This is a genomic window from Paenarthrobacter sp. PPS72 (genome assembly GCF_048537125.1).
Taxonomy (GTDB): domain Bacteria; phylum Actinomycetota; class Actinomycetes; order Actinomycetales; family Micrococcaceae; genus Arthrobacter; species Arthrobacter nitroguajacolicus_E.
This window is the reverse complement of record NZ_JBLYIE010000060.1, coordinates 1-50,825: the sequence shown is the minus strand read 5'-3', so window position 1 is coordinate 50,825 and position 50,825 is coordinate 1. Positions and strand designations below refer to the sequence as shown.

Below are 50,825 nucleotides of genomic sequence, written 5' to 3'. Positions count from 1 at the left end.
CAATAGGACTTACTCATCTAGGCCAGGTGTACTGCCAGGCCAGGTGTACTGCTAGGCCAGGTGTACTGCTAGGCCAGCTTGCTGGCCAACAGGAACTCGAACGGCGACTCGATCACGGAGCGGATCACTTGGCCAGCGGCGCCGAGGAGCGTTCCGGAATGCTCGAGCGCCGAAACGGTCAGGTTGCCCGGGTCCAGCAGGCCCGGCGCGTAACGCTCCAAACTGCTGATCAGCGCCGGCCTCAGCCATTCGGCCAGCACCGCAAAGTGCCCGCCAAGGACCACAGCCTCAATGTCCATCAACCTGGCGGAAGAGGCGAGCGCCACACCCAGGTACCTCCCGGCGTCGTGGACGGCCCGGGTTGCCTGTGGTTCGTGAGCCGCCAAAGCCGCGAGCAGCAGTTCCGTGCGTTCACCCAGTGAGCCTTCGGGGATGCCGGCTGCCTCGAAAATGGCTTCCTGGCCGGCAAAAGTTTCCAGGCATCCCGCCCCGCCGCAAGAACAATCGGGACCATCCGGGTGCACAACAATATGGCCAAGCTCCCCCGCGGATCCGCCCGGGCCCATGTAAAGCTCTGAACCAATGATGACGCCACCGCCAACACCGACTTCGCCTGAGACATAGAGGAAGTCAGTCTGGCCCGCGCCATACCAAAGCTCCCCCAGGGCGGCGCTGTTGGCCTCATTGGACAGCCTGACGCCAAGCGGCGCGTCTTCCAGCAGGGATCGCGGATTCAGTTCCTCGTTCTCCCAGTGCAGGTTGGGAGCGGACAGCACCAGGTTGCGCTGCTCATCAACGAGGCCGGGCACGGCAAGGCCGCCACCAAGAATGGAGATGTCCGCGGCAGCTGCGGCGGCTATGGCTTCGGCAGCCAGGTCCCCGAGGCGCTCCATGACCTTCTCCGGCGCCAGTCCCCGGTTTCGGGATTCAACGGATGAGTGAAAGCGAAGGTTTCCACCCAGATCCACGAGTCCAACAGCCAGGTAGTCCACATTGATTTCCATGCCCACCACGCCACGCCGCGCACTGAGTTCCAGCCCCTGGCCGGGCCGCCCCCGTTCTCCGTCGCGGTAGAGGCCGACTTCCGAAACCAGTCCGGACTCGACGAGGTCGGCAACCAGGCTGGACACCGCGGCCTTGGTAAGCCCGGTTCCGGCGGCCAACTGCGCGCGGCTGGGTTTGGCATCCCCGGTCCGCGCGATGGAGTCCATCACCAAGGAAAGATTTCGACGGCGGACGTCACCTACGCGCCCGGGCGCGCTTTGCTCATTCATTGGCGTGGGACCTCCCTGCAAATTTGAAGTTTTTTCCGGCTTCCATTGACCATGATCCATCATCCCCCATATAGTTCAGATTGAAAACTAATTGGAATGCACTTCTTCCAGTTCTTCCCCAGTGCTTTGCAAAGGAGCAAAAATGACCCTGCAGCCCACCCCTCAGGACCGCTTCACCTTTGGCCTTTGGACCGTTGGCTGGACCGGTGCCGATCCGTTCGGTGTCGCTACCCGGCCGGCCCTGGATCCCGTCGAAGCTGTCCACAAGCTCAGCGAGCTTGGCGCCTACGGCATCACGTTCCACGACAATGACTTGATTCCCTTTGACGCCACGGCTTCCGAGCGGGACCTCATCCTGAAGAACTTCAAGGCAGCCCTGGCCGAAACCGGCCTGAAGACGCCCATGGTCACTACCAACCTGTTCAGCCACCCGGTATTCAAGGACGGCGGATTCACCTCGAACGACCGCTCGATCCGCCGTTTTGCCCTGAGCAAGATCCTCCGGAACATTGACCTCGCTGCTGAGCTCGGCGCCGAGACGTTCGTGATGTGGGGCGGCCGTGAAGGCAGCGAATACGACGGCTCCAAGGACCTTTCCGCAGCGCTGGACCGCATGAAGGAAGGAGTGGACACGGCAGCCGGATACATCAAGGAGAAGGGCTACGGCCTTCGGATTGCCCTGGAGCCGAAGCCGAACGAACCCCGCGGCGACATCTTCCTGCCCACCGTCGGCCATGGCCTTGCGTTCATCGCACAGCTGGAACACGGCGACATCGTGGGCCTCAACCCGGAAACGGGCCACGAGCAGATGGCCGGGTTGAACTTCACCCACGGCATCGCACAGGCCCTGTGGGCGGGCAAGCTCTTCCACATTGATCTCAACGGCCAGCGCGGCATCAAGTACGATCAGGACCTCGTCTTCGGGCACGGCGACCTCACCAGTGCCTTCTTCACGGTGGACCTGCTGGAGAACGGCTTCCCCAACGGCGGCCCCAAGTACGATGGCCCGCGGCACTTCGACTACAAGCCGTCCCGCACCGACGGTTACGACGGCGTGTGGGAATCAGCCAAGTCCAACATGTCCATGTACCTCCTGCTGAAGGAACGTGCCCTGGCCTTCCGCGCCGATCCCGAGGTTCAGGAAGCACTCGCCACCTCCGGCGTGTTTGAACTGGGCGAATCGACGCTGAGCGCCGGAGAGACCACCGCGGACCTGCTGGCTGACGCCAGCGCCTTCGACACGTTCGACGCCGATAAGGCCGCCGAGCGCTCGTTCGCCTTCGTCCGCCTCAACCAGTTGGCCATCGAGCACCTGCTCGGCGCCCGCTAGGTCACTCCCACCCTCCGCCATCCCGTCGTCGGGCTGCCCAGGTGCTCTTCTTCATGGAGTCTCTCTTCGCCAGCCCGACGGCGGTCCCCCTAAGGAACAAACGCATGCCTCTCGTAGCCGGGATCGACAGCTCCACCCAGTCCTGCAAAGTGGTCATCCGGGATTCAGTCACTGGTGAACTGGTGCGCCAGGGCCGGGCCTCCCACCCGGAGGGCACGGAAGTCCAACCGGACCATTGGTGGGGTGCCCTCCAGGAAGCTGTCGCACAGGCCGGCGGCCTGGACGACGTCGATGCCGTATCCATCGGCGGTCAACAGCACGGCATGGTGTGCCTCGACGAGTCCGGGAATGTTGTCCGCCCGGCGTTGTTGTGGAACGACACCCGTTCGGCCCCGGACGCGGAAGAGTTGATCCTTGAGGCCGGCGATGGTGACGCCGCCGTTGGAGCGTCTTATTGGGCGTCGCGCACGGGAACCGTGCCAGTGGCATCGTTGACGGCCACCAAGCTTCGATGGCTGGCACGGAACGAACCCGAGAATGCCCGACGGACAGCAGCAGTTTGCCTTCCCCATGACTGGCTGTCCTGGCGTTTGGCCGGACACGGACCGGGAAGCAGTCCCGCCGCTTTGGATCTCCTCCGCACAGACCGCTCCGATGCTTCCGGCACTGGCTACTTCTCTGCCAGCAGCGGCGAATACCTGCCGGAGGTCCTCAACAGCACGCTCGGCCACGTTCCTGTACTGCCACTTGTCGTAGGGCCGTTGGAGGCTGCGGGAAAGACACCTGGCGGGGCACTGATCGGACCGGGCGCGGGCGACAATGCGGCAGCGGGACTGGGTGTGAGTGCCGCCGTAGGGGACGTCGTCATTTCAATAGGGACGTCAGGAACAGTCTTCGCGGTTTCAGATGTCCCCGCGCTTGACGCAAGCGGGCTCGTGGCAGGCTTCGCAGACGCCACAGGCAACTATCTGCCGCTGGCCTGCACCCTTAATGCGACGCGGATCTTTGACGCTACAGCTGCACTCCTGGGCGTGACCCTTACGGAACTCGGCGATTTGGCCCTATCCGCTCCGGAGGGTGCGGAGGGGCTGACGCTCGTCCCCTACTTCGAGGGCGAACGGACCCCCAATCTCCCGGAAGCCACCGGCTCCCTGCACGGCATCACAGTTTCCAACTACACCCCCGCCAACATGGCACGGGCCGCAGTAGAGGGCGTGCTGTGTTCGCTGGCCGATGGCTTGGCCGCTTTGCAGGCACAGGGTGTCTCAGCCCAGCGCATCATTCTGGTGGGCGGCGGCGCGCAATCGAGCGCGGTCCAGCAGATCGCGGCCGCAGCCTTTGCTTTGCCCGTATTCGTCCCCGAACCCGGAGAATACGTGGCGGACGGCGCAGCCCGGCAGGCTGCGGGCCTACTCACCGGCAGGTTCCCGGGATGGCCGCTCAACGGAATCGAGGTGGTTCACCGGGATACCGCCGGGAGTCCCGAGTTCCTGACGAGGTACCGGTATTACGCTGCCATGGTGGCCAAAGGCTGACCAACGTCCCGGTGCTCTATCGTGACAGGGTGAGCACTGAACAATCCGTCCCGCCCCGGCCTCCCGTGATGGAGGACGTCGCCCGAGTGGCAGGTGTTTCCCACCAGACTGTCTCCCGGGTGTTGAACAACCACCCCAACGTGAGCTCCAAGACCCGTGAACGCGTGGAACAGGCCATCACGGAGTTGGGGTACCGCCGGAACACCGCAGCGCGAAGCCTGGTTACCCGGCGATCCCAGACCATTGGCGTGCTCGGCAGTGAGATGGCACAGTACGGGCCGTCGCACACGCTCCTCGGAGTCCAGCAGGCGGCAAGGGAAGCGGGCTATTTCGTCAGCGTCGCAGGGCTGCGGTACGTAACGCCGGAGACCATCAAGGACGCCATGGCGCACTTCATGGACCAGGGCGTAGACGGCATCGTGGTAACTGTTCCCCACCCCGGGACCTTTGACGTCCTCAAGGACATCACCGCCCAGGTGCCCTTGGTTGCCGTCGGTTCAATCGGCGATGAGCACCTCACAGGCGCCACCGTAGACCAGCGAAAGGGTGCCCGGCTCGCCGTCGAACATCTCCTGGACCTGGGCCACCAGCGGATCGGGCACCTGTCCGGGCCGTCGGATTGGATTGACGCCGCTGCCCGCATCGAAGGATGGCGCGATGCCCTGACCAGGGCCGGGGTTGACGCGGTGACGCTGATAGAGGGCGACTGGAGCGCCGAATGCGGGTACCGCGAAGGCCTGAAAATTGCCGCCGACCGATCCGTGACAGCCCTCTTCGTCGCCAACGACCAAATGGCCCTGGGTGTCCTCCGGGCCTTCAACGAACTTGGCGTCCGGGTGCCGGAAGACATCAGCGTGGTGGGCTTTGATGACCAACCGGAGTCGGCCTACTTCATACCGCCGTTGACGACGGTGGCCCAGGACTTCGAGGAGCTCGGCCAGCGTTGCATCGGCCTCTTGCTGAATCGGCTGGAGAGCGGCACCGCCGGTACCCCCGCCACGGTGGAGCCCCGGCTGGTTATCCGCTCCACCACGGCTCCCGCCGCCTAGCCCTCGCCATGAGCACCGGTTCCACACCGCTCGCTCTTGACATCAAAGTTGTGAGCGCTAACAATTGCATCAGACCTTCTTCACTTTTCCACCCCGACCCCCGGCAATGAGGCCCTGGCCAGCCGGATGGAGACCCCATGAAAACCTCTGAAAACATCCCGCTGGACGAGCAGTTCGTCATCGGCGTGGACTATGGCACTTTGTCCGGCCGCGCCGTCGTGGTCCGCGTATCCGATGGTGCCGAGATCGGTAGCGGCGTGTTCGAGTACCCGCACGCCGTCGTGACGGAAAAGCTCCCCGGCAGCGGCCAGCGACTACCCGCGGACTGGGCCCTCCAGGTGCCCAATGACTACCGTGACGTCCTGCGCAATGCAGTACCGGCCGCCGTCGCAGACGCCGGAATCAACCCGGGAAACGTGGTGGGTATCGCCACTGACTTCACCGCTTGCACCATGGTCCCGACGACGGCGGACGGCACGCCGCTGAACGAACTGGAACGCTTTGCGGATCGTCCCCACGCCTTCGTCAAACTGTGGCGTCACCACGCAGCCCAGCCGCAGGCGGACCGCATCAACAAGCTGGCCGAAGAAAGCGGGGAGTCCTGGCTCCCCCGTTATGGCGGGCTGATCTCTTCTGAGTGGGAGTTCGCCAAGGGACTGCAGCTCCTCGAGGAGGACCCGGAAGTCTATGACGCCATGGACCACTGGGTTGAGGCCGCTGACTGGATCGTTTGGCAGCTTTGTGGCAGCTACGTCCGCAACGCTTGCACGGCGGGCTACAAGGGCATCTACCAGGACGGAAAGTACCCGTCCGAGGACTTCCTGACAGCGCTCAATCCCGATTTCAAGGACTTCGTCAGCAGCAAACTGGAACACACCATCGGCCGCTTGGGCGACGCCGCCGGTTACCTCACCGAGGAAGCCGCGGCATGGACCGGGCTTCCGGCGGGAATCGCAGTGGCGGTGGGCAACGTGGACGCCCACGTCAGCGCGCCCGCCGCGAATGCTGTTGAACCGGGACAGCTCGTTGCGATCATGGGAACTTCCACCTGCCACGTCATGAACGGAGATGTCCTCCGCGAAGTCCCCGGCATGTGTGGAGTGGTGGACGGCGGCATCGTGGACGGGTTGTGGGGCTACGAAGCAGGCCAGTCCGGCGTCGGCGACATCTTCGGTTGGTTCACCAAGAACGGAGTCCCGCCGGAATACCACCAGGCCGCTAAAGACAAAGGCCTGGGCATCCACGAATACCTCACCGAACTCGCAGAAAAGCAGGCAATCGGCGAGCACGGACTGATCGCCTTGGACTGGCACTCCGGCAACCGCTCAGTGCTGGTTGACCACGAACTTTCCGGCGTGGTGGTGGGCCAGACCCTGGCCACAAAACCTGAGGACACGTACCGGGCACTTTTGGAAGCCACAGCCTTCGGAACCCGCACCATTGTGGATGCCTTCCGCGATTCGGGTGTTCCCGTCAAGGAATTCATCGTGGCCGGAGGGCTCCTGAAGAACAAGTTCCTGATGCAGGTCTACGCCGACATCACCGGTTTGCAGCTTTCCACCATCGGATCCGAGCAGGGTCCTGCGCTGGGCTCGGCAATCCACGCCGCTGTTGCTGCCGGGAAGTACAAGGACATCCGTGAAGCCGCGGCGTCCATGGCCGCTGCTCCCGGTGCCGTCTACACTCCCATCCCCGAAAATGTGGCCGCCTACGACGTCCTGTTCCAGGAGTACCGCACCCTGCACGACTACTTCGGCCGCGGCACCAACAACGTCATGCACCGCCTCAAGGCCATCCAGCGCGCCGCGGTTCAGGGTTCAGGACAGCAAGATTCGGGACGACAGGGTTCAGCCAACACGGACACCCGGCCCAGCACCTTGGAAGGAGCCTCCGCATGAGCGCGCTCCTGGAGTCCATCGCAAAGGTTCGCAGGGAGGTCTGTGATCTTCACGCCGAACTGACCCGCTATGAATTGGTGGTGTGGACAGCAGGCAACGTCTCAGGCCGCATCCCCGGGCACGATCTCATGGTCATCAAGCCGTCCGGCGTCTCCTACGATGACCTCAGACCCGAGCTCATGGTGGTCACAGACCTGTTCGGCACGCCTGTTCGGGGCATTAACACCGGAAGCGCCGGGACTGTGGACTGGGGCAACCCTGACCTCTCTCCGTCATCGGATACCGCTGCACATGCGTACGTCTACCGCCACATGCCGGAAGTGGGCGGGGTGGTCCATACACACTCCACCTACGCAACTGCCTGGGCTGCGCGAGGCGAGGAAATTCCCTGCGTGCTGACCATGATGGGTGACGAATTCGGCGGCTCCATTCCTGTGGGACCGTTTGCGCTGATCGGCGACGACTCCATCGGGCAGGGCATCGTGGAGACGCTGAAGAACTCGAACTCCCCCGCAGTGCTCATGCAGAACCACGGCCCTTTCACCATCGGCAAGTCCCCCCGCGACGCCGTCAAGGCTGCGGTCATGTGCGAGGAAGTAGCCCGGACAGTCCACATTTCCCGCCAACTCGGCGAGCCGTTACCCATCGACCAAGCCAAGATCGATTCCCTTTACGACCGGTACCAAAACGTTTACGGCCGCTAACGCGAACAGCCCGTTACTGCGGACAACAAGAAGCCACTCGAAAACTCAAAAGCACCAGGAGCTACGAAAAATGCCCAGCGCCAACAACACTTCCGCAAATAATACTTCCCTGGGTCAGTACGAGGTCTGGTTCCTCACCGGCAGCCAGCACCTCTACGGCGAGGACGTCCTCAAGCAGGTAGCAGCGCAGTCACAGGAGATTGCCAACGCCCTCAATGCCAACAGCAACGTTCCGGTCAAGCTCGTGTGGAAGCCGGTCCTCACCGATTCCGACGCCATCCGCCGTACCGCACTGGAAGCAAATTCGGACGATTCCGTCATCGGCGTTACCGCCTGGATGCACACCTTCAGCCCCGCCAAGATGTGGATCCAGGGCCTGGACGCCCTGCGCAAGCCGCTGCTGCACCTGCACACGCAGGCCAACCGGGACCTTCCGTGGGCTGACATAGATTTCGACTTCATGAACCTCAACCAGGCAGCCCACGGCGACCGCGAGTTCGGCTACATCCAAGCGCGCCTAGGCGTGCCGCGGAAGACCGTCGTCGGACATGTCAGCAACCCTGAGGTTGCCCGCCAGGTGGGTGCATGGCAGCGTGCCTCGGCGGGCTGGGCCGCCGTCCGCACCCTGAAGCTGACGCGCTTCGGTGACAACATGCGCAATGTCGCCGTCACTGAAGGCGACAAGACCGAAGCGGAGCTTCGCTTTGGCGTCTCGGTCAACACCTGGTCCGTCAACGAGCTCGCCGACGCTGTCCACGGCGCGGCGGAGTCCGACGTCGACGCCTTGGTTGCCGAATACGAGCGCCTTTACGACGTAGTGGATGAACTAAAAGCAGGCGGTGATCGTCACGATTCGCTCCGCTACAGCGCCAGGATCGAACTGGGTCTCCGCAGCTTCCTGGAAGCCAACGGATCGGCAGCGTTCACCACGTCCTTCGAGGATTTGGGCGCGCTGCGTCAACTGCCGGGCATGGCCGTCCAGCGCCTCATGGCCGATGGTTACGGCTTCGGCGCCGAGGGTGACTGGAAGACCGCCATCCTGGTCCGCGCCGCCAAAGTAATGGGCGGCGACCTGCCCGGTGGCGCCTCGCTGATGGAGGACTACACCTACCACCTGGAACCAGGGAGCGAGAAGATCCTCGGCGCGCACATGCTGGAGGTTTGCCCGTCGCTCACCGCTAAAAAGCCGCGGGTGGAGATCCATCCGCTGGGAATTGGCGGCAAGGAAGATCCCGTCCGCATGGTGTTCGACACCGACGCCGGCCCGGGAATCGTGGTTGCACTGTCCGACATGCGCGATCGGTTCCGCTTGGTCGCGAACGTGGTGGATGTGGTCGACCTGGACCAGCCGCTTCCCAATTTGCCGGTTGCCCGCGCGCTGTGGAAGCCCAAGCCCGATTTCGCTACTTCGGCCGCCGCGTGGCTCACTGCCGGAGCCGCACACCATACGGTATTGTCCACGCAGGTGGGCCTGGACGTGTTCGAGGACTTCGCCGAAATCGCAAAGACCGAACTCCTCACCATCGACGAAGGCACCACCATCAAACAGTTCAAGAAAGAGCTCAACTGGAACGCGGCCTACTACAAATTGGCTGGCGGCCTGTGACCACTGAATTTACTCTGAACGCGGGCGGTTACACGGCAGTTGTCACCGCCCGCGCGGCTGCGCTGCGCGTCCTGCAGTTTGAAGGCCGGGACCTCATCGTCCCGTTTTCCGAGGGTGGCCCCATCCCGGACTACCGCGGCATTATTGCCGCGCCGTGGCCGAACAGGATCGCGGACGGCACGTACAGCTTCGACGGTGTCGAGCACCAGTTGCCCGTTAACGAACCGGAGCGGGCTACTGCCTTGCACGGGCTCGCCTTCCCGCTCGATTGGGCCCCGAAAGAGTCCGACGCCGGATCACTCACCTTGACATGCACGGTGGGGCCCACCTCGGGATACCCGTTCGTGCTGGAACTTTCGGCCCGGTTCACGCTGGACGATGCCGGGCTTCACACGTCCGTCACAGCTCGGAACGCCGCCGACGTCGCTGCCCCTTATGGCGTTTGCCCGCACCCTTACCTCGTGGCCGGCACGTCACCGCTGGATGAGTGGGTTCTCGAGTTCGCAGCTGATTCGTTCCTGGAAGTCACCCCGGACAGGCTCCTGCCCGTGGGCGTTGTTTCCCTGGACGGCCACGACTTCGACTTCCGTACCCCGCTGGCCATCGGTAGCACTGAAATCGATCACGCCTTCACCGGATTAGCGTTCGATGGCGGGCTTGCGCGGTTGTCGCTACGGGACCCGGCGGGCGCCGGCGTCGGAAGATCCGGCGTCGGAATGTCCTGGGACCAAAGCTGCCCTTGGCTGCAGATCCATACGGCTGACAAGCCGGCACCCCTTCCCAACCGCATCGGCTTGGCGGTGGAGCCCATGACGTGCCCACCGGACGCCTTCAACAGCGGCACGAACCTGATCGGGCTGGAACCCGGCGCCCAGCACACGGCGTCCTGGAGCATCTACGCCTTGTAGGAACCCAACGGCGTAGCCGTAGTGCGCGTTTTGACCGCTCAAGACGCGCACTAGGGCTACCTATTTGGGTGCGGGCTCACTTGGATGAGCCTGCAGTGCTTTGGCGGACCACGAGCTCGGGAGTGAACACCACAGAACGGTGCTTGGTTCCGCCGCTCTCCTGCTCCTCCGCGAGCAACTCGATCGCGGTCCGGCCCAGCGCCTCGGTGGGCTGGCGGATGGAGGACAACGGCACCACCGCGGAGATGGCGAAATCGATGTCGTCGTAGCCAATGAGGGCGATGTCCTCCGGAATGCGGACGGTCCTCAGCATGGTCAGCGACTGCATGACACCGAGTGCCAGGAGATCGTTGGAGCAGAAGACAGCTTCGGGACGCTCTTCCGGTGAGCGTTCCACCAGCTTGTTCCCCACCTTGCGACCTGTCAGGACGGTCTGCCCTTCGGAGTCGAGCACCTCAATGCTGGCGTCCGGCACTTCGCCGACAGCACGCTGCGCGCCCTTGAGTCGGCTGGCCACCTGGCGGATGGAGGGCGTACCAACGAATGCCAGACGACGGCGGCCCGTGTCCAGCAGGTGCTTGGCGGCCAGATACCCGCCTTCCTGGTCATCCACGGAAACTGAGCTGCAGCGCTCGGTGTCGGCAAGTTCGTCCACCAGAACAGTGGGCACGCCACGTTCACGGAGGGTATCGATCCGATCTCCCACGTCACCCACGGGCGAGATCAGCAGGCCTTGGACGCGCTGCTCTTGGAACAGGTCCATGTAGTGCGCTTCGCGTGAGGAGTCCTGGCCGCTATCCCCCAGCAGCACCACGCTGCCTAGAGCGGTCGCCGCGTCTTCCGCCGCACGAGCCACAGAGGAGAAGAAGGGGTTTCCGACGTCGAGCACAATCAAGCCGATGGTCCGGCTCTGGCCTGCTCGCAGCTGCCGGGCGGCGTCATTGCGGACAAAGCCAAGTTCAGCGATGGATTTCAGGACACGTTCCTTGGTCCTTTGGGAAACCCGATCCGGATAATTCAGCACATTGGATACAGTTCCCACTGCTACCTGGGCGTGGGTGGCAACGTCTTTGATGCTCGCTGTCTGGGACATGCTTTCCGATCTCCGCTGGCTGACGTCAATGTGTTGGAAACGCCTTGACACCCTCCCGTTTACGAGGGTAATTTGAATCGTAACAAATGAAACGATTCAAAGACGAGTAACCCTGGAGATCAGCACATGAGGGTTTGTTTCCGCTCTTCAGTCCAGCCGGAACTGATGGACGAGTACAAGCAGCGCCACGCCGCCGTATGGCCGGAGATGCTGACCGCATTGAAGAAAGCAGGGTGGAACAACTACTCGCTCTTCCTCGCTCCGGACGGCCAATTGATCGGCTACCTGGAATGCGAAGACTACGAGGCCGCCCAGGCCCGCATGGCGGTGACCGAGGTCAACGCCCGCTGGCAGGCCGGGATGGCCACCCTTTTTGCGAACAGCGACCTTCCTCCTGACCAGGGCTTTGAAATCGTCGAAGAAGTTTTCAATCTTGAGGACCAGCTCGCTGCTGCGGGCGTCGTCACAGATGCCGCCGACACCGCACACATAGACAAAGACCCAGCCCACGAAAAGGAACAAGCATGAACACCACAGAATCGGCCCTGGGCCGTCTAGGGGAACTGGCCATTGAAGTGCCGTCCTGGGCCTACGGAAACTCCGGGACCCGGTTCAAGGTCTTCGGCACTCCAGGCACCCCGCGCACCGTCCAGGAAAAGATCGCCGACGCCGCCAAGGTCCACGAGCTCACCGGGTTGGCCCCCACCGTTGCACTGCACATTCCGTGGGACAAAGTGGATGACTATGCAGCCCTCCGCGAGTACGCCGCAGGGCTTGGGGTTGGACTGGGCACCATCAACTCCAACACTTTCCAGGATGACGAGTACAAGTTCGGCTCCCTGACCTCCTCCAACGAGACCGTGCGCCGCCGTGCGATCGATCACCACCTTGAGTGCATCGAAATCATGCATGCCACGGGCTCCAAGGATCTGAAGATCTGGCTAGCGGACGGCACCAACTACCCGGGCCAGGACGACATCCGCGGCCGCCAGGACCGCTTGGCTGAGTCCCTTCAGGAGATCTACGCGGGTCTCGGCGAACAGCAGCGACTGGTCTTGGAGTACAAGTTCTTCGAGCCGGCTTTCTATCACACCGATGTTCCGGACTGGGGCACCTCCTACGCCCAGACCCTTGCCTTGGGCGAGAAGGCATTTGTCTGCCTGGACACCGGCCACCATGCACCGGGCACCAACATCGAGTTCATCGTCATGCAGCTCCTCCGCCTCGGCAAGCTGGGCTCCTTCGACTTCAACTCCCGCTTCTACGCCGATGATGACCTCATTGTTGGCGCGGCTGATCCGTTCCAGCTGTTCCGCATCATGCACGAGGTTATCCGTGGCGGCGGGTTTGGTAAGGATTCGGGGGTCGCCCTGATGCTGGACCAGTGCCACAACCTGGAAGAGAAGATTCCGGGCCAGATCCGCTCGGTCCTCAACGTCCAGGAAATGACGGCCCGCGCGCTGCTCATTGACACAGCGGCGCTCTCCGAAGCGCAGCGTGCCGGCGATGTCCTGGCTGCCAACGGCATCTTCAACGATGCCTTCTACACCGATGTCCGCCCGGTTTTGGCCGAGTGGCGTGAATCCCGCGGCCTGCCCGCCGATCCCATGGCCGCCTACAAGGCCAGCGGATACCAGAAGAAGATCAACGAGGACCGCGCAGGCGGACAGCAAGCCGGATGGGGCGCATAGGCATGAACATGCAAGAGACGACCACAACCGTTGAAGACCTGATCTCCCGTTCCAACCGCCTCGGAGCGGACAAGCGGAACACCAACTTCGCCGGCGGCAACACCTCGGCCAAGGGCACCGAGAAGGACCCTGTCACGGGCCAGGACGTGGAGCTCCTCTGGGTGAAGGGTTCAGGCGGCGACCTTGGCACGCTGAAGGCTGAGAACCTTGCAGTACTCCGGCTGGACCGGCTGCAGGCACTCAAGGATGTTTACCCCGGCGTCGAGCGTGAAGACGAAATGGTGGCCGCGTTTGACTACTGCCTGCATGGCAAGGGCGGCGCTGCGCCCTCGATCGATACCGCCATGCACGGCCTGGTGAACGCTGCCCACGTGGACCACCTGCACCCGGACTCGGGCATCGCCATTGCGACGGCGGTGGACGGAGAGGCACTGACCTCCAAGGTGTTCGGCAGCAGGGTTGTCTGGGTTCCCTGGCGTCGTCCCGGCTTCCAGCTGGGCCTGGACATCGCCGCGATCAAGGAAGCCAACCCGCAGGCCATCGGCACCATCCTGGGCGGCCACGGCATCACAGCCTGGGGCGCCACGAGTGAAGAGGCTGAGGCCAACTCGCTCTGGATCATTGACCAGGCCGAGGCTTACATCAAGGAAAACGGGAAGTCCGAGCCCTTCGGTGCCACGCTTCCTGGCTATGGCGCCCTCCCCGAGGCCGAACGCAAAGCGAAGGCAGCAGCCCTGGCGCCGGTGATCCGCGGGCTGGCTTCCACGGACAAGCCGCAGTTGGGGCACTTCAGTGATGACGCCGTCGTCCTTGAATTCCTGGCCTCGGAAGAGCGCCCTCGCCTCGGTGCTCTGGGAACGTCCTGCCCGGACCACTTCCTCCGTACCAAGGTCAAGCCGCTGGTCCTGGACCTGCCGGCCGACGCCCCGCTGGAACAAGCAGTCGACCGCTTGAAGGAACTCCACGCCGCGTACCGTGAGGACTACCAGGCCTACTACGACCGTCACGCTGACGAAAACAGCCCGGCGCTGCGCGGCGCGGACCCGGCAATCGTGCTGATCCCCGGTGTTGGCATGTTCTCGTTCGGCAAGGACAAGCAGACCGCACGCGTGGCCGGCGAGTTCTACATCAACGCCATCAACGTGATGCGCGGCGCCGAAGCGATCTCCACGTACGCACCGATCGAGGAATCCGAGAAATTCCGCATCGAGTACTGGGCGCTGGAACAAGCCAAGCTCGCCCGGATGCCCAAGCCCAAGTCGCACGCCACCCGCATCGCGCTGGTGACGGGTGCGGCGTCGGGTATTGGCAAGGCGATCGCCACCCGTTTGGCATCCGACGGCGCCTGCGTCGTCATTGCAGACCTCAACCTTGAGAACGCGCAAAAGGTTGCCGAGGAACTGGGCGGTTCCGACGTCGCCATCGGCGTCCAAGCTGACGTGACCGACGAAGCCCAGATCGCCGCCGCCATCCAGGAAGCCGTGCTCGCGTTCGGCGGCCTTGACCTGGTGGTCAACAACGCCGGCCTGTCCATTTCCAAGCCGCTGCTGGAAACCACCGAAAAGGACTGGGACCTGCAGCACAACGTCATGGCCAAGGGCTCGTTCCTGGTGTCCAAAGCCGCTGCCAAGGTGATGATCGATCAAGGCCTGGGAGGAGACATCATCTACATCTCCTCCAAGAACTCCGTTTTCGCCGGCCCCAACAACATCGCCTACTCCGCCACCAAGGCGGACCAGGCCCACCAAGTCCGCCTGCTCGCCGCCGAACTGGGCGAGTACGGTGTCCGCGTCAACGGCATCAACCCCGACGGCGTGGTCCGCGGATCCGGAATCTTCGCCGGCGGCTGGGGCGCCAAGCGCGCTGCAGTCTACGGCGTGGATGAGCAGGAACTGGGTAAGTACTACGCCCAGCGCACGCTCCTCAAGCGCGAAGTCCTTCCGGAACACGTGGCCAACGCCGCATCCGTGCTCACCAGCAACGAACTGTCCCACACCACCGGCCTCCACATCCCCGTGGACGCCGGCGTCGCGGCAGCATTCCTGCGCTAGGGCTGGCAGTGAACAACGGAACCAGCGCGAACAGCGCCCCGGCACACGCCGGGGCGGTGTTCGCTCACAACACGGTGTTCGCCGCTATCGATATCGGTGCGTCCTCCGGCCGCGTCATGTTGGGCCGCGTTTCACCTGAGTCCGGGGTGTCGCTTGAGACCATTCACCGCTTTCCCAACGGGGTTGTAGAGCTCGACGGCGGCCTCCGCTGGGACTTCAACGCCCTGTTCGCTGAGGTGCTCAAGGGCCTGTCGGCCGCTGCTGACGTGTCAGCCACGAACGGCGAGCGCATTGTGAGCATCGGCATCGACACGTGGGCCGTGGACTATGGCCTGGTGAACAAAGCCGGGGAACTCACTGCGCAACCGTACAGCTACCGGGACGAACGCAGCCGGGCAACAGTGGAGCGGGTGCACTCAGCCATTCCGCCGGAGAAGCTGTATGCCAGCACCGGTTTGCAGTTCCTGCAGTTCAACACCCTGTACCAGCTGGCGGCGGAGCAGAACCTGGACGGGGTGCAGGCTCTCTTGATCCCGGACCTCATCGCTTTCCTGCTGACTGGTGTGCGGCGGACTGAGGCCACCAATGCCTCCACCACCGGACTTCTTGACGCTGTCGCGGGCGAATGGGCCACGGATTTCCTGGATGCCCTCCGATTGCCCCGGAACATCTTCCCGCCTCTCATCCAACCTGGTGAAACCATAGGCACGCTGTTGCCCGCGATCCTCAAACAGACGGGCCTGCCTTCGGACACCACCGTGGTGGCCGTGGGTTCGCACGACACTGCCTCGGCCGTGGCGGCCGTCCCCGCACGGGTTTTGGGAACAAGCGGGGACCAGGATTTTGCGTACATTTCCTCAGGGACCTGGTCCCTGGTGGGCGTGGAGTTGAACGCCCCGGTGCTGAGCGAAGCGAGCCGCAAGGCCAATTTCACCAACGAACGGGGCGTGGACGGCACCATCCGTTACCTCCGCAATGTCGGTGGCCTCTGGCTCCTCAGCGAATGCCAGCGTGCGTGGGCTGCCCAAGGCTTCAGTCAAGCACTGCCGGCGCTGCTCGATTCAGCTGCTGCGCTTCCTGCCGGAGGTCCGCAGATCAATGCCGATGATCCTGCTTTCACAGCGCCCGACAATATGCCGGACCGCATCCGGGCAGCCGTGCGCAACACAGGTGCTGTGCTCCCGGACCGGCCTGCCGCCGTCGTGCGTTGCATCATGGACAGCCTCGCCGCCGGGTATGCCCGGACACTCGCCGACGCCGAACGGCTCACCGGACGCAGCACCGGCGCAGTGCACATTGTGGGCGGCGGCTCGCAGAACCGGCTCCTGTGCCAGCTCACTGCTGACGCTACCGGCAAGCCCGTGATCGCCGGGCCCGTCGAGGCAACTGCGCAGGGCAATGTCCTGGTCCAAGCACGCGCTGCCGGGGTGGTTGCCGGCGGGCTGGCGGAGCTCCGTGGGCTGGTGGTGGCAGGTACCACCCTTGAACGCTACGAGCCGGCCCATGAAGTCAGCGGTGTACCTTCCTGACCCTCTTTGGTAAAGGGACGGCCGCGAAACAACCTGCAGCGGTTGCTTCGCGGCCATCCTGCCATCAATCAAGGTCAGGAGGCCACACGGCCACCAGCCCGAGTCTGGTACGTCACAGCGCCGGATGAGGGTGCCGCGCTAAACTGAACGCATTATGATCCGCACAATGTTCAAGTCCAAGATCCACCGCGCAACGGTGACCCACGCCGACCTTCACTACGTCGGCTCTGTCACCGTAGACCTGGACCTCCTGGACGCGGCCGACATCCTTCCCGGCGAGCTGGTCTCCATTGTTGACGTCACCAACGGCGCCCGCCTGGAGACGTACACGATTGCCGGCGAGCGCGGTTCCGGCGTGATCGGGATCAACGGAGCGGCGGCCCACATGGTCCATGTTGGCGACACCGTCATCCTCATCACCTACGCGGAGATGACCACGGAAGAGGCCCGGACGTATGAGCCCCGGGTTGTCCACGTGGGCAAGGACAACAAGATCCTGCAGCTCGGCAACGACCCCGCCGAGGGCCACACGCCCGGGCTCATGCGCCCGCCCCACGCACTCAGTAACGCGGCGCACCTTAGCTAAGGCTTTTACAACAACGTTCGACGCCGGCACTCAGGTGAGTGCCGACGTCGAACGCGTTTCCTTGGTCCGTATGACGGAACTCTCCTGAGAAAACGCTTACTCAGATCGTATTTGTGGCTAAGCTGTCTTTCGTGACCCAACGAACCCCCGTCCACGCAGCGCTATGATCGGCGTCCTGTCCGGGTTCTTCGTGGTGTGGGCCATCATCCTGGTGGGCATGTTTGTGGGCCGGCGGAACATCCTGGGTGAAAACGCCCGGTCCGTGCTGAGCTCGCTGACGTTCTTCGTGGCGAGTCCGGCCCTGCTGTTCGAGACCCTGAGCAAGGCCAAACTCCACGACGTTTTCGCGGCACCCTTGTTGGTCACAGCCGTGGGGGCAGTAGCGACGGGCCTGCTGTTCTTCCTGATCGCAAAGTTCTGGCTGAAGCGCGCCCTGCCGGAAGCCCTCATGTCATCCATGAGCGCTTCACTGGCAAACTCAGCCAACCTTGGCATTCCCATCGCTGTCTTTGTGCTGGGCGACGCCAGCTATGTGGCACCCTTGTTGATTTTCCAGTTGGCGTTCTTTACCCCGATGTACCTCATGGCCCTCGATGCCAGCACCAGCTCGCATCGCACCACGTTCCTTCGCTTCCTGCTGATGATCGTGAAGAACCCCATGATCGTTGGCTCGGCACTGGGCCTCCTGGTTGCAGGCACCGGATTCCAGGTCCCGACGCTGATCTTGGAGCCTATCCACCTCATTGGTGGCGCCGCGATTCCGGCCATGCTGATGTCGTTCGGCATGAGCCTGAATGGCTCAAAGCCGTTGCAAAAAGCCGCGGGCCGGCGGTTGGATACGTTGCTGGCCAGTGGATTCAAGCTGATTGTCCACCCCTTGATTGCGTACCTGTTCGCGCGCTTCGCCTTGGGCATGGACGGGCACGCGCTGTTTGCCGTAGTGGTCACCTCAGCGCTTCCCACAGCACAGAACGTGTTCGTGGCGGCGAACCGTTACCAAGCGGGAATCACCGTAGCCAAGGACACCGTGCTCATCACCACCATCGTGGCGGTGCCGGCCATGATCGCCGTGGCATTGCTGCTCACCTAGCGCTGCCGCACCCAAGTAGGTCGCAGTTCAGGTCGTTCCCGGGGCTGGGAACGACCTGATGTGCTACCCAGTTGGACTACTCCACGTCCGCGCTGGCCAGATAGTAGTCCAGGAGCTGTGCGCAGCGGATGAAGCCCAAATGCGAGTACGCCTGCGGATGATTGCCCAAGTGCGTTTCCGTGCCGGGATCGTACTCCTCCGGCAGCAGGCCCGTGGGTCCGAACAATGCCACCAACTGGTTGAACAACTCCAGGGCGTCATCCAAACGGCCAACGGCAAGGTACGCCTCGATCAGCCAGGTTGTGCAGATGTGGAAGCCGCCCTCCAAACCCGGCAGTCCGTCGTCGTACCTGTACCGGAAAACGGTGGGCCCCACGCGCAACTCGCGTTCGACGGCAGTGACAGTATCCAGGAACCGCTGGTCCTGGACGTCCAGCAAGCCGGAGAGTCCGATGTGGAGGACCGCGGCGTCCAGGTCAGGGCTGTCATAGGCCACGGTGTAGGAAGCCGCGGACGAATCCCAACCCTCCCGCAGGACTTCCTCACGGATGGTTCCGGCAGTGGGCGCCCAATCCGCATGCGCAGTACGCCCATGCAAAGCGGCAGCCCGAAGGGCCCGATCCAGCGTTACCCAACACATGACCTTGGTGTACACGTGGTGCCTCGGAGGCCTGCGGGCTTCCCAAATTCCGTGGTCGGGCTCGTGCCAGCGGGCCAGCACCGCGTGCGCCATCTGCTCCATGAGGAACCAATGCTCATCAGGCAGGAACCCACGCCGTTCGGCAAGATCGTGAATCAGCTCGGTGATAGGTCCGAACACGTCCAACTGCACCTGATGGTCTGCCGCGTTTCCAATGCGCACCGGTCGCGAGCCCGCATAACCGGGCAGGCTCTCCACGATTGCCTCCGTGGAAAGCGGCGCACCGGTCACCGAATACAGGGGATGCAGCCACTCGGGCCCTGGAGCATTCTGGAGGATGCGGTCCAACCAAGCCAGGAATCCGTCGGCCTCATGCGTGGAGCCCAAGGACACCAGCGCGTTCACGGTCATGGAACCATCCCGCAGCCAGCAATACCGGTAATCCCAGTTGCGGGTTCCGCCGATCCCCTCCGGCAGCGATGTGGTGGGCGCAGCCAACACGGCCCCGGTGGGCTCGTGGACGAGCGACTTCAGCACCAGCGCTGAGCGACGTACCAAGGACGTCTTGATGGTGGGCAGCTGCAGCGCCTTGATCCAGTCCCGGGAGGACTGCCCGACGGCGGCCCGTCGGTTTGGTTCGCCGGCCGGGTCTGCGGACGGCGGCTCGGTGTCACCGCAGCGAAGGTTCAGCACCACAGGTCCGTGATGGAGGGGAATTTCAGCGGTAGCGGTGGCGTATTTGCCGTCGCTGGTGATCCTGAAAGCAGCCCCGGGCGCAGAGAGGATGATCGGATCCGAGGTCCCCATGATGTGGACCTCGTCGCCCCGGATCTCCATGCTGAAGGGCGCGTTGGCGTAATCGGGCCGGGGCGCGAACACCACGCGGGCAGTGCCGGTCCCGGAGAGGACCCGCACCAGGCTGGTGATGCCGTCCGGCGCCGGCTCCAGGTAATCGGTTACGGTTACATCGGCCCAGCGCGTCTCCACGATCATGGTGTTATCCACATATCGCTGCGCCAGCACCTGCGATGCCTTCACCGGCTCGATGCTGAAGTGGCCGGCAGGTTCACCGCCGAGAATATGGGCAAAAATCGACCCGGAGTCCGGCAACGGGTGGCTCATCCAGCAGACCTTCGCGTCCGGGGTAAGCAACGCGGTGGAGCTTCCATTGCCGATCATCGAATGCCGCTCCAGCCCCACGGCATCTTCACCGAACAGCCAGGCCCGCCGGAGTTCGAACAGCAAAGCCAGCACGTGCGCAAAGGCTTCCGGGTCCGGAAGGGTGTGCGCCGCCGTCGTATCCCCCGGTCCTACGTGCAATCCAAGGTCCGGTCCGCGCAGGGTGGCGATTGCCTTTTCGTCGCTTTCGGCGTCGCCGGCATACAAGGCGGCACTGACACCCAGCCGGGCGCGGAGCTGCTCAAGTGCCTGGCCTTTGGCCGGTTCTTCAACGGTCAAATCCAGCACTGTTCCATCAATGATGAAGTACAGCCCGAACTCGATGGCAATCTTCTGCGACAGGAATATCACCCGCTCCACTACCTCGGGGGTCGCCGGTCGCGTATGCACAGCAACACCCACGGGCTTGCGGACAATGCTGATGCCCTTCTCGAAACCCACTGCTTCCGTCAATGCGGTCGCCACTTGCTGGAGCAACTGTTCCGTGGCGAGCGACAAGGTGTACGCGTATCCCATGTCGAACTCCACGCCATGGGAACCCACCAGATGGACCTCGGCAGGAAGCCGCGACACCGCAGCCAGATCCCGCAATGACCGCCCTGAAATAATGGCAGTATGCGTGTTCGGCAAGGCCGCGAGCGCACGGAGGGCCACGGCAGCGCTATCCAACGGCAACGTTTCCGTTGACACTCCCTCAGCGGAGCAGAGCGTTCCGCCGTAATTGCAGGCCACCAGCAGACCCGGGACCCGTGCGAGTGCCCTGAGCTCTGCGAACAACTGCGGCGTGATGCCGTTCTCCGCGTCAGGCTGGAGGACGGTACGAAGGAGGCCAAGCGGGAGCGATTTCATGAGCAATGCCGAGTCGGCCACTGCTTGGTTCAGGTGCGTCGGCATGGCGAATCCTTCCGGAGCGGATAGCTATAGTCTCCGCCCGGACGGTTTCGCTTGACTACCTAGTAGATTGCAAATGAGTAAAGCTTTTCCTTGGATTTATGCCGCGAACGTGTCCGCGATGTCCAGGACCTCGTCCAGAATGGCCAGGCCTGTCCGCGCATCCTCAATGCTGATGTTGCAGGGCGGAACCACATGGATGCGGTTGAAGTTCGCGAAGGGGATGAGTCCACGCGACTTGCAGGCCGCCACGAGTTGGTTCATCTCGGGGCTGGAGGAGCCGTACGGGGCCAGCGGTTCACGGGTACCGCGGTTTTTGACCAGCTCGATTGCCCAGAAGACACCCCGCCCCCGTACTTCGCCAACGGACTGGTGACGTTCCGCGAATCCGGCCAGTGCCGGGCCGATCACGTCAGTGCCCAGGCTCGCCGCGTGCTGCACCATGCCTTCACGTTCCATGGCGTTGATGGTAGCGACTGCGGCCGCGGTAGCCAGCGGGTGGCCGGAGTAGGTCAGCCCGCCGGGATAAGCCCGGGTACCAAAAGTGGCTGCGATTTCCGGGCTGATGGCGACGCCACCGAGCGGTACGTAGCCCGAGTTCACGCCCTTTGCGAACGTGAGCAGGTCCGGAACAACATCAAAATGCTCCACGGCGAACCACTTGCCTGTGCGACCGAAGCCGGCCATGACCTCGTCGGCGATGAAGACGATGCCGTGCCTGGTGCACAGCTCCCGCACTCCCCGCATGTATCCGGCAGGAGGAACGTAGATTCCCGCCGTTCCGGGAATGCTCTCCAGCATGATCGCGGCGATGCTGGAGGGGCCTTCGAATTCAATGAGCTGTTCCAGGTGTTCCAGCGCCCGCTGGGTTTCCTCTGCCTCGGTGGTGGAGTGAAACACCGTGCGGTAGAGGTACGGCGGGAAGAAGTGGAGGGTGCCTGTGGACCCGTTGTCACTGGCCCACCTCCGCGGGTCCCCGGTGATATTCACTGCCAAATGCGTTCCGCCATGGTACGAGCGGTAAGCGGAAAGGACCTTGTGGCGTCCCGTGTGCAGCCTGGCCATCCGGACGGCGTGTTCGTTGGCATCTGCCCCGCCGTTGGTGAAGAAGATGCGGTCCAGCTCCCCCGGGGTCCGCTCGGCAATCAACCGCGCGGCCTCCGAGCGGGCGTCGTTGACGTAGCTGGGGGCAATCGTGCACAGCTTGGCTGCCTGTGCAGCGATCGCCGCGATAACGGCAGGGTGCTGGTGTCCGATGTTGGTATTGACCAACTGGGAAGAGAAGTCCAGGTATTTATTGCCCTCACCGTCCCAGAGGTGCGATCCCTCTGCTGCGCTGATGACCATGGGATCCAAGGCGTCCTGTGCGGACCAGGAGTGGAAGACGTGCTTGCGGTCCAGATCGTAGGCACGTTGTGCTGCCTCGCGGTCCATATGTGTCGGTTCAAGGATGACGGTCATGGTGGTTGTCCTGACGTCGGCGGTTAGGAGTTCTGGGGGCGCTTAGGAGTTTTGGGGGAAGCCGAGGTTGATCCCGCCGTGGCTGGGATCGAGCCAGCGGGTGGTCACGGCCTTGCCTCGGGTGAAGAAACCGACGCCTTCAGAACCGTGGGCATGCGTGTCGCCGAACAGGGAGTTCTTCCAGCCGCCGAACGAGTAATAGGCCATGGGTACGGGGACGGGGACATTGATGCCCACCATTCCCACCTCAACCTCGTTCTCGAAACGGCGGGCCGCACCGCCGTCGTTGGTGAAAATCGCGGTGCCGTTGCCGTACGGATTGGCGTTGATGGTGGCCAGGGCGTCGTCATAGCTGTCCACCCGGACCACCGAGAGCACGGGTCCGAAGATTTCCTCCTGGTAGATGGACATGTCGGTGGTGACGTGGTCGAACAGTGTGGGGCCTACAAAGAAGCCGTCACCTTCGGCGTCGGGAACAACGCCCCTGCCGTCGACGACGAGCGTGGCACCCGCCGCTTCACCGGCGTCGACGTATCCAGAAACCTTGTCCCTGTGCTGGGACGTCACCAAGGGGCCCATGTCACAACCACGCAGGCCGTCACCGGTGCGCAAGCTGCGGGCGCGGTCAGCGATTTTGTCCACCAGCGCATCGGCGATCTCACCTACTGCAAGCAGTGCTGAGACAGCCATGCAGCGTTCACCGGCGGAACCGAAGCCGGCGTTGATGGCGGCATCGGCAGCGAGGTCAAGGTCGGCGTCGGGCAGCACGATCATGTGGTTCTTCGCGCCACCCAAGGCCTGGACCCGCTTGCCGTGGGCAGTGGCGGTCTCGTAGACATACTTGGCGATCGGGGTGGAGCCTACGAAGGAGACGGCCTTGATGTCCGGGTGCGTCAGCAGGGTATCAACGGCCACCTTGTCACCGTGAAGGACGTTGAACACGCCGTCGGGCAGGCCGGCTTCCTTCCACAGCTCGGCTACCCAATTGACGGCCGTGGGGTCCTTCTCGCTGGGCTTGATGATCACGGTGTTGCCTGCGGCGATCGCGATGGGGAAGAACCACATGGGAACCATTGCCGGGAAGTTGAACGGGCTGATGATTGCAACCGGGCCCAATGCTTGCCGGATGGAGTGGATATCCACCTTGGTAGAGGCGTTTTCGGTGTAGCTGCCCTTGAGCAGGTGCGGAATGCCGCAGGCGAACTCCACCACTTCCTGGCCACGGCTCACCTCGCCAAGGGCATCATCCAGGACCTTGCCATGCTCTGAGGTGATGATCGCGGCGAGCTCATCCTTGCGGGAGTTGAGGAGCTCACGGAAAGCGAAAAGGACCTGGGTCCGGCGCGCCAAGGAGGTATCGCGCCATGCCGGGAAGGCAGCTTTCGCGGCGGCGACGGCGGCGTTGCCCTCCTCCACGCTGGCCAGGGCAACCTGTCCGGTTACCTTCCCCGTGGCCGGGTTGGTCACAGGAGCCGTACGCTCTCCGGCGGGGACGTAGCTTCCGTTGATCCAGTGCTCGATGGTGTTCAAGAGTTCTCCTTGGTGCGGTCCGACGTTTGAAGGCTGGAATCAGTTTGGCCGTCGTTAAGCGCGCACAGTAGGGGCTATCTGTAAAGGAATCTTTACTTGGCCTTACACTGTGTAAATGCTGCCCACAGTGAGTGCCGTCCTTGAGCTGCCTGTGTTGCGGGACGCCGCCCCCAGCGTGCTCGGCGGTGCGAAGAGTTTGGACGAACCTGTTCGCTGGGTCCACGTCAGCGAGATCCTCGACGTCGGCGGCTTGCTGTCGGGCGGGGAATTGGTGCTGACCACAGGGCTGGAGCTGGAAAAGTCCCCGGAGGAGTCGGCGTCATTCATCCGCTCGTTGGAGGCGGCAGGCGCGGCCGGCTTGATCGTGGAACTCGTTGGACAGCGGAACCGCAGCCGCGAGGCTTTGGAGAAGGCAGCCCGGAACGCATCAATGCCGGTGATTGTTGTGGAACGGAGGGTGCGGTTTGTCCAGGTCACGGAGATCGTCCACAGGATGATCGTGGCTGAACAGCTGGAACGGGTGGAACGCGCCCGGGACGTCCATGAAGCGTTCACGGTACTGAGCTTGGAAAGTGCAGACACCCAACGAGTGGTGGATCAAGCGGCCACCATGATCGGTGCTTCGGTAGTGCTGGAGGATCTCTCCCACCTGGTGATTGCCTACGCGGGCCGGCACGTCTCCACCACGGACCTTCTGGAGGACTGGGAGCGACGATCCAGGACCACCCCCTTCCCGGCGCACACTGCACGGTCCGGACCGGAGCAATGGCTGCAGGCGGCAGTCGGGGTACGGCAGCAAGTCTGGGGCAGATTGGTTGTGCCGATGCCTCCGGCGGCTTCGGAAGCCGATGAGGACATGGCCATTATGGTCCTGGAGCGGGCAGCCCAGACCCTTGCCATCAACCGCCTGGCGGACCGCGATCAACGCGAACTCAGCCACCACGCACAGGCCGGCCTCCTGAACTCCCTTCGGCAGCCCCGAGGACTCAGCGAAGCGGAGGCGCTGGCACGTGCGGGATCCTTGGGCTTGAAACGCTCTTCCTATTACGTGCCGCTCGTTTTCAGGACCGCCCTCCAAGCGTGGGGTTCGCCCGTCCTGCCCGCCGACCCCTTGGCCGGGCAGCAGGACGAGCGCGAACTCCTGGACAGGCTGGCCAAGGCAGTGAAATCCAGCGCCGGCACGGCCTTGGCCGCAAGCATCCAGTCAGGCTCCGTGGGGATGATCCTCGCCCTCCCGGCCAGGCAGCAGGAGGAATCTACGCTACAGATCCTGGCCGATGCTGCCGCGGGGCCGGAGATTGAAGCCAACTCCGCAGCGCCCCGTGCCTGGATCCTTGGAGTTGGCCGAATGAAGGCAACGCTTTTGGAAGCCGCTGCGGGCATCGACGAAGCCGCCCATGTAGCGGAGAGCGCCGCAACGCTTCGCGGAGAGGGCAAGCCTTACTATCGAGCCACGGACGTACGCCTTCGCGGGCTGCTGGCTCTTTTACGCAAGGATCCCCGCGTCCAGCAATTCGTGGAGTCGGAATTGTCCGCCGTCCTCCAGGCGGAAGCAGAGGGCAAGGGTGAATATCTGGAGCTCTTGGGCCTCTATCTCGGGTCCGGTGGCAACAAAGCCGCCATGGCACGCAGCGGCTACCTGAGCAGACCCACGCTTTATGCCCGTCTCGCCAAGTTGGAGGAACTGCTGGCCGTAGACCTGGATGACGCCGAATCGAGGACCTCGCTGCATGTGGCGCTCCTGGCTCACCTCATTCGGGGCCGGTAGCCGCCGGGCCCTACGCGCTCACAAGCCCCGCTACCTCGGCCACGAGTTCCACCGACCGCAGGCGCTCATCAGTCCCGATGCTCTGGTGCGCCGCGATGAGTTCGTCGGCATCGGCGAACGCTGCAAACTCGTCGAGGTAGTCGCGCACTACGTCCTTGGTTCCGACGGCGGAGAACTTCATCATTTGGGCGATGTGCTGGCCCTGCGGTGAATCGAGCACCATGTCAGCCTCGTCATCGGTGAACTCCCGGCCGCCACCAAAGAACAGTGAGACGCGGGCGCGCTTCACAGCGAGATGGATGGCCTGTGCCTCGGAGTTGGAGTCCGCAGCAGTAACGTTCACACCGGCGATCACGTGCGGCTCGGACAACTGATCCGAGGGCTTGAATTCGCGGCGGTAGATGGCGACGGCATCCTGCAGTGCAGCGGGCGCAAAGTGCGAAGCGAAGGCGTACGGAAGACCCAACTGGGCGGCCAATTGCGCGCCGAACAGCGAGGACCCCAGGATGTACAGCGGCACGTTGGTGCCCTTGCCCGGCGTCGCTTCGACACCCTGGATACGGGTGGGGCCGGTGAGGTAGCCCTGCAGTTCCAGGACATCCTGCGGGAAGCGGTCTGAGGACGTGTGGTCGCGGCGCAGCGCGCGCATGGTGTTCTGGTCGCTGCCGGGGGCACGTCCGAGGCCCAGGTCAATCCGTCCCGGGTGCAGTGTCTCCAAGGTGCCGAACTGCTCAGCGATGGTCAGCGGCGAGTGGTTGGGCAGCATGACGCCACCGGCCCCGAGGCGAATGGTCTTGGTGTGGGCTGCGACGTGCGCGATCAGCACGCTGGTAGCGGAGGAGGCAATGGCAGACATGTTGTGGTGCTCGGCGTACCAGACGCGGCGATAGCCCAGCTCTTCGGCTTTCTGCGCCATGGCCACGCTGCCCGCGAGGCTTTCCGCCACCGTCTGGCCCTTCCCGATGGTTGCCAGGTCGAGGATGGAAAGAGGAACAGTCACAGGAAAGCCTTTCGGTACGTTTTGGCACCCGCACGGTTGATTGCCGGGCACTCTAGCGACAACGACGGCGGCCCCCGGCTTATTTCTGTGAGTTGCGTCGCGCGGTCCTTTCCGGCGGTTTTTGGGGCTGTTTTGTGACACCGTTCGACGCCCGATTAACCGCCGTGAACCCCTGTATCCCAACGTTTCACATCGCTTTGACCCACTCCTGGGGGCTGCCGGATAGTTGCAGCCACAACGACGCATCAGACCCCGCTCTCGCGATGATCGCGACGAACCCAAGGAGAAAAAATGGCACGCTTTGCTCTCAAGACCGGCGTCACCGCGGCGCTGGCCGCTACGGCGCTACTGGGGCTGGCGGCCTGCTCGGATCCCGGGGCGACGGCCGCAACGGGGGCCTCAGCCCCGCAGGGATCGGCAAGCGCAAACGCTTCATCCAGCTCGTCCACGAAAGAGTTCAACCTGACCCCGCAGCAGGACCGCATCAAGGTGGCGGTGGACTCTTCCGCGGCCGCACTGGTGCCGGACGCGATCAAAGCGGATGGCAAGCTGACTGTGGTCACCACCGGCGGCACTCCCCCGCTGAGCACATTCGCCACGGACAACAAGACGCTTATTGGCAGCGAAGTGGATATTGCCTACGCGGTGGGCGAGAGCTTGGGCCTGCAGGTAGAGGTGCTCCCGGTAGCGTGGGCCGACTGGCCGCTGGGCGTCGAATCCGGCAGGTACGAGGCAGTCCTTTCCAACGTCACGGTCACCGAGGCGCGCAAGGAGAAGTTCGACTTCGCCACGTATCGCAACGACCTCCTGGGCTTCTACGCCAAGACCGGCTCGGACATCTCCACCATCAAGGAAGCCAAGGATGTAGCCGGAAAACGGATCATCGTGGGCTCCGGCACCAATCAGGAAGCCATCCTGGTGCGCTGGGACGAGGAGAACAAGAAGAACGGCTTGAAGCCGGTTGAGTTCCAGTATTACGACGACGACTCAGCGTCCCAGCTCGCCCTTCAGTCCGGCCGTGCGGACCTCACGTTCGGACCCAATGCGTCCGCCGCATACAAGGCAGCGAAAGACGGGAAGACCAAGGAAGTGGGCACGTTGGAAGGTGGCTGGCCGCTGAAGGCAGAGATCGCCTTCACCACCCAGAAGGGCAACGGACTTGCCGTCGCCGCACAGGCGGCTCTTAACACCCTCATCAAGGACGGAAGCTACGCCAAGATCCTGGACCGCTGGGGACTCTCATCCGAGGCCATTCCTGCGTCCGAGCTGAACCCGGCAGGCCTGCCCAAGAAGTAGGAACCGCTGTGGCAGGGCACCCTGCCGACGCCGAATCCCCGCCGGACACCAACCGGCGGGGATTCTTGCGCCGCCAATCGAACTAGAAGTGGGCGGGATCGGTGTTGGCTCCGCAGAGGATCACAGCAACGGTTTCGCCCGCCCGTGGAGCGTAGGCTCCCGAAAGCAACGCCGCGTAGGCCGCCGCAGCGCCGTGCTCCACCACGATGCGGTGCTTCTCCCACAGGGCACGGCGCGCTTGGACAATGTCCTCGTCCGTCACCAGCAGGCTTTGGACACCGGTACGCCGTGCAACTCCGAAGCCGATCTCTCCGATCCGCCTGGCTCCGAGGGAGTCCGCGGCAATCCCGGACACGGACACATCCACGGGTTCGCCCTGGGCAAGCGCCGTGTGCAGGGTGGGGACTGTCTCGGGCTCGACGCCCACCACCTGTGCCCTGCCTTCGGCCGCCGCAGCAATACCGCCCATCAACCCGCCGCCGCCAACAGCAACGAGGATCGTGTCGACGTCGGGCAGTTCGTCAAGGAGCTCGAGCCCCACGCCACCTGCGCCGGCCACGATCTCGGGCTGATCATAGGCGTGGCAGTAGAGCGCGCCCTTCTCCTCGGCGAAGCGAATCGCAGCAGCGTAGGCCTCCGCGTACTCGGCTCCGCCTTGGACTACGGTGGCACCGATGGCGTAGAGCTTATGGACTTTGTTGGCTGGTGCCGACTCAGGGACGAACACAGTTGCCGGTACTCCAAGTTTGGTCGCTGCGTAGGCATTGGCAAGCCCTGCATTCCCACCGGAAGCCACCACGATGCCAACCTCGGGGTTGAGCTCGCCGTTTTCCTTCGCCGTGAGAAGCCTGCTGAAAGCGCCGCGTGCCTTGAAGGAGCCGGTGTGCTGCATGAACTCGCACTTGAACCACAGGTGGTACGGCTCCTGGTTGCCACTCTCGGCCAGCGGCGTGTGGCGAACCCAGCCTGCCGTCCGTGAGTACGCTGCTTCTACTTCTTCGCGTGTGACCATCGTGGCTGCACCTTTCGTCCGTTTCATCCTATGGTTTTCGGCGGCCTCGAATCGTCCGGCATAGGCTTGATGGTATGTCCGCTGACTTTGCCCTCCGCCCCTCCGTGGCCACCGACGCCGCGTGGATTGCCGAACTGCGCGCAGTAGTGATGCGCCCGGATCTCGAGCGGTTGCAGCGTTTCGATCCTGTACGCGTCCGCGAGCGCTTCTTGAACGGCTTCCGGCCCGAGCACAGCTACATCATTCATTCCGACGGCGTAGACGCAGGCGTGATCGCTGTCCGCCCCGAGCCGGACAGCCGATGGATTGAACACTTCTACGTGGCTCCGGCACATCAGGGCAAAGGGTTGGGCAGCGCAGTCCTTCGCCATGTGATGTCTGCTTCCGTAGACGAGCGCCCGTTCCGTCTGAACGTGTTGCAGGGTAGCCCTGCCCGTCGCCTCTACGAACGTCACGGCTTCGTTCTGGAATCCGAGGACCCCGTCGACGTCTTCATGGTGGCACCCGTCAACCCCTGACCTCCCGCACGGAAGTGCGATAACCTCAGCACACACCACGCGGCAACGACGCGCGCGCGACACTTTCCGGGGGGGAAAAATGGGGATCTTTCGATCGCGCTCGTTGAAGCGCGCAGCTACGACCACACTGGCAATCGGACTCTTGGGTTGCGGGTTGACCGCTGCCGGCCCAGCCACTGCTGCAAACCAGCCGACACCGTTTATCGACGGCGTTCCGTACGTCGGCTCTGAAATGCGCCGGCAGTACAACTACGACTATTGGGGCTGCAGGAACCCGGACGGCTCCGGCGATGCGATCACTCTGGAATGGTTGCGGGACGGCGAACCACTTCCTGCCGAGCGTCAGGGTGAAACCTTGCGGGTCCTCCCCGAGGATAAAGGCAGCCGCATCTCCTTGAGGGTTTACCCGCTTACCCCCGGCGAACCAGGCTGCCCCACCGGGACACAGCTCAGCGCCGAGACCAAGCCCATCAAAGCCTCCAGCCGCGCCATGGGCTGGACCGGCCGCGGTAACTTCGAGCCCCTGGCCCGCACCCACGATGGCCGGCTCGTCCTATACCCGAGGACGTACGTCTATCACGAAGGCAGGTGTGAGGGCCCGTGCCCGGGCTATGCCGGTTCGTGGGATGAACCCCGGCAGGTCGGGGCCGGCTGGAACATGTTCAACACGGTCTTCTCTCCCGGAGATTTCGATGGCGACGGATTCAATGACCTCCTGGCAAGGAACGCGTCCGGCCAACTGTTCCTTTACCCCGGAGACGGCGACGGCGGTTGGCTTCCCACCCGGCAGGTAGGTGCCGGGTGGAACATCTTCGATTCCATCGTGGGCCCCGGGGATTTCAACGGTGACGGCAGCAATGACGTCCTGGCACGAAACGCGGGCGGCGATCTGTTCCTGTACCCGGGCGATGGAAACGGCGGCTGGCTCGCGCCAACCAAGGTGGGTTGGGGCTGGCAGGTCATGAACAAGATCATCACTGGCGGCGACATGAACGGTGACGGCACTGTGGAAGTCTTCGGCCGGGACCACAGTGGTGGCCTGCAGCTGTATTCCGCCGACGGTCAGGGCGGCTGGGGTTCCCAGGCTTACATGGGTAGCGGCTGGAATGACTTCCAGGATGTGGCAGGCCTGGGCAGTTACCGCCACCAGAAGTACAACGACCTTGTTGCCATCAACGCCAACGGCAACCTCGTGTTGTATTCCACCGGGGCCCTGACCACAGGCCTTAATGGTCCGTACGGGCCTGCTGGCACCGGCTGGAACGTGTTCAGGGAACTCCTCTAGTTCGCCGTTACAGCGCCTGCCCCCACACTGTCAGCTGCAGGCTGACCGTTCCGCGCGTAACGTCGACGACGGCGGCACCCGAGCCGCCGCCGTCGGGCGCTGTTCCTGGTTGGCCCGGCTGGAAGACGAGCCGACGCAGCAGGGCCTTCACCAGGCGTTCTGCCTTCATCAGAGCTGCACCGGCTCTCCGGACCGCACCGGAGTCTCCAGGCCCAGGTTTTCGCGCAGCGTAGTGCCGCGGTATTCCGTTGGGTAAACGCCGCGTTCCTGGAGCTCGGGCACCAAGTGGTTCACGATGTCGTCCAAACCGGTGGGAATCAGCCACGGCGAAATGTTGAACCCATCCACGGCCCCAACCCTCGCGAATTCAGCGAGGTGATCTGCCACGGCCGTGTAGGAGCCTGTAAACGTGGCATCGATGCGTGCCGTCTTGGAGATTACGAACTGGCGGATCGAGAGACCCTTGTCCTTCGCCTCGGCCCTCCACTGGTCCGCGAGCTGGCGGGCCTTGGCACCATGGAATCCACTGCCCCGGGTCTCGGAGGTTTCCTCCACTACGGGATCGATCCCGGGAAGGGGACCATCGGGATCGTAGGAGGAGAGCTCCCTGCCCCAGAACTGTTCAAGGTAGGCGACAGCCTGCTGCGGACCGATCTGCAGGCTCCGGACCCACGCTTTTTTCTCCTGCGCTTCCTGATCGGTGGCGGCGAGGATGAATTCGCTGGCAGGCATGATCTGCACGGCATTGGCACCGCGTCCCGCTGCGATGGAGCGGGTCACGATGTCACGGCGGAACTCCACGGCGTCATCGAACTTGGGGTGGGCGGAGAAGATCACGTCTGCCTGCCGGGCTGCGAAGTCGCGGCCGTCCAGGGAATCGCCTGCCTGGAAGAGCACGGGGCGGTACTGGGCACTGCGCGGCAGGCGCGGCGTCACGTCAACGGTGTAGTGCTGGCCTTCATGGAGAACGCGCCGGGCAGGTCCGGTGGGAGTTTCCCACGAGTCCCAAATACGCTTGGCCGTTTCCACGAACGCTTCGGCGTGCTTGTAGCGGTCGGCATGGTCCAGGTATCCACCGCGGCGGAAGTTCGCGCCGGTCCAGGCGTTGTCCGTGGTGACGATGTTCCACGCTGCCCGTCCACCGGAGATCAGGTCCAGTGAGGACAGACGATGCGCGAGGTCCGCGGGGTCGTTGTAGGTAGTGTTCTGCGTGGCCACCAAACCGATGTTCCTGGTAACTGCGGCAAGCGCGGCAAGCATGGTCTGGGCGTCAGGCCGGCCCACCACATCAAGAGCGTGGGGACGCCCAAGGTGTTCGCGCAGGCGCAGCCCCTCACCCAGGAAAAAGGCAGCGAACTTGCCGCGCTCGGCGGTCTGGGCAATGTGGCGGAACGATTCGAAGTCCGTCTGGGAACCGGATTCCGGGGCCTTCCAGATGGTGCCCGAATTGACGCCCTGGAAGAAAATCCCGAACTGGATCCGGCCGCTCGGCTGGAAAATCTCGCGTGTCATGGTGTTCCCCTACTTTCCGGCAGCAGCTATAGCCGCGACGTTGGTCGAATAACGGTTCTCCGCCGGTGCCAGGCGGAGGACATCGCGGAACGTGCCGTCCTGGATGGGAGGCTGCAACACCCCGCGGCGTCGAAGCTCCGGGAGGACGAGCCTGGAAAGTTCTTCCAGCTCCACGTCCAGAATTGCTGGATGGAGTCGAACGCCGTCGGCCTCCTGAAGAAGCGATTCGAGCAGTTCAGTGAGGCTGTCCGCTGAGCCAACAAAGCGTGCACGGCCGCTTTCCTGAGCGGACCCGCCTGCCCGGAGCGTCAAGGAACGCGACTCCGCAGCCTGTCCACGCGAGTCCAGGACGACGTCGAGCTCGGCAACAATCGCCACCGACAAGCCAAGCCGGGCGCGCACATCGCCGATCTCGGCAGCGAGCAGTTCCGGCGTCGGCGCGTTAACCAGCACCGCGTCCACCGCCTCGACCGGGACCAAGCCCTCCCCCAACAGCGACGCCGCTGCCAGCACGGGCAACTGCCCTTGGAGGGGACTGGGAATGATGGACGGGCCCTTCACCGAATAGGCGGGTCCAGTGAAGTCCGCGGGCGTCTCGAAGTCCGCGTAGTGAAGCTTGTCCACGTCGATATACCGCCCGGTAGCGACGTCGCGAATCACGGCGTCATCCTCCCAGGAGTCCCACAACCGACGACCCACCTCGATGGAGGCGGCGGCTTCCTGCGCCAACGCCTCGCCCTGAACAAAAGAGCGTCCGACGGCGGCAGCAGCCTCGGGCGACTCAACTGCGGTAGCGATCCACCCGGACCGGCCGCCGGAGACGTAGTCCAGGCTCGCGAGCTGCGTGGAAACGTGGAAAGGCTCCGTGTAGACCGTATCTACTTCGGGGACCACGGCGATGGTCCGGGTCACCGGCCCTGCGAAAGCCGCGCGCTGCAGGGCATTGGCCCGGCCGGCCTCCGGCGTGTCCTTGAACGTCGCTGCGTGGAAGCCGGCAGATTCGGCCGCGAGGACGGCGGCGGCAAGGTTCTCATACCCCGCACCGTCCAATTCAATGGCCAGGAACCCGGCCTTGCGTTCTTCGAAAGTAGTCACTGCTGGTCCTGACGTTCGTAGGGAATCTTTTCGCCGGCTTCGATCGCCACCGGAAGCCGGTTTTCGGCGGGCGGCAGCGGGCAGGTGGCGAGATCCGTGTAGGCGCAGGGCAGGTTGACGGCCCGGTTGAAGTCCAGCTGCACGGAACCATCAGCCGCGGGGACCACGGACAGCGAGCGGTTGGCCGCGTAGGTGGTCTTGCCGGAGGTTTGGTCGGTGAACAGCACGGACAGCGAACCCGGTGCGTGACCGTTGAACGCTGTGAGTGCCAGCTCCTCACCGGCCAGTTTGAAACGGATCTCACCCGGAGCCTCGTACACGTGCTGGATGCCTTCGACGGCGGCGCCCACCGTGGTGGGGCGCGGAGCCTCGAACGGGACGAACGTGCCGGCCACCGCAAACGCGGCATTGGGCGTGTAGGCGGGCGTGCCCTGATACTCCCGCAACAGGGCGTTCGAAGGGTTCCGCGGCCGCACGATGTACTCGCCGCCGCGCTTGGCCACCTCGATCACGGTGTCGCCGGAGACCAGGTTGATGCCGCCGCGTTCCTCGATGGACCCGAACTCAAGCGGCTCGCCGGTTCTCAGTTCCACGCCGTCTTGCTGCAGGCTTTCACCCGGTTCCAGGACCACACGAACGACGTCGGCCTCCACACTCCAGCTGCCCGGCACACCGTCCAGTCGGGTTGCTTCGTTGCTGAGCCAGTGCAGGTGGGTCACGGCGAGGAAGCCGTGCGGGTGGGCGCGCTGGCTCTCATGGGCGGCGTGCCACTCCTGCCATTGCTGGTCAAAGGTTTCGAGTGCTGTTTCAGCGTGCGTGGCGCTGTTAGTGTGCAAAGACATATGCGTTGTCCGTCCTGTTGAAGGCGTGGTCTGCTGTGACGGTTGCTGCGGCATCGGCTTCGGTGGCGCCGGCGAATCCGGGTCGGCCACCGAACGGGTCGCTGGATTCCCACAGGGTGCTGGGCGCGGAGGCCCGGACGGCCGGAATGACGTCCAGCGCGAAGCGTTCCAGGATCTCCAACTGCTGCTCAAACGGCAGAGTGGTGGGCAGGGAGATCGACTGAAGATCATGCTTGTACAGCGAGTGGTAGCTGAGAATCTTGTCGATCACTTGCTCCGGGCTGCCCACGAGCGCCGGCCCTTCGGCTACAGCGTGCTGGATGTCCCGGAAGGGTGAGTTGTTTCCGGGGACGTTGCGGTTGGCGGTCAGCCCTTCGTAAACAGGTCCATACTGGCGGATGGCTTCCTGCGTGGTGTCCGCAAGGAAAACCCCTCCTGCTCCACTGCCCGAGCCGAGGTACTGGTGCCGCGGATCGTGGCCGTGGCGCGCATACTCTTCACGGTAGTGATCGATCAGGACTTTGTAGTTCCCACGCGGCTGGATGGCGTTGGCCGTAAACAACGGGTCTCCCCACTTGGCGGCGAGCGCAGCGGACGTCAGGGTTGTAGCCGAGCCGTGCCAAATCCGGGGCGACCCCGCGAAGGGGCGTGGCGTCGTCGTGGTCGGCTCGGTGAGGGCGGGCCGGAAGCGGCCTGACCAGGTGACGCTTTCCTTGCGCCATAGGGAGCGGAGGAGCGCGTACTTTTCCGCCAGCAGGTCCCACTGATCATCAAGGGACAGGCCGAAAAGGGGGTATTGCAGGACTTCGTTGCCTTTGCCGATCACCAGTTCCAGGCGGCCGCGGCTCAGTTGGTCGATGGTGGCGTAGTCCTCGGCCACGCGCACCGGATCCAGGACGGAGAGCACGGTGACACCGGTCTGCAGGCGGATGCGGCCGGTGACGACGGCAATCGCGGCGAGGACCGTCGTCGGGGATGACGAGACGAACTCGCCGGCGTGGCGTTCCCCTACGGAGAAGCTGTCGTAGCCGAGTTCCTCCGCACGCCGGGCCGTCTCCACCACCTGGTTCAGGCGATCAGCAGTGGAGACGATCTCCCCCGTCACCGGGTTCTTCAGATGGGGAATGATGTCCAGGACCTGGAACTTCATTTGCCGGTCCCGGCCGGAACCACAAAAGTGGCTTCAGTAACTGTCTTGGATTCCGGGATGGCTTCCTCGGAGAGGCCCCAGCGTTCAAGGACCTTGCCGTAGGAGCCGTCCTCGATGGTGGAGTTCAGGGCGTCCGTGATGGCCGGGGCGAGTCCGTTGCCCTTGAGCGTGGTGGCAGCCACCAGTGTTTCAGCGGGCCAACCGGCGTTGACCTTGCCTACCACTTTGAGGTCGTCACGGGTGTTCTCCCGGTACGTCACCGAAGGGAAGGGTGCCAGGTTGAGGTCCGTGCGGCCTGAGGAGAGAGCCAGGATGGTGTCGGCGTCCGAGGAGTAATACTGCAGCGTGGCCGGCGCCTTACCCTTGGCTTCGAGTTCCTTGTTCCAGGCCAGGAGGATCTTTTCCTGGTTGGTGCCCGAGCCCACGGAAATCTTCAGGCCGGAAATGTCGTCCGAGCCCTTGATGTCGTACGTGGAGCTCTTCTTGGCCTCGAAGCCCATGTACGCGGCGCGGTAGGTGGAGAAGTCGAACAGCTTCACCCGGGCCGCGTTGATGCCTACGTTGGAGAAGACGGCCTCGAAGTCGCCGGACTGGGTCTTGAGCGGCCAGTTCTCCCACGACGTCACTTGGAGATCCAGTTCCAGCCCCAGTTTGTCGGCAACGAGTTGGGCAATGTCCACCTCAACGCCGATCGGCGTCTTGTCATCAGTAGCGTGGAAGGACAGCGGGATGGCGCCAGCGGTGGTGGCAACGGTCAGCTTGCCGTCCTTGGCGATGGCTTCCGGGACCTTCGAAGTAGCGGCAGCGTCCTTTTCACCACGGATCCGGTTCTGCTCCACTGACGTGTTGTAGACGATGCCGTTCTTGGCAGCTTCGGACTCCGGCTGGGCTGCCGACGCTCCAGGATCGGAGCACCCGGCCAGCACTGGAAGCACGACGGCGGGAAGTACAGCGAGTGCCAGGAGCCTGCTTTTGTTGGTGGCGAAGGCGTGGGTCTTGCGAAGCATGGGGTGTCCTAGATGTTGAAGGCTGGTTCGATGACTTTGGAGAAGAAGCTGCGGGTGCGTTCCTCGCGGGGATTGGCGAAGATTTCCTGGGGTGTGCCGGACTCGACGATCTGGCCCTGGTCCATGAAGACCACGGTGTCCGCGACGTCCCGGGCGAAGCCCATCTCGTGTGTCACCACGATCAGCGTCGTGCCGGACTTGGCGAGTTCACGGATGACGTCCAGGACCTCGTTGACGAGTTCCGGGTCCAATGCCGAGGTTGGCTCGTCGAAGAGGAGAATCCTGGGATCCAGTGCGAGCGCCCTGGCTATCGCGACACGCTGTTGCTGGCCGCCGGAGAGCTGGCGGGGGTAGGCGTCGGCGCGATCCCTCAGGCCCACCCGGTCCAGCAGTTCCAGGCCGCGCTTCCGGGCTTCTGCCTTGGACCGCTTCTGCGCCACGATGGGCGCCTCGATGACGTTCTCCAAGGCGGTGAGGTGCGGGAACAGGTTGAAGCTCTGGAACACCATGCCAATGTGGGTTCGCTGCTTGAGGATGTCCTTTTCGCGCAGTTCATGGAGCTTGTTGCCACGGACCTCGTAGCCCACCAGTTCGCCGTCGATGGTGATGTAGCCGCCGTCCACCTTTTCCAAGTGGTTGATGGTGCGCAGCAGGGTGGACTTGCCGGAGCCCGAGGGACCGACAATCACCGCCACGCCGCCGGGCGGAACTGACAAAGTGACGCCTTTGAGGACCTCGGTGGCGCCGAAGGACTTCCGGACATTCGTGATGTCCACCTGCCCGCGAGTGGCCGGCTTTTGCGGCTCGGCGGGCCGGCCCGCCGTCGTGCCGGCTGGAGTTTCGGCAGTCCCGGCGGCAGTTTCGTTAGGCGACGAGGCCGTCGTCGTGGATTCTGTGCGTGCAGCGATGATGCTCATCGGGCGTCCTTGGTGGGAGTGGCAGCTACGTGGGTGGTGAAGAACTTCCGGGCCTTCTGCAACGGCGTGAGCGGCAGGGTCCGCAGGGCACCCTTGGAGAAGTGGCGCTCGATGTAGTACTGGAAAACGCTCAGCACCGAGGTGATCACCACGTACCAGAGCGTGGCGACGAGCAGCAGGGGAAGCACTTGCTGGGTCCGGTTGTAGATGACCTGGACCGTGTAGAAGAGTTCGGAGTAGGCAAGGACGTAAACGATCGAGGTGCCCTTGACCAGGCCGATGATTTCGTTGAAGGCGTTGGGCAGGATGGCGCGCATGGCCTGCGGCAGCACGATCCTGGTGGAACGCTTCCATGCCGGTATGCCCAAGGCGGAGGCGGCCTCGAGTTGGCCTTGGTCCACGGAGAGGATGCCGCCGCGGATGATTTCGGCGGAGTAGGCTGCCTGGTTCAGCGTCAGGCCGAGGACGGCTGCGGCGAACTGGCTGATGAGGGTGGTGGTCTGGGCCTCGAAGAAGCGAACATCAGTGAAGGGGATGCCCAGGCTGATCTTCTCGTACAGGTAGCCCAGGTTGTACCAGAGCAGGAGCTGGACCAGCAGAGGCGTGGAGCGGAAGATCCAGGAGAACGTCCAGGACACCGAGACCAGCAGCGGCGAGGCGGACAGGCGCATGAGGGCAAGGATGAAACCGAGGACAAAGCCGAGGACACCTGAGATGGCTGTGAGCTTGAGGGTCTCAAGGAGTCCGTTGACCACCGACTGCGCGGTGAACCATTCGGCCACCACTCCCCACTCCCAGCGCGGGTTGGTGACCAGCGACCACACAATCGCTGCGACACCGGCAGCTACCAGTACGGTGCCCACCCATCGCCAGGGATGCCGGGCCGGAACCAGCTTGTACTCGGAGTAGTCCGGGGTGGGCGGTGACGTTTCCGCCGTGGCAGGCGGTGCGATTGCACTCATGCGCCACCTCATTTCAGATCGGTTGTTGTCTATCGGATGGCTGCCAATCTAGGGCCGCGCGAAACCCGGCAGCAAGGCGGGAATTTGCACTTCTTCACTGGACTTCGCGCGGCTTCTCGGGACTTCGCGCAGCGTCACAATTCCCTTCCCGAACCGTTGAATGAGTCGGGATTTTGCGCGCCTTAACGTTCCATGACGTGTGGTGAACGGCGGTTACCGCCGCCTCGACCGGCAGCCTGCTTCGTCCCTAGATTGGCATCACCAACCACTGCTTTTCAGGAGATCCCATGCCGTCACGAGTACCCGCGATCGCCTTCATCGGCGGCGGCCCGCGCACGGCCGGCGTCCTCGAACGGCTTGCAGCCAACCGCCCCGAACTTTTCGGAGGTCCCCTGCACATCCATGTGATCGAACCCCATGAACCCGGTTCCGGGAGGATCTGGCGCTATGACCAGGATCCCGGGCTGCTGTTGAACTCCACTGCTGCGGACGTCACCATGTTCACGGATGCATCGGTTGCTTGCGACGGACCCTCGGTTGATGGACCCGGGCTGTCCACCTGGGCCTCGGGGGTCCTTGACGGCAGCATCCGCGACGTCCCTGCTTTGGAACCGCACCTCCTCGCCCAGCTCCGCGCTTTGACGCCCGCGTCCTTCCCCACCCGGCAGCTGCAGAGCAAGTACCTCGAGTGGTTCTTCCGCAGGGCCGTGTCCTCACTGGGCCCGGATGTGACCGTGACCGTACATCGCGACACGGCCACCGGCGTCGAGCGCTCTTCGGACGACGCCAGCCATGACGACGCCACCCACCGCGTGCGGCTCGCTTCGGGTACCGAGGTGGTTGCCGACGTCGTGGTTTACGCCTTGGGACACACCGATTCCTTGCCGGATCCCGAATCAGCCAGGCTCAGTGAATTCGCTGCCCGGCACGGCGGGTTCCATGCGCCGCCGTCGTACACCACCGACGTGGACTACTCCGCCATTGAAGCCGGGCAGGACGTGATCGTCTCCGGCATGGGGCTCGCCTTCGTGGACCTGATGGTGCTGTTGTTCGAGGGCCGCGGCGGCCGTTTCGAAGAAGGGCCCGACGGCGAACTCGAGTATGTGCCGTCCGGCGCCGAACCGCGGGTCTGGGCAGGGTCACGACGCGGTGTGCCGTACCACTCCAAGATCTCCTCCACCCTCCGAGGCGAGCCGATCTCCAAGCCGCGGTACTTCACTTCCTCCGCTATCGACGCCCTGCTCGCCGAGCATCAGGAACTGGATTTCCGCGCGCACCTATGGCCTCTGATCGCCAAGGACGCCGGCTACGCCTACTACCGGGAGCTGTTCACGGGCTATCCGTGGCGGGTGTTGGGAACGTGGGCCAGCTTCGAGGCCAGGTTCGACGCCGTTGATTGGTACAGCCCCGCCAGGGAAGAGTTGGTGGCGTATTCCGTGCCGGATCCTGCCCTGCGCCTGGACCTCGAAAAGATCGACCACCCCCTGAGCGGTTGCGCTTTCGCCGACCATGAGACTGTTCAGCGCTCCGTGGCCGCCTACATCCAGAACGACCTGAACCTCCGGACCAGCCCGGACCATTCCGAAACCCTCGCCCTGTTCACCGCCTTGTTGTTTGTGTACATGGACTTGGGTCGCCTGGTCCCACAAGAGCGGCTCAACGCACGCTCGCAGCAGACCATCCATGGCTGGTGGCACGGCTTCTTCAGCTTTGTGGACTCCGGACCGCCCGCCCACCGCTTGCGTGAGATGCTCGCACTGCACAGGGCCGGGTTGCTGAAGTTCCTCGGCCCCGGTATGTGGGTCCGCGCCGACGACTCCGTTGGCCGCTTTGTGGCGGGGACGTTCCAATCGCCCGTGGTGGTGGATGCGTCCGCGTACATTGAGGCGCGGCTGCCCGCTGCATCGGTGGAACGTTCGGCGAATCCTGCCTTGGCTGACCTGCACCACGCCGGTTGGGGCACCGAACAAAGGCTCCTCACCTCCGAGGGCGCCCACTCCACCGGCAAACTCCTGGTCTCCGGGAATCATGAAGTCCTGTCCCCTGTTGCTACTCCTCAGAAGGGTCTGTTCGCGGTGGGCCCGTGGACGTCCGGTTGGGGCGCGGGGGCGTTTGCCCGTCCCAACACCAACGCAGCACCCTTCCGCGAAAACGATGCCCTCGCACGCCGGATCCTGTCCACGGTTGCCGCCACCCCCCAGCTGACCGACGCCCTACGAAAGGCCTGACATGACCACAACGCCCACCCTGCCGACGTCGGGCCTTACCGTCCTCAGACTGCCCATGCGCGATCCGCGCGTCCGCCCGCTCCTGGACGAGCTCGCCGTCGAATACAACACCCGCTACGGGGACCTGTTCAGCAGTGAAGGGGCCGCGGAGGAACTGAACCGCTACCCGGCCGAGGAATTCGAAGCCCCGCACGGTGCGTTGATCATCGTTCAGGAGAACGGCGTGTCCGTGGCTGGGGGCGCGTTCCGCCGCTACGACCAGCACACCGCCGAACTGAAGCGGATCTGGACGCATTCGTCGCACCGTCGTCGCGGCTTGGCCAGGCTGGTTTTGGCAGAACTGGAAAATGAAGCTCGACGCCGGGGCTACCGGAAGCTGTACCTCACCACTGGCCCGCGCCAGCCGGAGGCAAAAAACCTCTACCTCGCCACGGGCTACACAGCCCTGTTCGATCTCGCTGCAGACCCGGAAGTAATCAAGCATTTGGCGTTCAGCAAGGATCTTGCCGTGCACAGCTAAGCTATGCGCATGGCCAAGAAACCCACCGCAACAACTGCCGAAAAACTCGCCACCATCCAGCAGGGGTACACCCTGGAGGGTGCCACCATCGAGCTGGGTGCCGCGATTGTTGACGGCGAAATCCACAAAGAGGCCCAAGTCCGGCTCCCGCTGGCCATGATGAACCGGCACGGACTGGTGGCTGGAGCCACGGGCACCGGCAAGACGGTCACGCTACACATGATTGCCGAGCAGCTTTCGACGGCGGGTGTCCCGGTTTTCCTCGCGGACATCAAGGGTGATCTGTCAGGATTGGCGACCCCAGCCACGGCGAGCGAGAAGCTGACGGCCCGTACCTCTGCGCTGGGTCAGCAGTGGGAGGCCAAGAACTTCCCTGTGGAGTTCCTATCGCTTGGCGGTGACGGCCAAGGCATTCCCGTGCGCGCCACCATTACCTCGTTCGGTCCCATCCTGCTCTCCCGCATCATGGACCTCAATGACACCCAGGAATCCAGCCTCCAACTGATCTTCCACTTCGCGGACAAGAACAACCTGGAACTGATCGACCTCAAGGACCTCCGCGCTGTCATCCAATTCCTCACCTCCGATGAGGGTAAGGCCGAGCTGGCGAACCTTGGCGGGCTGTCCAAGGCAACGGCCGGCGTGATCCTGCGCGAACTGGTGACGTTGGAAGCCCAGGGTATGGAGAAGTTCTTCGGCGAGCCCGAGTTCGATACTGCGGAGCTCCTCCGTACGGCGCCGGACGGACGTGGCGTCATCAGCTGCCTTGAACTGCCCACACTGCAGACCAAGCCGCTGCTGTTCTCCACCTTCCTGATGTGGCTCCTGGCAGACCTGTTCGAGGACCTGCCCGAAGCCGGCGACCTTGACAAACCCAAGCTCGTCTTCTTCCTGGATGAGGCCCATCTGCTGTTCAACGGTGCATCCAAGGCCTTCCTCGAAGCCATCACCACCACGGTCAGGCTCATCCGTTCCAAGGGTGTGGGCATCTTCTTCGTTACCCAGACACCCAAGGATGTTCCCGCCGACGTCCTCGGGCAGCTGGCCAACCGTGTGCAGCACGCGCTCCGTGCTTTCACCCCGGAGGACGCCAAGGCATTGAAGGCCACGGTGTCCACGTTCCCCGTGAGCGATTACGACCTCGAGGAGACCCTCACATCCGCAGGCATCGGTGAGGCCGTCATCACCGTGATGAACGAGAAAGGTGCTCCCACCCCCGTTGCCTTGACGCGGCTCCGTGCCCCGGAATCCGTGATGGGCCCCAGCGCTGACGAGCTCATTCGCAGCACCGTGGCGGCATCCTCACTGCTGGTCAAGTACGGCACGGCCGTGGATAATCTCTCCGCCTACGAGAAACTCAATGGGCAGGCAGCCGCTCCCACGGGAGACGCCGCCCCCGGGTTGCCGCCGGTGCCCTCTTCTTCCGGGGCCTCCGGCGGCTCCGGTAATTCCCAGGCCGACATTGACGCCGAAGCACGCCGCATCGAGGAAGAAATCCTGGGCCGTCCAAGTTCGCGCTCCTCCTCGCCTGAGTCTTTCCCTGCACCGTCCTCGCCTCCCGCTCCTGCGCCGTCCTCCCAGTCCCCTCAAGACGGCATGCTTGGCGACATCGCCGGCGCCCTCGGCGGAGCACTGGGTGGCGGGCTCAAGAGCATGGTCCGATCCATGGGAACCCAGCTCGGCCGCGACCTCATGCGTGGGGTCTTCGGCACGTCCTCGCGGCGTCGCCGCTAGTCCTGTTTCGCCACCGGAACCACGACGCCGGTGGCGGCAGCGCGCGCTGCCGCCCGACGTCGAGCCTTCTCCAGTCGGTGGACATAAGTCGTAACGGGGACTTCCTGCACAGTGATCGCAGCCTTGGCAGGTAACGTAAAGGGCGTGCAGTTGAGTCAAGCGTTCGTCAAGACCGCAGCCGGATGGCTGCTCGGTCTGATGCTTGCTGCCGCCGGAGCCATCGTATCCATCAACCTGGTGAGCTCCTCCGTGGCCAGTCCTCAACAGCCTGTCAAGGAATATCTGGAGGCCCTGCAGAAGGGTGAAGGTGAAGCAGCATTAGGTCTGCTGCGCGCCAAAGTGCCAAGCGCGAACCCGGCCATGCTGGATGGCACAGCCCTGCAAACGGCAGCTTCCAAAATGTCTGATGTCAAGGTGGGAAACCCGGAACCCCGGAGCAGCAACCGGATGGCCGTGCCGGTGGACTACTCCCTTGATGGGAGCCGCCTCCATACGGAATTCCTCATGGAGCGGACCGGGACCCAGTGGCTGTTCTTCGCTAAATGGGCGTTTGTGCCCACCACGCTTCCCACCATCGAAGTCACCGTGGTCAACGCCAGCGAGGCCACCCTCAACGGCGTACCCGTAAACATGCCCAACGGCCGCAACAATTTTGCGGTGTTCTTCCCCGGCAAGTACGAGGCCAGCCTCAACGGCACCTACTTTGAAGCCCCTCCGGCATCGGCCCTTGTTTCAACCCGCGACGGCGGCACGGCACCCCTGAACCTACAGACACGGTCCACCAATGCCATGAACGAAGCCGTGGCCGGCAAGGTCCGGGAATTCCTGGACACTTGTGCCGCCCAGGCAACCGAGCAGCAGCGCCTGCAGCCCGATTGCCCGTTCTATCACGCCAGCAATGCCCGCGTGGTGGACGGAACCATCAAGTGGGAGATCACCGAGTACCCCAAGATCACCATCGAGCCGTTCGGCGGCAAGTGGGTTGTGGCGCCCCTCAACGGCAAGGCCACACTGACCGCCCGGGAGATCAACCTTTTCACCGGACTCGTGAACGACCTCAGCGTGGAGCACGACTTCAGCTTCACCACCCAGCTGGACGTGGGGGGCGACACCGTGACGGTCACCCCCATGCTCACGTTCTAACCCGCGCTGGACTGGCCCGGTTTTCATGAGCCAGGACAGCGATCAACGCCCTCCCCAGCAACAAATCAGCCCTAAACCGGGCTAGTTCGACCACAGGCGAGCCGGCCCCTGGAGAAGGACCTCCCGCACTTGCCGGAGCATTTTGTCCGGCTCATACACGACGTCGTCGTAGAAGAACCTCAATACAAGCAATCCCTTGCGAATTGCCTCGTTGTCGCGCCGACGGTCCTTCTTGAATTGGCGTGGATCCAGATGGAATGCAATGCCGTCGAGTTCGATGATGAGGAATCCCTCCAGGAGAAAATCGACGGTCCCTATGCCCTCGATCCAAACCTGGGTCTCAGTGCGGATGCCAACGTCACGGAAAAGAACGCGGGCCAGGGTTTCCAGCAGCGAACCCGCGCCCCTGTCCACTTTGGCCAGAACGCCGCGGGCCTGCCCGGCACGGTTGCCCAGTAAGTAGCGATCCAGGTAATCAAGGGTGATGTCCCCACGGATGTAGGCGCTTTCAACCATCACCAGCGCTTCCAGCGGAGGGAGGCAGAAAAGGGCATGCAGAAGCACATCGGGAAGTGCGACATACGGCTCGCTCGGCCGCGGTTGGGACAGGGCCAGCCGATGACTGGTGCACCCTTCCGTGCGCCGCCCGTTGCTCTGCCAATAGTGGGGCTCGGCGGGTTTATGCAGCAACCACAAGCCATAGCGGCTTGCTGCTGATGCGCAGGTCAACAGCGATTTCGACATGACTGCAGCCACAAGGACCGGATCCGCCCCGGGAAGGCCCAGAACTCCACGCTCGACGCGCTGAATACTTCCCCTCCGCACTGCGGAGCGAATTGCTGATTCGCTGACGCCCCGAGCCCGTAGTTTCCGGGTCATGGCGACACCGCCCAAATGTCGCAAGGCATCCTCTGGCTTCATCACCCCAGCCTGCTGTTTCCGCCGACGGGCCGGCAGTGCCGAATCAGGCTATGTGGACAAACCACCGGACTGGGCTGGCCCTCTTTTGAACCGTCCGATGGCACGAAAAGGCCCGGGCCAACCCCCTGAGGAGTCAAACCCGGGCCAGTCCGGCTGGTAAGGCTTAGTCCATGCCGCGCAGGTCCAGTATCAGTTCGGACTCACCGTCGGCCTGCAGGACTACCGGGATGCCCCAGTCCTGCTGGTAGAGATGGCACGCTGCGTGATCCGGGATTTCGCCGTCTTCGGTCTCGGGGCCATCGCAGGCTGCCGCTCGGGCAGTGATGTGCAGGATGCCCTCGGGAACATCGGCAGACAGCTCAAGGGTGCGCAACAAACCCACGGAAGTGCCACCACCGGAGACCAACAGCTCCGGCGGCGTGGACGAGATCTTCAGCTGCGTGGGGTCACCCCAACGGTCGTCCAGCTTCTGGCCGGTAGGAGCCGTGAAGCGCACTGCGAGCTCAAGGGCCCCGGGGGTTACCGGGCTCTTTGGACGGTGCGTCTGCGATGCTCCCTCATCCACCTGCTGGGCTTCCTTGGGGATGGGAACCAGAACCAGTTGGTGCTTGTTCGACTCCACCACTACAAGCAGGGGGTCGCTGCCTTCTACCTGGACCACGACGACGTCGCTCGGCTCAGCCAGGCCCCTCGCCAAGGTGGATACAGACTTGGTGGCAGGGTCATAGCGCCGAACCGCGCCGTTGTAGGTGTCCGCGATGGCCACAGAGTTGTCCGGCAGAACCGTGACACCCAAGGGGTGCTGCAGGCGCGCTTCGGCAGCTTCGCCATCACGGAACCCGAAATCGAACAGGCCCTTGCCCACGGCGGTTTCCACCGTCACACCGGAATCGCTGATCACCAGGCGACGCAAGGACGAGGTTTCCGAGTCAGCTACCCAGATGTTGTCTTCGCCATCGATGGCCAATCCGGACGACTGGGCGAACCAGGCTTCTTCGGCCTTGCCATCCAGCAGGCCTTCGAGTCCGGAGCCGGCAAGGATGGAAACCTCGTTGGCCAGGGGGTCGAAGGCGAAGATCTGGTGGGTTCCTGCCATGGCTATGACTACGCGCTGCAGCTTTTCGCTCCAGACCACATCCCACGGTGATGACAGTGAAACCTCGGTACCGAGACCCAGCGCCCCGACGTCGATCGCGTCGGCAGCGAAGTCAGCCGGACCGCCGTCGTGGTGTTCGGCCCAGGTGCCGGCACCGGTGTCCGTCACACGGGCAGGACCTGTGTCCAGCAGTCGCTGGACACCATTACCGGCGAGCGTCTGTACGTAACCGGAGCTCAGGGTAACGCCGCGCAGGCGGTGGTTGACGGTGTCCGCGACCACCGCATCGTAGCCAAGCTTCCACGCCAGTTCCGACGGCAGCAGAGTCACGCCCTGGGGTTCGTTGAACTGTGCAATCTCGGACTGTCCGTCCAAATACCCCTTGGTGCCGGAGCCGATGACGCGCTCCACGGTTTCAAGGTCGGGACGGAGTTCCACCAAGCGGTGATGGCCGGAGTCCACTACCAGGTAGTTGCCGTTGGCGAGCTGGGTCGCCTTTCCAGGGAAGCGCAACGTGCCCGACGTCGGGACGGGAGCCACATACGGACCGTTACCGCGGTGGAGGGTTCCCTTGGCTTCGTGCTCGGCCACGAGTTCCTCCAGGAGGACTGCGAGGCCATCGGCGTGACCCTCGCCGGAAAGGTGGGCAACGATGTAGCCTTCGGGGTCAACCACCACCAGGGTGGGCCATGCGCGGGCGGTGTACGCCTTCCAGGTCGCGAGCTCAGGATCGTCCAGGACCGGGTGGTGGATTTCGTAGCGTTCCACGGCAGATGCAAGCGCCACGGGATCCGCTTCGTGTTCGAACTTGGGCGAGTGCACGCCCACCGTCACCAGTACGTCCGAGTACTTTTCTTCGAGGGGGCGCAACTCGTCCAGCACGTGCAGGCAGTTGATGCAGCAGAAGGTCCAGAAATCGAGCAGCACGATCTTGCCGCGCAAAGACTCGAGGTCCAAGGATTTCCCGCCCGTGTTGAGCCAGCCGCGGCCCTCCAGTTCGGAGGCCCGGACCCGGTGTTGGGTACGTACGGTTTCGCTCATCAGCGTCCTTCCAGCTTGGTGTTCGGTTCAGTCTGCCCGGCGGAGTCCATGGTGGGGCGTTCGGCGCTGTTGCGTTCCGGCTGCGTCCTCGTGGTTGCTTGAGGCGTACTGGTTGCTTGGGTGGTGCGGTTGGCCATCTTGGCGTCGCGGTCAGCCAGCCGGGCAAACATATCGTTGTAAGCACTGAGATCGGCGTCATTATTCCTGTCGGCTGCGCGATCAACCCGTCGCGTCTCCCGCTCGTCCGAGCGCGACCACATTACAGCCACGCCGATTGCCACCAGCAGAGTGGGAACCTCACCGATGCCCCAGGCAACGGCACCGCCCAGTTGTTGGTCCCCAATGGCCGATGGACCCCAGGTCCGGCCCAGGTTGCCGAAGTAGTCGGCGGCCAGCAGCCCGGTGCCGCCCATGATGGCCACTCCGAAGAACGCGTGGAAGCCCATCGTTGCCAGCAGTAGGAGCAGGCGCATGGGGTAAGGGGCACGGCGAGGTAGGGGATCGCTACCGATCATGCTCAGGACAAAGATGTAACCGGTTAGCAGGAAGTGCACGTTCATGAGGACATGGCCCACATGCTCCCGCATCGCCAGGCCGAACAGGTCCGAGTAGTAGAACAGCACGATAGAGCCCGCGAAGTTGGCAGCGGCGAACAGCGGGTGCGTCACCACCTGCGAAAACTTCGAGCGGACGAACAGCAGCAGCCATTCGCGCAGTCCACGCGAGCCGTGACCACCTTCTCCCCTGGCAGGCAAGGCTCGCAAGGCGAGGGTCACGGGGGCGCCAAGGACAAGGAAGATGGGCGCCACCATGGTAAGAGCCATATGGTCCACCATGTGTGCAGAGAACAGAACACGGCCATAGACAGCGGGCGGACCCGAGGTGATGTACGTAAGAACCATGAGCCCGATGATCCAGTTGGCTGCCCGGAACCAGGACCACTTGTCTCCACGTCTGCGGACCTTGATGATTCCGAGGATATAGGTGACCGCGCCGAACAGCGCGACGCCTACCCAGAGCCAGTCGAAGCGCCACTCCGTGAGCCAGCGTTCCGGTGTCAACTCGGGAGGCAGCTCGTACCCGGAGAGGATAAACGACGGCGAGGCATCAGGTGCGTACGTGGTGGGTTGCGGCGGAGCCGAGCGCCCCAGCGCGACGGCGAGTCCCGACGTCGCGCCCATCACCAGCAGCTCAACCAAGACGAGCTGCCACAGCACGCGGCGTGCCGGCATGGAGCCGTTCTTGCCGAGCTGCGGGATAACCCACCGGCGGTGCATGTAGCCGATGCCGCCCAGCACCAGGGTTGCCAAGGACTTGGCGAGAATGAGCTGGCCGTAAGCAGAGCCCAAAAGGTCGGTGGGGTTGGTAACGCGGATAGCTGCGTTGATGACACCCGAGGCGAAGACCAGGACAAAGGCGAAGCCGGCCAACGACGAGAAGCGGCGCAGGGTCTGCTCGGTGATGTCGGGCGTTGCCTTGCTGCTGGAACCGGTAAGGACTCCCGAGAGGACCGCCAGCATGATGATGCCGCCCACCCACGTGGACACACCTACAAGGTGGAGCCCTAGGGAGTTAATGGCACCTTCATGGTCACTGGAGCTGGAGGAGTGACCGATCAAGGCTGGGGGGAGCAGTCCGATCAGGGCCAACAGGAGTGTGAACGCCAGACCGGTTAGAGATCGAACACCGAACAGAGCAGTCGTGACGACCGCGGCGATGATCGTGACTGCGAGCCAAGCCTTGCCGGTCTCGATGTCTGTCGTGAAGTAAACCAGGGAGCGCGTGAACTCGGCGTCTCCCGAGAGCCCTTGGCCCGCGACGTCTGCGTACGTGAGGACGAGGACCGCGACTGCGGACAAAGTCCAGGCTGCGCCGGCCGCCGCTGCAACGGCCAAGGCCCGTGCAAAGGCCGGATGTTCGGGCGCGTCAACGTCCTTCTCACGGGACCGCGATCCGCCCAGGTTCTTGGGCAGGATGCCGACGGCGAAGATCAAGCCACCAACCACCGTTGCCACAGACACGTTGTGGATGGCTTTTGCGATGGGAAGGCCCCACCGGACCAATTCACCGGGATCGGAAACCTGACGGGCAGCTGAGGCACCGGAGAAGATGAGAGCCGCTGCCAAGGCCACGAACAGCACCGCCATACCGGCGAGTTGCCATGGCAAGGAAATACCCGCGACTGTAGTGCCTCCCCGCGCTCCCGGCTTGGGAACGGGCGAAGGGGCAGTAGCGGAGCTTCTTGCTGATGGCACTTATCCATTGTCCGCTACCTGCCGCCGGGCTGCGAATCGGAAGAGGCGCTATGTGCATTAACTAACAGCATTAACAGCAAAAGGGACGGCAACCAGCAGGTTGCCGCCCCTTCAAGGCGTTCGCCCGAAGAGTAGTTACTTCTTCTTGGCGACAGCAGCCTTCAGCTTGGAGCCAGCGGTCAGCTTAACGCTGTGGCCGGCTGCGATCTGGATGGTTTCGCCGGTCTGCGGGTTGCGGCCCGTGCGAGCTGCACGGTCGGTGCGCTCAACTGCGAGCCAGCCCGGGATGGTGATCTTTTCGCCGGCTGCGACAGAAGTCTCGAAAACTTCGAACAGTGCATCGAGCACGGAGTTGACTGCTGCCTGGCTGGTGCCAGCCTTGCCTGCTACCTCTGCAACGAGTTCACTACGGTTCTTAGCCATTTACGTCCTCCTGGACTCATACGTTTTTGAGCTTTCAAGCGGAATGCGAGCAAGCCACTGTTCGAAAACTTACCAGCTTGGGCTGCCATGGCCAGCAAATTCCGCGTGTTTCCGCGCCTTTTTGACCAAAATCACCGGAATTTCGGGGTTTTTAGGGGTGCTTTACGCCCTTGGCGTACCCTACGGCTGTGGCGGTAGGGACAGCCGCCGCCCTTCCGACCTTCACGATTAGAAAAGAATCCGCTGAAACAGAACGTGGTCCTGCCACTCTCCGGCGATCTGCAAGTAACACGGTGCCCTGCCGATTTGCTCGAAACCACAGCGCTTCAACACCGCTTGCGACGCTGTGTTGTGGGCCAGCGTCGCGGCCTGGATACGATGCAGACCGAGCTCATTGGCGGCCAAACTCACGACGGCGGCCACCGCGCCTGACGCTATGCCCTTACCTGTCCATGCCTCATCCAACCAGTACCCGAGGTTTGCACTCAAGAAGGGTCCACGAACGATTCCGGAGAGCGTGAACATCCCGATAATGCCCTCCGGTGTTGTCAACACCCAAGGAATCTCTGCGCCCTGTTCATAGAGTCTCAGCTTTGCTTGGGTGGCGGTCGTTTGGCCTGCGACGGTAAAGAACTCCTCAGCCCGGGTTGGTTCCCACGGCGCCAAGTGCTCACGGTTCCGCTGGTATGCCTTCGCAAGGCCGGCCGCATCTGACAGGTCCAACGGACGCAGGAGGGGCTGAGCAGCTCTTCCAATTTCTGAGGCACCGGTCAGGCTTCGCGTGAGAATCATCCTCCAGACTCTACCTGCGCCCACCCTCGAAGACTGCCCTCAACCGGACGGATGGCGGTCCATGTAGTCCGCCATCCCGCGACTGAGTTGGTCGCCGCCGGGAGCGCCCGTCAGGCAAACCGGATAGTCCGGATTCCGCCCGAGTCACCTCCGCCAAGATTTGCGCTCAGGATGGACGCTGCGGCACTAGACATGGCCGCTTCAGCCGGCGGCGGCTACCGCACCAACGCGGACGGCTTTTAATGCTTGAAGCCTCCGTGGTG

General features: G+C 63.5%; 41 protein-coding genes. 21 read left to right on the top strand and 20 right to left on the bottom strand.

Translation table 11 applies throughout. The features are described 5' to 3' along the window. Positions 1 to 68: 68 nt before the first annotated feature. A complete protein-coding gene (locus ACLRGI_RS20530) occupies positions 69 to 1,334 on the bottom strand; it encodes an ROK family transcriptional regulator (RefSeq protein WP_419203312.1) in 1,266 nt (421 codons plus the stop codon). A gap of 82 nt (positions 1,335 to 1,416) precedes the next feature. Between ACLRGI_RS20530 and xylA the strand changes: the two genes are divergently transcribed. The 7 genes from xylA (at position 1,417) to ACLRGI_RS20495 (ending at position 10,304) form a co-directional block, all read left to right on the top strand. After that, positions 1,417 to 2,604 (top strand): xylose isomerase, encoded by a 1,188-nt coding sequence (gene xylA, locus ACLRGI_RS20525; protein WP_419203308.1) that lies wholly within the window; start codon positions 1,417 to 1,419, stop codon positions 2,602 to 2,604. 104 nt (positions 2,605 to 2,708) lie between these two features. Further along, the gene (locus ACLRGI_RS20520; protein ID WP_419203307.1) at positions 2,709 to 4,139 is read left to right on the top strand and encodes a xylulokinase; all 1,431 of its coding nucleotides are present in this window, start codon (positions 2,709 to 2,711) and stop codon (positions 4,137 to 4,139) included. Between the two features lie 68 nt (positions 4,140 to 4,207). Next, entirely contained in the window at positions 4,208 to 5,188 is a 981-nt protein-coding gene (locus ACLRGI_RS20515) for a LacI family DNA-binding transcriptional regulator (protein WP_419203311.1), read from the top strand. A 137-nt stretch (positions 5,189 to 5,325) separates the two neighbouring features. Continuing rightward, entirely contained in the window at positions 5,326 to 7,086 is a 1,761-nt protein-coding gene (araB, locus tag ACLRGI_RS20510; RefSeq protein ID WP_419203306.1) for a ribulokinase, read from the top strand. After that, on the top strand, positions 7,083 to 7,790 hold the full coding sequence (locus ACLRGI_RS20505; RefSeq protein ID WP_419203305.1) for an L-ribulose-5-phosphate 4-epimerase: 708 nt from the start codon (positions 7,083 to 7,085) through the stop codon (positions 7,788 to 7,790). Before araB ends, ACLRGI_RS20505 begins: the two co-directional genes overlap by 4 nt. Positions 7,791 to 7,860: 70 nt before the next feature. Further along, entirely contained in the window at positions 7,861 to 9,396 is a 1,536-nt protein-coding gene (araA, locus tag ACLRGI_RS20500; RefSeq protein ID WP_419203304.1) for an L-arabinose isomerase, read from the top strand. Then, positions 9,393 to 10,304, top strand: coding sequence for an aldose 1-epimerase family protein (locus ACLRGI_RS20495; RefSeq protein WP_419203303.1), 912 nt, complete (start codon positions 9,393 to 9,395; stop codon positions 10,302 to 10,304). Before araA ends, ACLRGI_RS20495 begins: the two co-directional genes overlap by 4 nt. A 76-nt stretch (positions 10,305 to 10,380) precedes the next feature. Here the strand turns inward: ACLRGI_RS20495 and ACLRGI_RS20490 are convergent, their stop codons facing one another. Continuing rightward, positions 10,381 to 11,397, bottom strand: a complete 1,017-nt coding sequence (locus ACLRGI_RS20490; RefSeq protein ID WP_419203302.1) for a LacI family DNA-binding transcriptional regulator — start codon at positions 11,395 to 11,397, stop codon at positions 10,381 to 10,383. 126 nt (positions 11,398 to 11,523) lie between these two features. Here ACLRGI_RS20490 and ACLRGI_RS20485 point away from each other — a divergent pair, with 126 nt between their 5' ends. The 6 genes from ACLRGI_RS20485 (at position 11,524) to ACLRGI_RS20460 (ending at position 18,344) form a co-directional block, all read left to right on the top strand. Further along, a complete protein-coding gene (locus ACLRGI_RS20485; protein WP_419203301.1) occupies positions 11,524 to 11,925 on the top strand; it encodes an L-rhamnose mutarotase in 402 nt (133 codons plus the stop codon). After that, the gene (rhaI, locus tag ACLRGI_RS20480) at positions 11,922 to 13,088 is read left to right on the top strand and encodes an L-rhamnose isomerase (protein WP_419203300.1); all 1,167 of its coding nucleotides are present in this window, start codon (positions 11,922 to 11,924) and stop codon (positions 13,086 to 13,088) included. Before ACLRGI_RS20485 ends, rhaI begins: the two co-directional genes overlap by 4 nt. Positions 13,089 to 13,096: 8 nt before the next feature. Beyond that, positions 13,097 to 15,139 (top strand): bifunctional aldolase/short-chain dehydrogenase, encoded by a 2,043-nt coding sequence (locus tag ACLRGI_RS20475; protein WP_419203299.1) that lies wholly within the window; start codon positions 13,097 to 13,099, stop codon positions 15,137 to 15,139. Positions 15,140 to 15,147: 8 nt separating this feature from the next. After that, positions 15,148 to 16,668, top strand: coding sequence for a rhamnulokinase (locus ACLRGI_RS20470; RefSeq protein ID WP_419203298.1), 1,521 nt, complete (start codon positions 15,148 to 15,150; stop codon positions 16,666 to 16,668). 154 nt (positions 16,669 to 16,822) lie between these two features. Continuing rightward, a complete protein-coding gene (gene panD, locus ACLRGI_RS20465; protein WP_178995752.1) occupies positions 16,823 to 17,254 on the top strand; it encodes an aspartate 1-decarboxylase in 432 nt (143 codons plus the stop codon). A gap of 163 nt (positions 17,255 to 17,417) precedes the next feature. Then, positions 17,418 to 18,344 carry an AEC family transporter gene (locus ACLRGI_RS20460; protein WP_419203297.1) on the top strand — a complete coding sequence of 309 codons (927 nt, stop codon included), beginning with the start codon at positions 17,418 to 17,420 and terminating at the stop codon, positions 18,342 to 18,344. Between the two features lie 76 nt (positions 18,345 to 18,420). Here ACLRGI_RS20460 and ACLRGI_RS20455 read toward each other — a convergent pair whose 3' ends face one another. The 3 genes from ACLRGI_RS20455 to ACLRGI_RS20445 all read right to left on the bottom strand — a co-directional run bounded on the left by ACLRGI_RS20455 (position 18,421) and on the right by ACLRGI_RS20445 (position 24,045). Further along, positions 18,421 to 21,057, bottom strand: a complete 2,637-nt coding sequence (locus ACLRGI_RS20455) for a trehalase-like domain-containing protein (protein WP_419203296.1) — start codon at positions 21,055 to 21,057, stop codon at positions 18,421 to 18,423. Positions 21,058 to 21,153: 96 nt separating this feature from the next. Beyond that, complete coding sequence (locus ACLRGI_RS20450; RefSeq protein WP_419203295.1) at positions 21,154 to 22,515, bottom strand: aspartate aminotransferase family protein; 1,362 nt, start codon at positions 22,513 to 22,515, stop codon at positions 21,154 to 21,156. A gap of 42 nt (positions 22,516 to 22,557) precedes the next feature. Then, positions 22,558 to 24,045, bottom strand: coding sequence for a CoA-acylating methylmalonate-semialdehyde dehydrogenase (locus tag ACLRGI_RS20445; protein WP_419203294.1), 1,488 nt, complete (start codon positions 24,043 to 24,045; stop codon positions 22,558 to 22,560). A 115-nt stretch (positions 24,046 to 24,160) separates the two neighbouring features. Here ACLRGI_RS20445 and ACLRGI_RS20440 point away from each other — a divergent pair, with 115 nt between their 5' ends. Then, positions 24,161 to 25,813, top strand: coding sequence for a PucR family transcriptional regulator (locus ACLRGI_RS20440; RefSeq protein ID WP_419203293.1), 1,653 nt, complete (start codon positions 24,161 to 24,163; stop codon positions 25,811 to 25,813). Between the two features lie 10 nt (positions 25,814 to 25,823). On the opposite strand, the gene ACLRGI_RS20435 is transcribed toward ACLRGI_RS20440, so the two are convergent. Further along, positions 25,824 to 26,813, bottom strand: coding sequence for an LLM class flavin-dependent oxidoreductase (locus tag ACLRGI_RS20435; protein WP_419203292.1), 990 nt, complete (start codon positions 26,811 to 26,813; stop codon positions 25,824 to 25,826). A 291-nt stretch (positions 26,814 to 27,104) separates the two neighbouring features. Here ACLRGI_RS20435 and ACLRGI_RS20430 point away from each other — a divergent pair, with 291 nt between their 5' ends. Next, the gene (locus tag ACLRGI_RS20430) at positions 27,105 to 28,109 is read left to right on the top strand and encodes an ABC transporter substrate-binding protein (protein WP_419203291.1); all 1,005 of its coding nucleotides are present in this window, start codon (positions 27,105 to 27,107) and stop codon (positions 28,107 to 28,109) included. A gap of 82 nt (positions 28,110 to 28,191) precedes the next feature. Here ACLRGI_RS20430 and ACLRGI_RS20425 read toward each other — a convergent pair whose 3' ends face one another. Continuing rightward, a complete protein-coding gene (locus ACLRGI_RS20425) occupies positions 28,192 to 29,121 on the bottom strand; it encodes a threonine/serine dehydratase (RefSeq protein WP_419203289.1) in 930 nt (309 codons plus the stop codon). Positions 29,122 to 29,195: 74 nt separating this feature from the next. Here ACLRGI_RS20425 and ACLRGI_RS20420 point away from each other — a divergent pair, with 74 nt between their 5' ends. After that, positions 29,196 to 29,639, top strand: coding sequence for a GNAT family N-acetyltransferase (locus tag ACLRGI_RS20420; RefSeq protein ID WP_419203288.1), 444 nt, complete (start codon positions 29,196 to 29,198; stop codon positions 29,637 to 29,639). Positions 29,640 to 29,718: 79 nt separating this feature from the next. Then, positions 29,719 to 30,924 carry an FG-GAP repeat domain-containing protein gene (locus ACLRGI_RS20415; RefSeq protein ID WP_419203287.1) on the top strand — a complete coding sequence of 402 codons (1,206 nt, stop codon included), beginning with the start codon at positions 29,719 to 29,721 and terminating at the stop codon, positions 30,922 to 30,924. A gap of 7 nt (positions 30,925 to 30,931) precedes the next feature. Here the strand turns inward: ACLRGI_RS20415 and ACLRGI_RS20410 are convergent, their stop codons facing one another. Genes ACLRGI_RS20410 through ACLRGI_RS20375 form a run of 8 tightly spaced genes read right to left on the bottom strand, consistent with a single transcriptional unit; the run spans position 30,932 to position 38,409 of the window. Then, positions 30,932 to 31,093, bottom strand: a complete 162-nt coding sequence (locus ACLRGI_RS20410) for a hypothetical protein (protein ID WP_419203286.1) — start codon at positions 31,091 to 31,093, stop codon at positions 30,932 to 30,934. Next, positions 31,093 to 32,436, bottom strand: a complete 1,344-nt coding sequence (locus tag ACLRGI_RS20405) for an NtaA/DmoA family FMN-dependent monooxygenase (RefSeq protein ID WP_419203285.1) — start codon at positions 32,434 to 32,436, stop codon at positions 31,093 to 31,095. The genes ACLRGI_RS20410 and ACLRGI_RS20405 overlap by 1 nt, the downstream gene beginning before the upstream one ends. Positions 32,437 to 32,445: 9 nt before the next feature. Beyond that, positions 32,446 to 33,531, bottom strand: coding sequence for an LLM class flavin-dependent oxidoreductase (locus ACLRGI_RS20400; protein WP_419203284.1), 1,086 nt, complete (start codon positions 33,529 to 33,531; stop codon positions 32,446 to 32,448). Next, entirely contained in the window at positions 33,528 to 34,373 is an 846-nt protein-coding gene (locus tag ACLRGI_RS20395; RefSeq protein WP_419203283.1) for a DUF1684 domain-containing protein, read from the bottom strand. Before ACLRGI_RS20395 ends, ACLRGI_RS20400 begins: the two co-directional genes overlap by 4 nt. Further along, the gene (locus ACLRGI_RS20390) at positions 34,357 to 35,523 is read right to left on the bottom strand and encodes an LLM class flavin-dependent oxidoreductase (RefSeq protein ID WP_419203282.1); all 1,167 of its coding nucleotides are present in this window, start codon (positions 35,521 to 35,523) and stop codon (positions 34,357 to 34,359) included. Before ACLRGI_RS20390 ends, ACLRGI_RS20395 begins: the two co-directional genes overlap by 17 nt. Further along, positions 35,520 to 36,530, bottom strand: coding sequence for an ABC transporter substrate-binding protein (locus ACLRGI_RS20385; RefSeq protein WP_419203281.1), 1,011 nt, complete (start codon positions 36,528 to 36,530; stop codon positions 35,520 to 35,522). Before ACLRGI_RS20385 ends, ACLRGI_RS20390 begins: the two co-directional genes overlap by 4 nt. Positions 36,531 to 36,538: 8 nt before the next feature. Continuing rightward, positions 36,539 to 37,447, bottom strand: a complete 909-nt coding sequence (locus tag ACLRGI_RS20380; RefSeq protein ID WP_419203280.1) for an amino acid ABC transporter ATP-binding protein — start codon at positions 37,445 to 37,447, stop codon at positions 36,539 to 36,541. Continuing rightward, complete coding sequence (locus ACLRGI_RS20375) at positions 37,444 to 38,409, bottom strand: amino acid ABC transporter permease (RefSeq protein WP_419203279.1); 966 nt, start codon at positions 38,407 to 38,409, stop codon at positions 37,444 to 37,446. Before ACLRGI_RS20375 ends, ACLRGI_RS20380 begins: the two co-directional genes overlap by 4 nt. Positions 38,410 to 38,696: 287 nt before the next feature. Between ACLRGI_RS20375 and ACLRGI_RS20370 the strand changes: the two genes are divergently transcribed. From ACLRGI_RS20370 to ACLRGI_RS20355, 4 genes are all read left to right on the top strand, one after another. Then, positions 38,697 to 40,637, top strand: coding sequence for an FAD/NAD(P)-binding protein (locus tag ACLRGI_RS20370; protein WP_419203278.1), 1,941 nt, complete (start codon positions 38,697 to 38,699; stop codon positions 40,635 to 40,637). A 1-nt stretch (position 40,638) separates the two neighbouring features. Next, a complete protein-coding gene (locus ACLRGI_RS20365; RefSeq protein ID WP_419203277.1) occupies positions 40,639 to 41,157 on the top strand; it encodes a GNAT family N-acetyltransferase in 519 nt (172 codons plus the stop codon). A gap of 3 nt (positions 41,158 to 41,160) precedes the next feature. Next, a complete protein-coding gene (locus ACLRGI_RS20360) occupies positions 41,161 to 42,891 on the top strand; it encodes a helicase HerA-like domain-containing protein (protein ID WP_419203276.1) in 1,731 nt (576 codons plus the stop codon). A gap of 114 nt (positions 42,892 to 43,005) precedes the next feature. After that, positions 43,006 to 44,034: a hypothetical protein gene (locus tag ACLRGI_RS20355; protein ID WP_419203310.1), complete on the top strand. Its 1,029-nt coding sequence runs from the start codon at positions 43,006 to 43,008 to the stop codon at positions 44,032 to 44,034. A gap of 81 nt (positions 44,035 to 44,115) precedes the next feature. Here ACLRGI_RS20355 and ACLRGI_RS20350 read toward each other — a convergent pair whose 3' ends face one another. The 5 genes from ACLRGI_RS20350 to ACLRGI_RS20330 form a co-directional block, all read right to left on the bottom strand. Beyond that, positions 44,116 to 44,955 carry a DUF559 domain-containing protein gene (locus tag ACLRGI_RS20350; RefSeq protein WP_419203275.1) on the bottom strand — a complete coding sequence of 280 codons (840 nt, stop codon included), beginning with the start codon at positions 44,953 to 44,955 and terminating at the stop codon, positions 44,116 to 44,118. Between the two features lie 163 nt (positions 44,956 to 45,118). Continuing rightward, positions 45,119 to 47,092, bottom strand: coding sequence for an NHL domain-containing thioredoxin family protein (locus tag ACLRGI_RS20345; protein WP_419203274.1), 1,974 nt, complete (start codon positions 47,090 to 47,092; stop codon positions 45,119 to 45,121). Then, positions 47,092 to 49,239, bottom strand: a complete 2,148-nt coding sequence (locus ACLRGI_RS20340; protein WP_419203309.1) for a bifunctional copper resistance protein CopD/cytochrome c oxidase assembly protein — start codon at positions 49,237 to 49,239, stop codon at positions 47,092 to 47,094. Before ACLRGI_RS20340 ends, ACLRGI_RS20345 begins: the two co-directional genes overlap by 1 nt. A gap of 243 nt (positions 49,240 to 49,482) precedes the next feature. Continuing rightward, complete coding sequence (locus ACLRGI_RS20335; RefSeq protein WP_011776355.1) at positions 49,483 to 49,770, bottom strand: HU family DNA-binding protein; 288 nt, start codon at positions 49,768 to 49,770, stop codon at positions 49,483 to 49,485. Between the two features lie 228 nt (positions 49,771 to 49,998). Then, the gene (locus ACLRGI_RS20330; protein WP_419203272.1) at positions 49,999 to 50,562 is read right to left on the bottom strand and encodes a GNAT family N-acetyltransferase; all 564 of its coding nucleotides are present in this window, start codon (positions 50,560 to 50,562) and stop codon (positions 49,999 to 50,001) included. Between the last annotated feature and the right edge of the window lie 263 nt (positions 50,563 to 50,825).

Excerpts from the sequence above, each read along its gene's own strand:
- ACLRGI_RS20385 (WP_419203281.1), bottom strand. The coding sequence starts at position 36,530 with ATGCTTCGCAAGACCCACGCCTTCGCCACCAACAAAAGCAGGCTCCTG.
- ACLRGI_RS20410 (WP_419203286.1), bottom strand. The coding sequence starts at position 31,093 with ATGAAGGCAGAACGCCTGGTGAAGGCCCTGCTGCGTCGGCTCGTCTTC.
- ACLRGI_RS20440 (WP_419203293.1), top strand. The coding sequence starts at position 24,161 with ATGCTGCCCACAGTGAGTGCCGTCCTTGAGCTGCCTGTGTTGCGGGAC.
- ACLRGI_RS20450 (WP_419203295.1), bottom strand. The coding sequence starts at position 22,515 with ATGACCGTCATCCTTGAACCGACACATATGGACCGCGAGGCAGCACAA.
- ACLRGI_RS20330 (WP_419203272.1), bottom strand. The coding sequence starts at position 50,562 with ATGATTCTCACGCGAAGCCTGACCGGTGCCTCAGAAATTGGAAGAGCT.
- ACLRGI_RS20485 (WP_419203301.1), top strand. The coding sequence starts at position 11,524 with ATGAGGGTTTGTTTCCGCTCTTCAGTCCAGCCGGAACTGATGGACGAG.
- panD (WP_178995752.1), top strand. The coding sequence starts at position 16,823 with ATGATCCGCACAATGTTCAAGTCCAAGATCCACCGCGCAACGGTGACC.
- ACLRGI_RS20520 (WP_419203307.1), top strand. The coding sequence starts at position 2,709 with ATGCCTCTCGTAGCCGGGATCGACAGCTCCACCCAGTCCTGCAAAGTG.
- ACLRGI_RS20345 (WP_419203274.1), bottom strand. The coding sequence starts at position 47,092 with ATGAGCGAAACCGTACGTACCCAACACCGGGTCCGGGCCTCCGAACTG.
- ACLRGI_RS20360 (WP_419203276.1), top strand. The coding sequence starts at position 41,161 with ATGCGCATGGCCAAGAAACCCACCGCAACAACTGCCGAAAAACTCGCC.
- ACLRGI_RS20425 (WP_419203289.1), bottom strand. The coding sequence starts at position 29,121 with ATGGTCACACGCGAAGAAGTAGAAGCAGCGTACTCACGGACGGCAGGC.
- rhaI (WP_419203300.1), top strand. The coding sequence starts at position 11,922 with ATGAACACCACAGAATCGGCCCTGGGCCGTCTAGGGGAACTGGCCATT.
- ACLRGI_RS20405 (WP_419203285.1), bottom strand. The coding sequence starts at position 32,436 with ATGACACGCGAGATTTTCCAGCCGAGCGGCCGGATCCAGTTCGGGATT.
- ACLRGI_RS20490 (WP_419203302.1), bottom strand. The coding sequence starts at position 11,397 with ATGTCCCAGACAGCGAGCATCAAAGACGTTGCCACCCACGCCCAGGTA.
- ACLRGI_RS20505 (WP_419203305.1), top strand. The coding sequence starts at position 7,083 with ATGAGCGCGCTCCTGGAGTCCATCGCAAAGGTTCGCAGGGAGGTCTGT.
- ACLRGI_RS20475 (WP_419203299.1), top strand. The coding sequence starts at position 13,097 with ATGCAAGAGACGACCACAACCGTTGAAGACCTGATCTCCCGTTCCAAC.
- ACLRGI_RS20390 (WP_419203282.1), bottom strand. The coding sequence starts at position 35,523 with ATGAAGTTCCAGGTCCTGGACATCATTCCCCATCTGAAGAACCCGGTG.
- xylA (WP_419203308.1), top strand. The coding sequence starts at position 1,417 with ATGACCCTGCAGCCCACCCCTCAGGACCGCTTCACCTTTGGCCTTTGG.
- ACLRGI_RS20415 (WP_419203287.1), top strand. The coding sequence starts at position 29,719 with ATGGGGATCTTTCGATCGCGCTCGTTGAAGCGCGCAGCTACGACCACA.
- araB (WP_419203306.1), top strand. The coding sequence starts at position 5,326 with ATGAAAACCTCTGAAAACATCCCGCTGGACGAGCAGTTCGTCATCGGC.
- ACLRGI_RS20395 (WP_419203283.1), bottom strand. The coding sequence starts at position 34,373 with ATGTCTTTGCACACTAACAGCGCCACGCACGCTGAAACAGCACTCGAA.
- ACLRGI_RS20370 (WP_419203278.1), top strand. The coding sequence starts at position 38,697 with ATGCCGTCACGAGTACCCGCGATCGCCTTCATCGGCGGCGGCCCGCGC.
- ACLRGI_RS20365 (WP_419203277.1), top strand. The coding sequence starts at position 40,639 with ATGACCACAACGCCCACCCTGCCGACGTCGGGCCTTACCGTCCTCAGA.
- ACLRGI_RS20380 (WP_419203280.1), bottom strand. The coding sequence starts at position 37,447 with ATGAGCATCATCGCTGCACGCACAGAATCCACGACGACGGCCTCGTCG.
- ACLRGI_RS20375 (WP_419203279.1), bottom strand. The coding sequence starts at position 38,409 with ATGAGTGCAATCGCACCGCCTGCCACGGCGGAAACGTCACCGCCCACC.
- ACLRGI_RS20430 (WP_419203291.1), top strand. The coding sequence starts at position 27,105 with ATGGCACGCTTTGCTCTCAAGACCGGCGTCACCGCGGCGCTGGCCGCT.
- ACLRGI_RS20455 (WP_419203296.1), bottom strand. The coding sequence starts at position 21,057 with ATGCCGACGCACCTGAACCAAGCAGTGGCCGACTCGGCATTGCTCATG.
- ACLRGI_RS20335 (WP_011776355.1), bottom strand. The coding sequence starts at position 49,770 with ATGGCTAAGAACCGTAGTGAACTCGTTGCAGAGGTAGCAGGCAAGGCT.
- ACLRGI_RS20420 (WP_419203288.1), top strand. The coding sequence starts at position 29,196 with ATGTCCGCTGACTTTGCCCTCCGCCCCTCCGTGGCCACCGACGCCGCG.
- araA (WP_419203304.1), top strand. The coding sequence starts at position 7,861 with ATGCCCAGCGCCAACAACACTTCCGCAAATAATACTTCCCTGGGTCAG.
- ACLRGI_RS20515 (WP_419203311.1), top strand. The coding sequence starts at position 4,208 with ATGGAGGACGTCGCCCGAGTGGCAGGTGTTTCCCACCAGACTGTCTCC.
- ACLRGI_RS20340 (WP_419203309.1), bottom strand. The coding sequence starts at position 49,239 with ATGGCGGTGCTGTTCGTGGCCTTGGCAGCGGCTCTCATCTTCTCCGGT.
- ACLRGI_RS20530 (WP_419203312.1), bottom strand. The coding sequence starts at position 1,334 with ATGGATCATGGTCAATGGAAGCCGGAAAAAACTTCAAATTTGCAGGGA.
- ACLRGI_RS20460 (WP_419203297.1), top strand. The coding sequence starts at position 17,418 with ATGATCGGCGTCCTGTCCGGGTTCTTCGTGGTGTGGGCCATCATCCTG.
- ACLRGI_RS20350 (WP_419203275.1), bottom strand. The coding sequence starts at position 44,955 with ATGAAGCCAGAGGATGCCTTGCGACATTTGGGCGGTGTCGCCATGACC.